This window comes from Pseudomonas sp. 91RF (assembly GCF_003576265.1).
GTDB lineage: Bacteria > Pseudomonadota > Gammaproteobacteria > Pseudomonadales > Pseudomonadaceae > Aquipseudomonas > Aquipseudomonas kribbensis.
Genome location: NZ_QWFC01000047.1, coordinates 1 through 56,192, shown reverse-complemented (window position 1 = coordinate 56,192; position 56,192 = coordinate 1). Strand labels below are relative to the sequence as shown.

54 protein-coding genes (1 of these 54 running past the window's edge) are annotated in these 56,192 nt (G+C 61.8%); 25 read left to right on the top strand and 29 right to left on the bottom strand.

Annotated features, from left to right (window positions below; translation table 11 throughout):
• From DXT77_RS23585 to cbiE, 4 genes are all read right to left on the bottom strand, one after another.
• On the bottom strand, nt 1-209 hold the 5' portion of the coding sequence (locus DXT77_RS23585) for a hypothetical protein (protein WP_039772019.1). It extends 103 nt beyond the left edge of the window; the window shows 209 of its 312 coding nt (coding positions 1-209); the start codon lies at nt 207-209; the stop codon falls past the left edge of the window.
• Between the two features lie 128 nt (nt 210-337).
• On the bottom strand, nt 338-1,066 hold the full coding sequence (locus tag DXT77_RS23580) for a cobalt-precorrin-6A reductase (protein ID WP_119429398.1): 729 nt from the start codon (nt 1,064-1,066) through the stop codon (nt 338-340).
• Complete coding sequence (locus DXT77_RS23575; RefSeq protein WP_119429397.1) at nt 1,063-2,160, bottom strand: cobalt-precorrin-5B (C(1))-methyltransferase; 1,098 nt, start codon at nt 2,158-2,160, stop codon at nt 1,063-1,065. Before DXT77_RS23575 ends, DXT77_RS23580 begins: the two co-directional genes overlap by 4 nt.
• Nucleotides 2,153-3,364 carry a precorrin-6y C5,15-methyltransferase (decarboxylating) subunit CbiE gene (cbiE, locus tag DXT77_RS23570; RefSeq protein WP_119429396.1) on the bottom strand — a complete coding sequence of 404 codons (1,212 nt, stop codon included), beginning with the start codon at nt 3,362-3,364 and terminating at the stop codon, nt 2,153-2,155. The genes DXT77_RS23575 and cbiE overlap by 8 nt, the downstream gene beginning before the upstream one ends.
• A gap of 226 nt (nt 3,365-3,590) precedes the next feature.
• On the opposite strand from cbiE, the gene DXT77_RS23565 reads away from it, so the two are divergent.
• From DXT77_RS23565 to cobJ, 5 genes are all read left to right on the top strand, one after another.
• Nucleotides 3,591-4,238 carry a hypothetical protein gene (locus tag DXT77_RS23565; protein ID WP_256663023.1) on the top strand — a complete coding sequence of 216 codons (648 nt, stop codon included), beginning with the start codon at nt 3,591-3,593 and terminating at the stop codon, nt 4,236-4,238.
• Nucleotides 4,239-4,376: 138 nt separating this feature from the next.
• A complete protein-coding gene (gene cobG / locus DXT77_RS23560) occupies nt 4,377-5,690 on the top strand; it encodes a precorrin-3B synthase (protein WP_119429394.1) in 1,314 nt (437 codons plus the stop codon).
• Nucleotides 5,683-6,309 (top strand): precorrin-8X methylmutase, encoded by a 627-nt coding sequence (locus DXT77_RS23555; protein ID WP_085609238.1) that lies wholly within the window; start codon nt 5,683-5,685, stop codon nt 6,307-6,309. Before cobG ends, DXT77_RS23555 begins: the two co-directional genes overlap by 8 nt.
• Nucleotides 6,306-7,040 carry a precorrin-2 C(20)-methyltransferase gene (locus DXT77_RS23550; RefSeq protein ID WP_372238685.1) on the top strand — a complete coding sequence of 245 codons (735 nt, stop codon included), beginning with the start codon at nt 6,306-6,308 and terminating at the stop codon, nt 7,038-7,040. The genes DXT77_RS23555 and DXT77_RS23550 overlap by 4 nt, the downstream gene beginning before the upstream one ends.
• The gene (cobJ, locus tag DXT77_RS23545; RefSeq protein WP_119429393.1) at nt 7,040-8,743 is read left to right on the top strand and encodes a precorrin-3B C(17)-methyltransferase; all 1,704 of its coding nucleotides are present in this window, start codon (nt 7,040-7,042) and stop codon (nt 8,741-8,743) included. The genes DXT77_RS23550 and cobJ overlap by 1 nt, the downstream gene beginning before the upstream one ends.
• A gap of 52 nt (nt 8,744-8,795) precedes the next feature.
• Here cobJ and DXT77_RS23540 read toward each other — a convergent pair whose 3' ends face one another.
• Nucleotides 8,796-9,389: a MarC family protein gene (locus DXT77_RS23540; protein ID WP_119429392.1), complete on the bottom strand. Its 594-nt coding sequence runs from the start codon at nt 9,387-9,389 to the stop codon at nt 8,796-8,798.
• 245 nt (nt 9,390-9,634) lie between these two features.
• On the opposite strand from DXT77_RS23540, the gene DXT77_RS23535 reads away from it, so the two are divergent.
• Both DXT77_RS23535 and DXT77_RS23530 read left to right on the top strand, forming a co-directional pair.
• The gene (locus DXT77_RS23535; RefSeq protein ID WP_119429391.1) at nt 9,635-10,426 is read left to right on the top strand and encodes a hypothetical protein; all 792 of its coding nucleotides are present in this window, start codon (nt 9,635-9,637) and stop codon (nt 10,424-10,426) included.
• 53 nt (nt 10,427-10,479) lie between these two features.
• On the top strand, nt 10,480-11,193 hold the full coding sequence (locus DXT77_RS23530; RefSeq protein WP_147407023.1) for a hypothetical protein: 714 nt from the start codon (nt 10,480-10,482) through the stop codon (nt 11,191-11,193).
• A 73-nt stretch (nt 11,194-11,266) separates the two neighbouring features.
• Here DXT77_RS23530 and DXT77_RS23525 read toward each other — a convergent pair whose 3' ends face one another.
• The 12 genes from DXT77_RS23525 to gcbA all read right to left on the bottom strand — a co-directional run bounded on the left by DXT77_RS23525 (nt 11,267) and on the right by gcbA (nt 27,311).
• Nucleotides 11,267-14,041 carry a hybrid sensor histidine kinase/response regulator gene (locus tag DXT77_RS23525; RefSeq protein WP_119429389.1) on the bottom strand — a complete coding sequence of 925 codons (2,775 nt, stop codon included), beginning with the start codon at nt 14,039-14,041 and terminating at the stop codon, nt 11,267-11,269.
• 102 nt (nt 14,042-14,143) lie between these two features.
• Entirely contained in the window at nt 14,144-15,436 is a 1,293-nt protein-coding gene (gene purD / locus DXT77_RS23520) for a phosphoribosylamine--glycine ligase (RefSeq protein WP_119429388.1), read from the bottom strand.
• 147 nt (nt 15,437-15,583) lie between these two features.
• Nucleotides 15,584-17,191: a bifunctional phosphoribosylaminoimidazolecarboxamide formyltransferase/IMP cyclohydrolase gene (purH, locus tag DXT77_RS23515; protein WP_119429387.1), complete on the bottom strand. Its 1,608-nt coding sequence runs from the start codon at nt 17,189-17,191 to the stop codon at nt 15,584-15,586.
• 82 nt (nt 17,192-17,273) lie between these two features.
• Complete coding sequence (fis, locus tag DXT77_RS23510; RefSeq protein WP_003186237.1) at nt 17,274-17,594, bottom strand: DNA-binding transcriptional regulator Fis; 321 nt, start codon at nt 17,592-17,594, stop codon at nt 17,274-17,276.
• Nucleotides 17,591-18,601: a tRNA dihydrouridine synthase DusB gene (gene dusB, locus DXT77_RS23505; RefSeq protein WP_085711228.1), complete on the bottom strand. Its 1,011-nt coding sequence runs from the start codon at nt 18,599-18,601 to the stop codon at nt 17,591-17,593. The genes fis and dusB overlap by 4 nt, the downstream gene beginning before the upstream one ends.
• A 185-nt stretch (nt 18,602-18,786) precedes the next feature.
• Nucleotides 18,787-20,058 carry a DUF3426 domain-containing protein gene (locus tag DXT77_RS23500; RefSeq protein ID WP_119429386.1) on the bottom strand — a complete coding sequence of 424 codons (1,272 nt, stop codon included), beginning with the start codon at nt 20,056-20,058 and terminating at the stop codon, nt 18,787-18,789.
• Nucleotides 20,059-20,088: 30 nt separating this feature from the next.
• Nucleotides 20,089-20,967, bottom strand: a complete 879-nt coding sequence (gene prmA, locus DXT77_RS23495) for a 50S ribosomal protein L11 methyltransferase (protein WP_119429385.1) — start codon at nt 20,965-20,967, stop codon at nt 20,089-20,091.
• Between the two features lie 165 nt (nt 20,968-21,132).
• Complete coding sequence (accC, locus tag DXT77_RS23490; RefSeq protein WP_119429384.1) at nt 21,133-22,491, bottom strand: acetyl-CoA carboxylase biotin carboxylase subunit; 1,359 nt, start codon at nt 22,489-22,491, stop codon at nt 21,133-21,135.
• 17 nt (nt 22,492-22,508) lie between these two features.
• Nucleotides 22,509-22,988: an acetyl-CoA carboxylase biotin carboxyl carrier protein gene (gene accB / locus DXT77_RS23485; RefSeq protein ID WP_119429383.1), complete on the bottom strand. Its 480-nt coding sequence runs from the start codon at nt 22,986-22,988 to the stop codon at nt 22,509-22,511.
• A gap of 24 nt (nt 22,989-23,012) precedes the next feature.
• Nucleotides 23,013-23,468, bottom strand: coding sequence for a type II 3-dehydroquinate dehydratase (aroQ, locus tag DXT77_RS23480; RefSeq protein ID WP_065260261.1), 456 nt, complete (start codon nt 23,466-23,468; stop codon nt 23,013-23,015).
• A 174-nt stretch (nt 23,469-23,642) separates the two neighbouring features.
• Nucleotides 23,643-24,686, bottom strand: coding sequence for a methyl-accepting chemotaxis protein (locus DXT77_RS30445; RefSeq protein ID WP_372238688.1), 1,044 nt, complete (start codon nt 24,684-24,686; stop codon nt 23,643-23,645).
• 954 nt (nt 24,687-25,640) lie between these two features.
• Entirely contained in the window at nt 25,641-27,311 is a 1,671-nt protein-coding gene (gene gcbA / locus DXT77_RS23470; protein WP_085711233.1) for a diguanylate cyclase GcbA, read from the bottom strand.
• 324 nt (nt 27,312-27,635) lie between these two features.
• On the opposite strand from gcbA, the gene DXT77_RS23465 reads away from it, so the two are divergent.
• From DXT77_RS23465 to DXT77_RS23415, 11 genes are all read left to right on the top strand, one after another.
• Nucleotides 27,636-28,784, top strand: a complete 1,149-nt coding sequence (locus DXT77_RS23465; protein ID WP_119429381.1) for a DUF2515 family protein — start codon at nt 27,636-27,638, stop codon at nt 28,782-28,784.
• On the top strand, nt 28,784-29,503 hold the full coding sequence (locus tag DXT77_RS23460) for a hypothetical protein (protein WP_119429380.1): 720 nt from the start codon (nt 28,784-28,786) through the stop codon (nt 29,501-29,503). Before DXT77_RS23465 ends, DXT77_RS23460 begins: the two co-directional genes overlap by 1 nt.
• The gene (locus tag DXT77_RS23455; RefSeq protein WP_119429379.1) at nt 29,482-29,988 is read left to right on the top strand and encodes an Hcp family type VI secretion system effector; all 507 of its coding nucleotides are present in this window, start codon (nt 29,482-29,484) and stop codon (nt 29,986-29,988) included. The genes DXT77_RS23460 and DXT77_RS23455 overlap by 22 nt, the downstream gene beginning before the upstream one ends.
• Complete coding sequence (locus DXT77_RS23450; protein ID WP_119429378.1) at nt 29,985-30,461, top strand: hypothetical protein; 477 nt, start codon at nt 29,985-29,987, stop codon at nt 30,459-30,461. Before DXT77_RS23455 ends, DXT77_RS23450 begins: the two co-directional genes overlap by 4 nt.
• Before the next feature lie 136 nt (nt 30,462-30,597).
• The gene (locus DXT77_RS23445; protein WP_085711234.1) at nt 30,598-31,665 is read left to right on the top strand and encodes a DUF2333 family protein; all 1,068 of its coding nucleotides are present in this window, start codon (nt 30,598-30,600) and stop codon (nt 31,663-31,665) included.
• 3 nt (nt 31,666-31,668) lie between these two features.
• On the top strand, nt 31,669-32,226 hold the full coding sequence (locus DXT77_RS23440) for an NUDIX hydrolase (RefSeq protein ID WP_119429377.1): 558 nt from the start codon (nt 31,669-31,671) through the stop codon (nt 32,224-32,226).
• 187 nt (nt 32,227-32,413) lie between these two features.
• The gene (locus DXT77_RS23435; protein WP_065260252.1) at nt 32,414-32,785 is read left to right on the top strand and encodes a translation initiation factor Sui1; all 372 of its coding nucleotides are present in this window, start codon (nt 32,414-32,416) and stop codon (nt 32,783-32,785) included.
• Nucleotides 32,786-33,004: 219 nt separating this feature from the next.
• Nucleotides 33,005-34,918 carry an arginine decarboxylase gene (gene speA / locus DXT77_RS23430; RefSeq protein ID WP_114881280.1) on the top strand — a complete coding sequence of 638 codons (1,914 nt, stop codon included), beginning with the start codon at nt 33,005-33,007 and terminating at the stop codon, nt 34,916-34,918.
• Between the two features lie 232 nt (nt 34,919-35,150).
• Nucleotides 35,151-36,494, top strand: coding sequence for a type VI secretion system Vgr family protein (locus tag DXT77_RS23425; RefSeq protein WP_119429376.1), 1,344 nt, complete (start codon nt 35,151-35,153; stop codon nt 36,492-36,494).
• Entirely contained in the window at nt 36,491-37,285 is a 795-nt protein-coding gene (locus tag DXT77_RS23420; RefSeq protein ID WP_119429375.1) for a DUF4123 domain-containing protein, read from the top strand. The genes DXT77_RS23425 and DXT77_RS23420 overlap by 4 nt, the downstream gene beginning before the upstream one ends.
• A gap of 17 nt (nt 37,286-37,302) precedes the next feature.
• The gene (locus DXT77_RS23415) at nt 37,303-38,178 is read left to right on the top strand and encodes an alpha/beta hydrolase (RefSeq protein WP_119429374.1); all 876 of its coding nucleotides are present in this window, start codon (nt 37,303-37,305) and stop codon (nt 38,176-38,178) included.
• Here DXT77_RS23415 and DXT77_RS23410 read toward each other — a convergent pair.
• Both DXT77_RS23410 and DXT77_RS23405 read right to left on the bottom strand, forming a co-directional pair.
• A complete protein-coding gene (locus tag DXT77_RS23410; protein ID WP_119429373.1) occupies nt 38,172-39,521 on the bottom strand; it encodes an MATE family efflux transporter in 1,350 nt (449 codons plus the stop codon). The two genes, DXT77_RS23415 and DXT77_RS23410, sit on opposite strands and share 7 nt — an antisense overlap.
• Before the next feature lie 37 nt (nt 39,522-39,558).
• Nucleotides 39,559-39,852 (bottom strand): hypothetical protein, encoded by a 294-nt coding sequence (locus DXT77_RS23405; RefSeq protein ID WP_085711241.1) that lies wholly within the window; start codon nt 39,850-39,852, stop codon nt 39,559-39,561.
• 145 nt (nt 39,853-39,997) lie between these two features.
• On the opposite strand from DXT77_RS23405, the gene DXT77_RS23400 reads away from it, so the two are divergent.
• From DXT77_RS23400 to DXT77_RS23380, 5 genes are all read left to right on the top strand, one after another.
• Nucleotides 39,998-40,300 carry a MazG-like family protein gene (locus DXT77_RS23400; protein WP_017336358.1) on the top strand — a complete coding sequence of 101 codons (303 nt, stop codon included), beginning with the start codon at nt 39,998-40,000 and terminating at the stop codon, nt 40,298-40,300.
• Nucleotides 40,300-41,049 (top strand): methyltransferase, encoded by a 750-nt coding sequence (locus DXT77_RS23395; RefSeq protein ID WP_119429372.1) that lies wholly within the window; start codon nt 40,300-40,302, stop codon nt 41,047-41,049. Before DXT77_RS23400 ends, DXT77_RS23395 begins: the two co-directional genes overlap by 1 nt.
• Nucleotides 41,050-41,061: 12 nt before the next feature.
• The gene (locus DXT77_RS23390) at nt 41,062-41,673 is read left to right on the top strand and encodes a DUF4136 domain-containing protein (protein WP_119429371.1); all 612 of its coding nucleotides are present in this window, start codon (nt 41,062-41,064) and stop codon (nt 41,671-41,673) included.
• A gap of 54 nt (nt 41,674-41,727) precedes the next feature.
• Entirely contained in the window at nt 41,728-42,285 is a 558-nt protein-coding gene (locus DXT77_RS23385) for a DUF4136 domain-containing protein (RefSeq protein WP_119429370.1), read from the top strand.
• Nucleotides 42,286-42,435: 150 nt separating this feature from the next.
• A complete protein-coding gene (locus DXT77_RS23380; RefSeq protein WP_119429369.1) occupies nt 42,436-44,433 on the top strand; it encodes a pilus assembly protein TadG-related protein in 1,998 nt (665 codons plus the stop codon).
• Here DXT77_RS23380 and DXT77_RS23375 read toward each other — a convergent pair.
• On the bottom strand, nt 44,430-47,180 hold the full coding sequence (locus DXT77_RS23375; RefSeq protein WP_119429368.1) for an ATP-binding protein: 2,751 nt from the start codon (nt 47,178-47,180) through the stop codon (nt 44,430-44,432). The genes DXT77_RS23380 and DXT77_RS23375 overlap by 4 nt on opposite strands.
• A complete protein-coding gene (locus DXT77_RS23370) occupies nt 47,177-47,623 on the bottom strand; it encodes a TadE/TadG family type IV pilus assembly protein (protein WP_119429367.1) in 447 nt (148 codons plus the stop codon). Before DXT77_RS23370 ends, DXT77_RS23375 begins: the two co-directional genes overlap by 4 nt.
• A gap of 75 nt (nt 47,624-47,698) precedes the next feature.
• On the opposite strand from DXT77_RS23370, the gene DXT77_RS23365 reads away from it, so the two are divergent.
• Nucleotides 47,699-48,169 carry a prepilin peptidase gene (locus tag DXT77_RS23365; protein ID WP_119429366.1) on the top strand — a complete coding sequence of 157 codons (471 nt, stop codon included), beginning with the start codon at nt 47,699-47,701 and terminating at the stop codon, nt 48,167-48,169.
• A 125-nt stretch (nt 48,170-48,294) separates the two neighbouring features.
• A complete protein-coding gene (locus DXT77_RS23360; RefSeq protein WP_119429558.1) occupies nt 48,295-49,071 on the top strand; it encodes a response regulator transcription factor in 777 nt (258 codons plus the stop codon).
• A 49-nt stretch (nt 49,072-49,120) separates the two neighbouring features.
• Here the strand turns inward: DXT77_RS23360 and DXT77_RS23355 are convergent, their stop codons facing one another.
• The 8 genes from DXT77_RS23355 to cpaB form a co-directional block, all read right to left on the bottom strand.
• A complete protein-coding gene (locus tag DXT77_RS23355) occupies nt 49,121-49,393 on the bottom strand; it encodes a DUF3613 domain-containing protein (protein ID WP_119429365.1) in 273 nt (90 codons plus the stop codon).
• 16 nt (nt 49,394-49,409) lie between these two features.
• Nucleotides 49,410-50,132, bottom strand: coding sequence for a tetratricopeptide repeat protein (locus tag DXT77_RS23350; RefSeq protein WP_119429364.1), 723 nt, complete (start codon nt 50,130-50,132; stop codon nt 49,410-49,412).
• A gap of 15 nt (nt 50,133-50,147) precedes the next feature.
• On the bottom strand, nt 50,148-51,032 hold the full coding sequence (locus DXT77_RS23345) for a type II secretion system F family protein (RefSeq protein WP_119429363.1): 885 nt from the start codon (nt 51,030-51,032) through the stop codon (nt 50,148-50,150).
• 1 nt (nt 51,033) lies between these two features.
• Entirely contained in the window at nt 51,034-51,918 is an 885-nt protein-coding gene (locus DXT77_RS23340; RefSeq protein ID WP_114881294.1) for a type II secretion system F family protein, read from the bottom strand.
• Between the two features lie 18 nt (nt 51,919-51,936).
• A complete protein-coding gene (locus DXT77_RS23335; RefSeq protein WP_119429362.1) occupies nt 51,937-53,205 on the bottom strand; it encodes a CpaF family protein in 1,269 nt (422 codons plus the stop codon).
• Nucleotides 53,202-54,392: a pilus assembly protein gene (locus DXT77_RS23330; RefSeq protein WP_119429361.1), complete on the bottom strand. Its 1,191-nt coding sequence runs from the start codon at nt 54,390-54,392 to the stop codon at nt 53,202-53,204. Before DXT77_RS23330 ends, DXT77_RS23335 begins: the two co-directional genes overlap by 4 nt.
• Entirely contained in the window at nt 54,389-55,612 is a 1,224-nt protein-coding gene (locus DXT77_RS23325; RefSeq protein WP_119429360.1) for a type II and III secretion system protein family protein, read from the bottom strand. The genes DXT77_RS23330 and DXT77_RS23325 overlap by 4 nt, the downstream gene beginning before the upstream one ends.
• Nucleotides 55,613-55,632: 20 nt before the next feature.
• A partial coding sequence (gene cpaB, locus DXT77_RS23320) for a Flp pilus assembly protein CpaB (RefSeq protein ID WP_119429359.1) occupies nt 55,633-56,192 on the bottom strand: 560 nt, incomplete at its 5' end.

Genomic DNA, 56,192 nt, shown 5'->3' with positions numbered 1-56,192 from the left:
AGTGTAGCGGCTTCGATTCGCAATGCCTGTGCGAAATCCGGATCAGATTGAATTCTCAATCGGATGGTCTGCTTATAGTCTCGGAGCGCCACGCGGTTGAATCGTCCATCGCCTGAGTCCAGTTCCGAACATGCCTTGACGTAGTGCACCAGTTCAGCAGGCGTGTGGAGAAAGTCCTTGATGTCGAAGCGGGTGAATTTTCCGGTCATTGGAACGTGCTCACAAATTCGATGAAACGCTAAACGTAAGCCTGGGCCGCTCGTGCAGATAGTCAGCGATTCTTTAAGTTCTTGTGGGCAGTGTCCTAGCACTCAGTAGGACTTGAGCTTTTTGTTTTTCACGGTCGGACTCCGGCCACGAGGGCAGCGATGGCTTCAGCAACCGTCGAAAACTCCCGATCAACCTCCGCCAACACCGGTCGCCTCAAAACAATCACCGGCACCCCAAGTTCCCGCGCCACTTCCAGCTTCGGCTCGGTCGCGGTGTTGCCGCTGTTCTTGCTGATCAGCACGTCGATCTGCCTCCGTTCGAACAGTGTCCGCTCATCCTCCAGCAGAAACGGCCCTCGGGCGCCGATGACTTCGCAGCGTTCGTTGCCGGGGTAGAGGTCGAGGGCGCGCAGGGTCCAGAACTGGTGCGCGGGGATTTCGTCGAGATGTTGCAGCGGTTCGCGGCCAAGGGTGAACAGTGGGCGGTGAAAGGGTTCGAGGGCGGTGATCAGTTCCGTCCAGTCGGCGACTTCGCGCCAGTCATCACCAGGCTGTGGTTGCCATGCCGGGCGGCGCAGGGCCCAGCAGGGGATGCCGGTGAGTTGCGCGGCTGTGGCGGCGTTGTGGCTGATTTGTGCGGCATACGGATGGGTCGCGTCGAGCAGCAGATCGATGCCTTCATCGCGAATGAACTGCGCCAGCCCCTCGGCACCGCCATAACCGCCGACGCGCACCTGACACGTTAGATCGGTCGGCACCCGGCCGACGCCGGCCAGGCTGTAAATGTGTTCCGGCCCCAACGTGCGCGCGATGGCCAACGCTTCAGTCACGCCGCCCAGCAACAGAATCCGTTTCATGCAAAAGCCCCCGCATGGCCGACGATGCCACCCTGACGATCAATCGCAAACACCTCGACCTGCACCTGCGCCGGCACCACGCTGCGGGCGAATTCCAGGGCATGACGGCAAACTTCATTACCCAGGGCAACACCCGCCGCACTGGCCATCGCCAGTGCCTGCTGACTGGTGTTCGCCCCACGAATGGCTTGCTGCAAGGCGTCGTCGGCGCCGATCGCCGCCGCCCATTCGGCCAGTTGCGGCAGGTCGATGCTCGAATGGCGCGAGTGCAAATCCATATGCCCGGCCGCCAGTTTGCTGATCTTGCCGAAGCCGCCGCAAAGGCTGAGCTTTTCCACAGGCACTTTGCGCAGGTGTTTGAGCACGGCGCCGACAAAGTCGCCCATTTCGATCAGGGCGATTTCCGGCAGGTTGTAGACCCGGCGCATGGTGTCCTCGCTGGCGTTGCCGGTGCAGGCGGCGATGTGCAGGTAGCCGTTGGTTTTCGCCACGTCGATGCCTTGATGGATCGAGGCGATGTACGCCGCGCAGGAAAACGGCCGGACGATGCCGCTGGTGCCGAGGATCGACAGGCCACCGAGAATGCCCAGGCGCGGGTTCATGGTTTTCAGTGCCAGGGCTTCGCCGCCCTCGACGTTGACCGTTACTTCGAAGCCGCCGCGATAGCCGGTTTCTTCGGCGAGCAGGGTCAGGTGATCGCTGATCATCTTGCGTGGTACCGGGTTGATCGCGGGTTCGCCGACGGCCAGCACCAGCCCCGGGCGGGTGACGGTGCCGACGCCTTTGCCGGCAATGAAACGGATTCCCGGCTCGTCGATCAGCTGCACGCTGGAGTAGAGCAGGGCGCCGTGCGTCACGTCCGGATCATCGCCCGCATCTTTGATCGTCCCGGCTTCAGCGCCGTCATCAGTCAGTCGACAGAACTCCAGGCGCATCTGCACCTGTTTGCCCTTGGGCAACACGATCTGTACGGCGTCCGCTACCACTGCGCCGAGCAGCAGACGAGCAGCGGCGAGGCTGGTGGCCGTAGCGCAACTACCGGTGGTCAGGCCGCTGCGCAGGGGCGCAGGTTGTTCGGCGGTTTCGTCACGCATCGAGGGGTTTGACCAGATCGAGCAGGGTGATCGGCAGCGCCTGGCGCCAGGTGTCGAACTCGCCCAGCGGCTGCGCCTGAGCAATGTGGATGCGGGTCAGTTCGCCGCCGTGGCGTTCGCGCCAGCTCATCAAGGTCATTTCGCTTTGCAGGGTCACGGCGTTGGCGACCAGTCGGCCACCGGGTTTGAGTTGTTCCCAGCAGGTTTCCAGCACGCCTTCGCGGGTCACGCCGCCGCCGATGAAAATCGCGTCCGGACGTTCCAGCCCGGCGAGGGCCTGCGGGGCACTGCCGCGAATCAGTTGCAGGCCTGGAACACCCAGCGCATCGCGGTTGTGTTCGATCAATTGCTGCCGGCCGTCGTCGGCCTCGATGGCGAGGGCACGGCAACTCGGGTGAGCGCGCATCCATTCGATGCCGATCGAGCCGCTGCCGGCACCGACGTCCCACAGCAATTCGCCCGGTGTCGGGGCGAGGCGGGCGAGGGTGATGGCGCGCACGTCGCGTTTGGTCAGTTGCCCGTCGTGCCGGAAGGCCGAGTCCGGCAGGCCGGCGAGTCGGGAAAGGCGTGGTGTATCTGGATCGCCCAGACATTCGATGGCGATCACGTTGAGGTCGGCAATGAGCGGATCGTTCCAGTCGTTGGCGGTGCCATTGATCCGGCGCTCGGCGCTGCCGCCCAGGTGTTCCAGAACACTCAGGCGACTGGCGCCGAACCCGCGCTCACGCAGCAATGCCGTAACTGCCGCCGGGCTTTGACCGTCATTGCTCAGCAGCAACAGGCGCACGCCGCTAAACAGTTGCGCGTTGAGGGCCGCAAGCGGGCGAGCCACCAGCGAAAGCACGCTGACATCCTGCAGCGGCCAGCCCAGTCGGGCTGCTGCCAGCGAGCACGAAGACGGCGCTGGCAGAACCAGCATCTCGGCGTCCGGAACCTGACGCGCCAGGCTCGCGCCGACGCCATAGAACATCGGATCACCGCTGGCCAGCACGCACACGGCTTCACCGCGACGCTCAAGAACCGGGGCCAGCGAAAACGGGCTCGGCCACAACTGGCGCTCGCCACGGATGCACACTGGCAACAGATCCAGCTGGCGTTGGCCACCGACAATCCGCGAGGCGTCCATCAGGGCGCGCCGGGCATTCTTGCCCAGGCCCTTGAAGCCGTCTTCACCGATTCCTACAACTGTCAGCCAGGGTGTCATGCCGTTCCTTATCCGAATGTTCACGCTCTACACGGACGGCATGATACCGCGGCTTCAATAAGCTGACGCGGTTCGATTGTCGCAAGCCTCTTTCGGGATTTGGAAATTTAATGTTGTTGAATCGGTGTTTTATTAAAAATAAGTTTTGTTAGTGTGGTTGTAAATTGTTGTATTGCTAAATCAATCGATGGAGTAAGCGCGAATTGCGCATAAGGGAATGGAAGGTATGAAAGTATTAACAGATTCAAAACATCAGGCCACACTGTTCGGTAATATTCTGCTGACGGGAATAGAAGGGCTGCGTGCCGAGGATTACCAATTTGCATTGAGTTGTAACCTGTTGGCGCTGGAGCAGGCAGACAAAATTTATAACAGCGATACCAAGCCGGGACGCTGGATTGACTATTACGCCGATGTTTTGTGGTCGCACGGCTGGAATCGTGATCAGCCTGGTGTTGAATACGTCAAGTCGAACTTTTCGGGAAGTGTTCAACAGGCCTGGTCGAACCTGGCAAACGGTATTCTCCCCGCAGAGCAAGTTGCAGGTGTCGAAGCCGGGCTCGTCAGTCTGGAAAAACAAGTCGACCTGTTGCAAAAAATCAAAGGTGTCAGTGACAAGGTCTTCGATCTCAAAATAGTGCCCGTCAGCTACAACGTTAACGGCGAAATGGAAATGGTCATTACCCATGTCCGATTCATCAAGTCGAGTCTTAATTCCCAGTATCTGTTCTGGAACATTTCACAATCCATGACCCAGCTGGACATCCGGGCGCGACGAGTCGTCATCAGCCCGCGAGTCATTGAAGCGCGCCGGCCCAGTGTTGAAGCCGCACTCAGAAAGCAATCCACAAAAATCGAGCAATATCCGATCTGAACGGTTCTGGCCCGCTGCGGCCCGAACTTCAGTAATCCAATTGCTGATTCCGACCGGGAGGCTTTTCATGATCTCGGGCAAAGCAGGCATAATGGCGACCTTTCGCCCGCCCCGTGCGTCCAGCCAACCGGTCACACCTTGAACGAACAGCCGAATTCATCCGTCTTGCGCCCCTCGGCTTGTCCGGGGTTGTTGCGTATTGTCCAGGCACTGGATGGCGGGATCTGTCGGATCAAGCTTGATGGCGGGACGATTACCGCTGATCAGGCCGACGCAGTGGCGGATGCGGCCGATCGATATGCCGGGGGCGTGATCGAGGCGACTAACCGCGCCAATCTGCAGATTCGTGGAATCGGTGAGCATTCCGCAGCGCTGATTGAAAGCCTGCTGGCCGCCGGTCTGGGGCCGCGCAGCACTGCCGGCGACGATGTGCGCAACCTGATGCTCAGCCCGGCTGCCGGTATCGATCAGCAGATGCGTTTCGATGCCCGCCCATTGGCCGGTCAGATCCTCGAAACCCTGCAAAGCCATCCGCGCTTCCACGAGCTGAGCGCCAAATTCGCCGTGCAACTGGATGGCGGCGAGGCGCTGGCGATGCTCGAACATCCCCACGATCTGTGGCTGTCGGCATTCGATGATTGCGGCGACACGCTGCTGGCGTTCGGCCTGGCGGGTTGTCCGACGGACCGACCGCTGGCTGCCGTGGCGCTTGCGGACGGACATGCGCTGGTGGTGGCGGTGCTGGAACTGTTCCTCGAACTGGCCCGGCCGGAGCAGACGCGAATGCGCCATCTGCTGGATGAATGCCCGGCGCCGGTGTTCCTGGAAAAACTCGGTCAGCGGATCAATCTGAAAGCCGCCGCTGACTGGCAGCGCGAAGCCGGACCAGAAGGTTTGCATCTCGGCATCCATTCCCAGCAATCGCCCGGTCAGGTGTATGTCGGTGCCGCACCGGCGCTCGGTCGTCTCGATCCCGACATGCTGCGTGGCGCTGCGCAACTGACCAGAACCTTTGGCGACGGCAGCCTGCGATTCACCCCATGGCAGAGCCTGTTGCTGCCCAATGTACGGGAAGCGGATGCGGTTCGATTGCTCGATGCTCTGGGCAAGCTGAACCTGCTGACCCAGACCGAAGATCCGCTGTCACACCTGATCGCCTGCACCGGCTCCAATGGCTGCGGTAAAGGCCTGGCCGATACCAAATACGATGCCCGCCTTCTGGCTACGCTGTTGCCACACGCCGTGGATGTGCACCTGTCCGGCTGCTCGCGTTCCTGCGCCGCCGCACACCGGGCTGCAGTGACTTTGCTGGCGGTCGCTCCCGGTCACTACGATCTCTATTTCCGCGATGCAGCACAGCCCGGTTTCGGCGCGCTGCACGCTCACAACCTTACTATCGAAGCGGCCGCGACCCTGCTCGCCGCCCGCTCACGGAGCCCCCTTGATGCTTGATTACATCCGCGACGGTCAGGAGATCTATCGCAACTCCTTCGCGATCATTCGCAGCGAGGCCAACCTGGCTCGCATCCCGGCCGACCTGGAAAAACTCGCCGTGCGGGTGATCCACGCCTGCGGCATGGTCGAGGCCATCGACGGGCTGCAATTCTCCGAGGGCGCCGGCAAGGCCGGGCGCGATGCGCTGGCCGCCGGCGCGCCGATTCTGTGCGATGCGCGGATGGTTTCCGAGGGCGTGACCCGTGCGCGCCTGCCGGCCAACAACGAAGTGATCTGCACCCTGCGCGATGACAGCGTGCCGGAGCTGGCGCGCGAGCTGGGCAACACTCGCTCGGCAGCGGCACTGGAACTGTGGCGTCCGCATCTGGAAGGCAGCGTGGTGGTGATCGGCAACGCGCCGACTGCGCTGTTCTATCTGCTGGAAATGCTCGACGCCGGCGCCCCGAAACCGGCGCTGATCCTCGGCTTCCCGGTGGGCTTCGTCGGCGCTGCCGAATCCAAGGCCGAGCTGGCCGCCAACAGCCGTGGCGTGCCGTTCGTGATCATGCAGGGCCGCCTCGGCGGCAGTGCCATGGCCGCCGCTGCGGTCAATGCCCTCGCCACGGAGATCGAATGATGCAGGCCAAAGGACGTTTGATCGGCCTGGGCGTCGGCCCCGGTGATCCGGAACTGATTACCGTCAAGGCCCTGCGCCTGCTGCGCGAATCCCCGGTGGTGGCCTACTTCGTGGCCAAGGGCAAGAAGGGCAACGCGTTCGGCATCATCGAAGCACACCTGCAGGACGCACAGAATCTGCTGCCACTGGTGTACCCGGTGACCACCGAAGTGCTGCCGGCGCCGCTGTCCTACGAGCAGGTGATCAGCGATTTCTACGATGACGCGGCAGAGGAAGTGGCCGCGCATCTGGATGCCGGTCGCGACGTGGCGGTGATCTGCGAAGGTGATCCGTTCTTCTACGGCTCCTACATGTACCTGCACGATCGCCTCGCCAGCCGTTACGAAGCCGAAGTGGTGCCGGGCGTCTGCTCGATGCTCGGCGGCGCGTCGGTACTGGGCGCGCCGCTGGTGTATCGAAATCAGAGCCTGTCGGTGCTGTCCGGCGTGCTGCCTCATGACGAGCTCAAGCGCCGTCTGGCCGATGCCGACGCGGCGGTGATCATGAAGCTGGGGCGCAACTTCCCGAAAGTGCGCGACGTGTTGGCAGAGCTGGGCCTGGCCGAGCGTGCGCTGTACGTCGAGCGCGCGACCATGGCCAACCAGAAGATCGTGCCGCTGGATGAGGTCGAGCCGATGTCGTCGCCGTACTTCTCGCTGATCATTGTTCCCGGCGAACGGTGGCAAGGCTGATGACCCATTCCACACCGGCCATCGTCATTCTCGGCCAGGGCGCGCTGGCCACGGCCCGTCGCCTTCAGCAGGTCTATCCGGCCGCGCAGATTCACGGACTAGAAGGGCGCGTCGAAGGCGCTGATCTGACGTACAGCGAGTTCGGCGCGACCCTGCGCGATCTGTATCAACAGGACACGCCGATCATTGCCCTATGCGCAGCCGGCATTGTCATTCGCACCCTGGCGCCGCTGCTGCTGGAAAAAGGCGTTGAGCCGCCGGTACTCGCCGTGGCTGAAGACGGAAGCGCCGTGGTGCCGCTGCTCGGTGGCCTCGGCGGGGTGAATGTCATGGCCCGCGAGATCGCGTCTGCGCTTGAAGTCGCAGCGGCGATCACCACCAGCGGCGAGTTGCGTTTCGGCACTTGCCTGCTCAACCCGCCCGGCGGTTATGCCCTCGGCGATCTGGAGCAGGGCAAGCGCTTTGTCTCCGATCTGCTCGCGGGCCACAGCGTGCGCATCGACGGCGCTGCGCCGTGGCTTGAGCAGGCGCAATTGCCGGAAGATCCAAAGGCGCAGCGCTCGATTCATGTGGGCAGCGATGCCCGCGCGGCGAGCAACAGTGAGTTGCTGATTTATCCACGCAGTGTGGCGGTGTCGGTCGGTGTCGATGTAGCCGACCTGCCGGGCACCATTCGCGATGCGTTGCAGCAGGCCGGTGTGGCGATTCAATCGCTTGCCTGCCTGGTGGCGGCTGATGTTCAGATGGCCAGCCCGGCATTGCGTGAAGCAGCGCTTGAACTGGCTGTGCCGTTACGCTTTGCTGCGCCGGCGAGTGACATCGTTGAACTGGCCCGCGATGCAGTCCCCGGCGCTCGAATCATCACAACATCACACGACCTTGCCATCGCCGTAGCCGAACAGCCGTTGGATGTTTCGCAGGTCGGTCGTCCGCGCGGCCGCCTGGCCGTCATCGGTCTTGGCCCGGGCGCGGCCGAGTTGATGGTGCCAGCGGTGAAAGCCGAGCTGGCCCGTGCCACCGACGTGCTGGGTTACGAAACCTACGTGCGCATGGCCGGCCCGTTCCGCGACGATCAGGTGCAGCATTGCACCGACAACCGCGAAGAAATGCAGCGTGCCCGTCACGCTTTCAGGCTGGCCGCTCAGGGCCGTTCGGTGATTGTGGTTTCGTCGGGCGATCCGGGTGTATTCGCCATGGCGGCGGCAGTGCTCGAAGCGTTGCACGAGTCGACGGATCCGGCGTGGCACAGCGTCGATCTGGAAATCCTGCCGGGTGTTTCCGCCTCGCTCGCCACCGCCGCTCAGGCCGGTGCACCGCTGGGCCACGACTTCTGCGTGATGTCGCTGTCGGACAACCTCAAACCGTGGTCGATCATCGAGAAGCGTCTGGATCTCGCTGCCGAAGCGGATCTGGCGCTGGCGTTCTACAACCCGATCTCCCGTGCTCGTCCGTGGCAACTGGGGCGAGCGCTGGAAATCGTTGCGCAGCACCGTGCGCCGCAAACGCCGGTGGTGCTCGGCCGAGATATCGGTCGCCCCGGGCAGGCGCTGCGGGTGACGACACTCGGCGCATTGACGCCGGAACAGGTGGACATGCGCACCATGGTGCTGGTGGGATCCTCCACAACCTGCACTTTTCCACGGGCGACCGGTGGTGACTGGGTGTACACACCACGCTGGTATGGCGAGAAACCCAATACCTGAGACATAAAAAAGCGGCTCTTCGGAGCCGCTTTTTCATTTCATGGGGGGCGAGTCAGCCAAGATACCCCTTCACCCCGGTAAAGATGATCTGCGCAGCCAGTGCACAGACAAACAATCCCATGAGTCGGCTGACGATCTGCAACCCCTGATCGCCAAGAATCCGCTCGATCCGATTCGACAGATACAACACCACGCCGACGGTAAAACTGGCCAGGGCGATGCTCATGATCGCGATCAGCTTGTCATCCCAGTGCGGCTGGCTGACGCCCATCACCAGCAGCGCACCGATGGTGCCGGGGCCGACAGTCAGCGGGATGGTCAACGGGACGATGGTCACATCCTGCTGCACGTTGTCGGCTTGAACCGCCGACTTGCCCTGGGCCATGCCCAGCGCCGAAATGAACAGTACGCTGCCGGCCCCGATGCGGAAGGCATCCACGGTGATGCCGAACACGTCGAAGATCACCCGCCCGAACAGATACAGCAATACGCTCGATACCAGGGTGGCGATCGCCACTTTCCAGGCCAGGCGCCGTTGTTCCTTGCGCGAATAACCCCGGGTCAGGCTGATGAAGCAGGACAATACGAAGAACGGGCTGTAGAGCACCAGCATCTTTAGGTAAACACTGAACAACACGTGGAGCATCTTTATATCCCGCTACAGGAGAGTCGCGTCTGAGTCTATCAGTTGAAGAACTCTCTGTGCACAGTGTCTGAAAAATGTTTTGGTTGAAGTTTTCTTATTGAAAGAATGCGGTTGGGTGGCGGGAGGTTGTCGTTGGTTTGATATGGTGTTACATGTTCTTGTTTGTAGTTGTTTGCTGGCTTGGTTATTGTTGTTTTGCGAACTCATGAGGGGTTTGTTATTAATCAAGTTATGGATTTATTATAATGAATAGCCAAGTTATTGTTGATCGTTACATTGCTACCTGTGTTGAAAATATCAATGAGTATGAACTGGATGATTTGACTTACATTCGATCTCGCAGTTTCGCTATGTCTGGAATGGCCGTCGAAGAACCGTCCAAGGCGGCGATTGTAGGTGAGGGGGTTCTGGCATTTACCGGTGAGCTCACTGGCAATAACAAGTCGGATGCGCAAAACGCCTTTCTCTTCGCGACGTTAGTGGCTAACAAAAAGTTTCCCGAAGAAGATCAGGGGAAGGAGTGGTACCAACTGTTTCGTCAGGTGATGACCGACTCCGGCTGGACACCTGTTTCCAAGTACTACAACAACTTGCACGTCGCAGGTAACACAGTCCGTATGGACAAGCTGGTGCTGGAAATTCTCGGCTCGGTTATCGCCGGCATTGCATTGCCGGGAACTTCCAGTGCATTGATGCTCAAGGTCGCAGGCGATGCGGTTGCGGCGCTTCAGAAGCGTGATACAGCATTGACACTCTATGAGCGAAATCTGCTGGACAACGGTGTTGGCGGCATGGCGGCCGCTGCATGCACTGAAGTTGCCGGTGAAGCGATCATGGCGGTGGGGGCGGTGCGCTTCAAGCGCAAGAATACTTCGACCAAGGTTCTGTTTGTCGATGTTGATATTCGTAATGTGAACTTGTATCGCGGCGAGACTGTATTTGCCAGGAACTCCTTGGTCGCTGACGCCACGCGTGAGTCGATTAAAAACAAACTCGGCTCTCGCGCTGTTGAAAAAATCGATGAGTACGAAATCTGATTGATTCAGGAGGGGCGCTGGATAGTGCCCCTCTTTTTATAATGGAGATGGCTGTGAAGGATAACTTTTTTTTATTGGCAGTTGGCTCGGCTCTATTGATTGTTTCAAGGCAGCACAAAGTGCAGGCCTATGACGATTTGGTATCTTCGATATTGCTTGCGCAACTGGTGGCGAGCAAAAAAGTCGAGAAGAATCCCGGGCAGGGCTGGTATGACGCGTATGTCAGTGTTCTGGACGATTTTTGGCTCAGGAGTTCGCGGGCGCGCCGAGTCGTGCAGGTGAATGCCGGCATCACCCAAACGCCACTTCAATGGCTTGCAAGTCTGGAAGCCGTTGTGAAGTTGGAAAAGGGGCAAATGTTCGCTGAGGCATTGGCGCACGCAGCAGGTGTCACGCGCACCGAGCCGGCCATGGCGGTCATGCACAAACACATGGAAGAACCCTCGGAAACTGAGCCCCCCCTGACGCCTCGGTTACTCAAAGATGTACACATGCTGGTAATTCTGGCGCCCACTCCAACGACTTTCGACAGTGTCTATCTTGAGTTCAAAACTAACCAGGAAACCAGCTTCACGCCATGGGCGCGTTTTCAGACCGAAGAAGTCCAGGGGCCTGTTTGCATCCGTACTGCACAGGCGAGTCTGTCAGAAACGCTCTACCAGCCAGTGCGAGATGCAATTGCTGCGAAAGTCAGGGATAAGGTCAACGGCAACGTCGTGCAACTGGATACGGAAATTGATCCTGCTTCAACGGCAGCCTTGGGTTAACGCCACATTCAGTAGTCAGGTTACCTGGCTTATCTTGAGCAGAGGTTTACCGCGAATTTAGTCGCGCCTCTGCTCAAGATGTCGAAGCTATACGGTTTTGCTGATCACGCTGGGCCACCCAGTGCTCGATCAACTCACGCAGTTGCGACAGTTCCACTGGTTTGGCCATGTGCCCGTCCATGCCGGCCTGACGCGCGCGTTCCTTGTGTTCGGCGAGGATGTGCGCAGTCAGCGCCACGATCGGCGTGCGGATGCGCTGGTTGCCGACTTCCCAGGCCCGCAGTTGCTGGGTGGCGGAGAACCCGTCGAGGATCGGCATCTCGCAATCCATCAGCACCAGGTCGTAGCGCTGGGCTTTCATCGCCTGCAAGGCTTCTTCGCCATTACTGGCGGTGTCCGGTTGCAGGTTGAGTTTGCCGAGCATGCCGCGGATCACTTTGGTGGAAATCGTGTTGTCTTCGGCGACCAGAATGCGGAAATCGCTCGGGACCTTGACGGCCGTGGCCGGGCCGCTCGGTTGTGGCTGGAATACCGCCTGACCGCGGTTGCGCTGGTTCAGCTCGTCGGCCAGCGTGGTCTTGAGGGTGTAGCCGGCCACCGGTTTGGCCAAAATGCGTTTGATCCCCGAATTGCGCGCGATGATCTTGCTCGGCGCATTGCTGATGCCGGTGAGCATGATCAGCAGGATATCGTGGTTCAGGCTCGGGTCTTCCTTGATCTTGGCCGCCAGTTGCATGCCGGTCATGCCAGGCATGTTCTGGTCCAGCAGGACCACGTCGAAATAGTCGCGCAGGTGTGCCTTGGTGCGCAGCAGGGCCAGCGCTTCCTTGCCTGACGGTACTGCACTGACGTTCAGGCCCCAGGCGCTGCACTGTTGCACCAGCACCTTGCGGCAAGTGTCGTTGTCGTCGACCACCAGCACCCGCGCGCCCTGCAGCGGACTGTCGAGATCGGAGGTCGGGTGCTCCAGGCGGTCGGGATCCAGCGGCAGGGTCAGCCACAGCGTGCTGCCCTGTGTGGCACCGCTCTTGATGCCGAACTCGCCCTGCATCAGACGAATCAGTTGCCGTGCGATTACCAGCCCGAGATTGCCGCCCAACCGGTTGGCCGACAGGAAGTGCTTGCTGTGCAGTTCGGCATGCATCAGCGCATCGCGTTCTTCCTGGTCCATCGGCTGGCCGCTGTCCTGCACGGCAATGCGCAGCCGCGGTTTACTGCTGCGCTCATCGAGGGCGACCACCACCAGCACTTCGCCTTCTTCGGTTTTCTTCAGGGCGTTTTCCAGCAGGCTCAGCAGCGTCTGGCGCAGACGCGTCGGGTCACCGCTGATGACCCGTGGCACTTGCGGCTGGATGAAACTGATGAGCTCGACGTTCTGCTGCTCGGCCTTGGCGCGGTAGATGCTCAGGCAGTCGTCGATCAACGCATTGAGGTCGAACTGCACGTCGTCCAGTTCGATCTGCCCGGATTCGAGGCGGGAGATGTCGAGGATCTCGTTGATCAGGGTCAGCAGCTCGTTGCCGGCACTGTGGATGGTCTGCACGTAATCGCGCTGTTTCACCGACAGTGGCGTGCCGAGCAGCAGTTCGGTCATGCCCAGCACACCGTTCATCGGGGTGCGGATCTCGTGGCTGATCTTGGCCAGGAACTCGGCCTTGGCATTGATCTCGGCGTTGCTCGCGGCGAGGTCGCGGCTGATGCTGAAGCGGCTTTCGGTGATGCTGCGCTGGCGCTCGCCGAGGGCAATGCTCATCAGCAGGCCACTGATGCAGATGAAACCCATCAGGGTCATGATCAGGCCTTGTGGCGCCACCAGGGTCAGTCCCAGCAAGGCCGGGAGGATGATCAGCGTGCCGATGTTGAACACCACCATGGCGGCAACGAACAAGCGGGCAGGGCGGTAACCTTTCTGCCAGTGATAGAACGCCACCAGCAACATGCTCAGCCCGGCCAGCGCCACCAGCGCGTAGGTGATGATGTTCAGCGGCAGGGTGTTGACGAACAACAACAGCAGGCTGCAGATCACGATGAACAGAATGTCGCCCAGCAGCAGTTTGTTCAGCGGGTGCGGGCCGAGCGGGGCGAAGAAGCGGTAGGCGAACATCAGGCCGGCCGGGGCGGTCAGCAGCAGGGCCAGGTAGGCGCCGGGAGTCTGGATCGCATGCCAGTTTGGCAGCCAGGGGCCGGCGAGGTTGAGCAACAGCAACAGGCTCAGGCTCAGCAGGCCTTCACACACCGCCAGCCACAGGCTGCTGCGCGAACGGGTGTAGGCGTAGCGGATCAGGTTGTGCAGGATCAACATGGCGAGGCAGCCGAACAGCAAACCGTAGATCAGCGTCTGGTTATGGTTGGCCGCGCCCATCACCGCCGATTGCAGGGTGATGTACGGGCGTAACTGGTGGTCGGAGACCAGTCGCAGATAGACGTCGAGGGACTTGTCACTTTGCGGCAACGGCAACAGGAAGTCGCTGCTGGGCAGCGGCCGTTCGACCTGAGCCTGCGTGGTGCCGGTTTCCCGCTGTTCGATCAGCCGGTCGCCGTCGAGCACGTACAGATTGAGGTGCGACAGGTCGGGGGCGAAGATGCGCAGCACTTGTTCGTGCTTGCCGGGGGCCAGTCTGAAGCGCAGCCACAACGCGCCGTCGGGTTCGGCCGCGGTGAGGCGGTCAAGCTCGATGGGGCTGAATTGATTGGTGTAGCGGGCGGAGCGGATGTCGCTCAGCTGGAGGTTGCCCTGATCGTCGAGCAATACCGACCAGCCACTGCCTTGCGCGGCCTGGGCCGGGAGCATGCAGAGCAAGGTCAACAGTGTGACGGTGAAACCTATGGCAATCCTGAGCCAGCGCACGGCGAAATCCCTTCGAAGGTTGATGCCAGAATATAACGATGCGCAGCGTCGGAACAGTCCGGCAAGGACCAAGGGCCCTTGCCGGAAACACAGCGTAGCTTATTACTGAGATTCGCCGCGTTCACGGGCAATGGCACGGTAGCCGATGTCGGTGCGGTAGAAGCAGCCTTCCCAGTCGATGGCCTTGGCCAGTTTGTAGGCCTGCTCCTGGGCGGCGCCAACACTGGCGCCCATGGCGGTGGCACAGAGCACCCGACCACCGGCCGTCACGACGTTGCCGTCCTTGAGCGCGGTGCCGGCGTGGAAGACCTTGCCTTCCAGTGCGGCGGCTGCGTCCAGACCATTGATCGGCGCGCCCTTGGCGTAGTCGCCCGGGTAACCGCCGGCCGCCAGCACGATGCCGACGCTCGGACGTGGATCCCACTGCGCTTCGACTTTATCCAGGGCCTGGGCCAGTGCCGCTTCAACCAGCAGTACGAGGCTCGACTGCAGGCGCAGCATTACCGGTTGGGTTTCCGGATCGCCGAAACGGCAGTTGAACTCGATGACCTTCGGATTGCCGGCCTTGTCGATCATCAGACCGGCGTACAGGAAACCGGTGTAGACGTTGCCTTCCTCGGCCATGCCGCGCACGGTCGGCCAGATCACCTGGTCCATCACGCGCTGGTGCACGTCGGCGGTGACCACCGGGGCAGGGGAGTAGGCACCCATGCCGCCGGTGTTCGGGCCGCTGTCGCCGTCGCCGACGCGTTTGTGGTCCTGGCTGGTGGCCATCGGCAGGACGTTCTTGCCGTCGACCATGACGATAAAGCTGGCTTCTTCGCCGTCGAGGAACTCTTCGATCACGACGCGGGAACCGGCGTCGCCGAAGGCGTTGCCGGCGAGCATGTCGCGCACGGCGTCTTCGGCTTCGGCCAGGGTCATGGCGACGATCACGCCTTTGCCGGCGGCCAGGCCGTCGGCCTTGATCACGATCGGCGCGCCTTTTTCACGCAGATAAGCCAGGGCCGGCTCGATCTCGGTGAAGTTCTGGTAGTCGGCAGTCGGGATCTTGTGACGTGCCAGGAAGTCCTTGGTGAAGGCTTTAGAGCCTTCCAGCTGCGCAGCACCGGCGGTCGGACCGAAGCAGTCCAGGCCACGGGAGCGGAACAGGTCGACGACGCCGGCAACCAGCGGTACTTCCGGGCCGACGATGGTCAGGGAGACGTTCTTCTCGGCGAAGTCGGCCAGTTGCTCGAGGGCCAGCACGTCGATGGCGACGTTTTCGCACTTGGCTTCAATCGCGGTACCGGCGTTGCCCGGGGCGACGAAAACTTTCTGCACGCGCGGATCCTGAGCCACTTTCCAGGCCAGGGCGTGTTCGCGGCCACCGCTGCCAATGATCAAAACATTCATTTCAAAAACCTCAAAATTCTGTCAGGCGCTGCTGGAGCGCTTTATGTGGGAGCGAGCCTGCTCGCGAAAACGGTGTGTCAGTCAACGTCAACGTCGCTGGCACATTGCATTCGCGAGCAGGCTCGCTCCCACATTTGAATCTGTGTATCAGTGACGGAAGTGGCGCATGCCGGTGAATACCATCGCGATGCCGGCTTCATCGGCAGCAGCAATCACTTCAGCATCACGCATCGAGCCACCCGGCTGGATCACCGCCGTGATACCGACCTTGGCCGCATTGTCCAGACCGTCGCGGAACGGGAAGAACGCGTCCGAAGCCATCACCGAACCAGCCACTTGCAGACCGGCGTGCTCAGCCTTGATCGCGGCGATACGCGCCGAGTTCACGCGGCTCATCTGGCCGGCGCCGACACCGATGGTCTGACGGTTCTTGGCGTAGACGATGGCGTTGGATTTGACGAACTTGGCCACTTTCCAGGCGAAGATCAGGTCGTTGATTTCCTGTTCGGTCGGGGCGCGCTTGGTCACCACTTTCAGGTCGTCGGCGCCGATCATGCCGATGTCGCGGCTCTGGACCAACAGACCGCCGTTGACGCGCTTGTAGTCCCAGGCCGGAACGCGATCCGCCGACCACTCGCCGCAGGCCAGCAGGCGCACATTGGCCTTGGCAGCGACGATTTCGCGGGCTTCTGCGCTGACGCTTGGCGCGATGATCACTTCAACGAACTGACGCTCGACGATCGCCTTGGCGGTTTCGGCATCCAGCTCACGGTTGAAGGCGATGATGCCGCCGAATGCCGATTCGGTGTCGGTGGCGTAGGCCAGTTCGTAGGCCTGACGGATGCCGCCTTCGGCGTCCGGGCTTACGGCCACGCCGCACGGGTTGGCGTGCTTGACGATCACGCAGGCCGGTTTGACGAAGCTCTTCACGCATTCCAGCGCGGCGTCGGTGTCGGCCACGTTGTTGTACGACAGCTCTTTGCCTTGCAGCTGGGTGGCGGTGGCGATACCGACTTCGGCGGGCTTGGCTTCCACGTAGAACGCCGCGCTCTGGTGCGGGTTCTCGCCGTAGCGCATTTCCTGGGCCTTGATGAACTGGCTGTTGAAGGTGCGCGGGAATTCGCTGCGGCCTTCAGTGCTCAGGGTTTCGGCGGCCTGGTTCACGGTGCCCATGTAGTTGGCGATCATGCCGTCGTAGGCAGCGGTGTGTTCGAACGCCTTGAGCATCAGGTCGAAACGCTGAGCGTAGGTCAGGCCGCCGGCCTTGAGGTTTTCCAGGACGTTGGCGTAATCGCTGGCATTCACCACGATGGCTACATCTTTGTGGTTTTTCGCCGCCGAACGGACCATGGTCGGGCCGCCGATGTCGATGTTCTCGATGGCGGTCGGCAGGTCGCAGCCTGGCTTGCTGATGGTGGCTTCGAACGGGTACAGGTTGACGGCTACCAGATCGATCGGCTTGATGCCGTGCTCGTTCATGATCGCGTCATCGATACCGCGACGACCGAGGATCCCGCCGTGGATTTTCGGGTGCAGGGTTTTCACCCGACCGTCCATCATTTCTGCGAAACCGGTGTAATCCGCGACTTCCACTGCGGCCACGCCGTTGTCCTGCAGCAGTTTGAAGGTCCCGCCGGTGGAAAGGATTTCCACGCCCAGGGCTTCCAGCTCCCTGGCGAATTCGAGGATCCCGGTCTTGTCGGAAACACTGATCAAGGCGCGGCGGATCGGCAGGCGGGTAGTCTGGTCGGTCATCTCAATTTCCATCAAAAGCAAGGGAAGTCAGCAAAAAAGGCGACCGGTTTTACGCGGGCGCCTTTCTGGTTGGATTGAATGCTTACAGCAGATCGTACTGCTTGAGTTTCTTGCGCAGCGTGCCGCGGTTGAGTCCGAGCAGCTCGCTGGCCTTGGTCTGGTTGCCCTTGACGTAGTTCATCACGCTTTCGAGCAGGGGAGCCTCGACTTCGGAGAGCACCAGGTTGTACACGTCCGTGACGGCTGCGCCCTCAAGGTGGGCGAAATAATTGTGCAGCGCCTTCTCGACACTCCCGCGAAGGGTCTGGCCTTCTTCGCTCGGGGTATTGAGGTGCTGTTTCAAATTCACGTTGTCGCTCACGGGTGTTGTTCCACTCACTAAAGTCTCGGTCATCATCGTCATGCGGCCACCCCTTCTCCGTCCCCTGTCAGGCTCTTGTAACGTTCGGCGAAGAACTCCCGAACGTTGGCGCATTGTGTTTCCGTACCATCCAAACGATTGAAACGGGCGCGAAACTCCTTGGCGCCCGGCAAGGTTGCGAGATACCAGCCCACATGCTTTCGGGCAATGCGTACGCCCATCACGTCCCCATAAAAGGCGTGGAGGGCAGCCAGATGCTCAAGCAGAATGCGTTCCACCTCGGACAGCTCTGGCGCCGGCAGTTTTTCACCGGTGCGCAGGAAGTGTTCGATCTCACGAAAAATCCACGGCCGCCCCTGGGCAGCCCGGCCGATCAACAGGCCATCGGCACCGGTCGCGTCGAGCACGTAGCGGGCCTTTTCCGGCGATACGATGTCGCCGTTGGCAAAGACCGGAATCGACACCGCCTGCTTGATCGCGGCAATGGTGTCGTACTCGGCCTCGCCGGTGTACAGGTCGGCGCGGGTGCGGCCATGCACCGCCAGCGCCGTGATCCCGGCCTGCTCGGCGATCTTCGCCACAGTCAGGCCGTTCTTGTTGTCGCGATCCCATCCGGTGCGGATCTTCAGGGTTACCGGCACATCAACCGCAGCCACTACGGCGTGCAGGATCTCGGTAACCAGTGCTTCATCCTTCAACAACGCGGAGCCGGCGGCCTTGTTGCAGACCTTCTTCGCCGGGCAACCCATGTTGATGTCGATAATCTGTGCGCCCAGTTCGACGTTGGCCCGGGCCGCATCCGCCAGCATCTGCGCATCGCCACCGGCAATCTGCACCGAGCGTGGCTCGGGATCGCCTTCGTGGATCATGCGCATGCGCGACTTGCGGGTGTTCCACAGGCTCATGTCGCTGGTGACCATTTCCGAGACTACAAGCCCTGCGCCCAATCGCTTGCACAACTGACGAAAGGGCTGGTCGGTGACACCCGCCATGGGGGCGAGGATCAAGCCGTTCTGCAATGTATATGGGCCGATGCGTACCGCCGACATAGGACTTCCCTGAAGTGGGGCCGGATCATGAGAGTTCGAAAAAGGGTTGGCATGATACCCGCTCTCGATGACTGGATAAAGGCTGAATTGAACAAAATCTGAACAGTCATTTCGTTATTGCCTGCGGTTTGGTCGCGCAGGGCAAAGTCAGAAAACTGCCGTCAATCCCGGAGCGGTGAAGTATTTCACTCGGGGGAGTGGAAACTCAGACTGTAGTTCACCGCTTTCGGGCCTGGATCGAGGATGTCGAGGGCGATGTGGATGGGCGTCTGCGGCGGCATTTCCGCCATACCCTCAAGATCGCCGTTGAGGTATTCACCGGGTTTGAATCGGCGACTGGCGATCAGGTGACCGTTGAGGTCGGCAAAGCGCAGCTCCAGCAGCGGAAACGGTTGCGAGAACGGGGCGCGGTTATAAATGATCGCGTCCACCACCAGCGCACCGCTGAATTCCGGGTGGCTGCGCACCACCAGGTTGCTGCTCTTGATCTTGGCGATATCGACTTTGGACGGCACGTTGCAGCCGACTTGCGGGCACAGTTGCTGGAACCACGGGCGGTACTGGTCCTGGCGGGCCAGTTCGTCGAAGTGATAGGCGATGTACTGGCCGGCGAGGCCGGCGGCAGCCAGTAATACCAGCACCAGCCACAGCAGCCGTCGGCCCCAGGGCGAGCGGCGTTTTTGCCAGTCCAGTTGCAATGGATCGTCGGTCAGATCCTGCAGAACCTCGACGCGCACGCCGGGTTCGTCACGTTCGCGCTTTTTGCGTGGCGGTTCGATTGCAGGCAGATCGTCGTCGATGTCTTCGCTGGCCGACAGACGCTCATGGCGGGCAGAAGGATCGATCGGATCGTGCAGGCGCAGTTGCGGAATGGGAGGCTCGTCATCGAGGTCTACCGGTTCCAGCGACAGCGAAGGCTCGGTGCGTTCCGGTTTTGCCGGTTCGAAGTCGACGACTTCGGCTTCGTGCTCAAGCTCGGCTGTCCGCTCGTCCGCCGGTTCGCTGAACAGGCTGTCCGACCAATGTTCGTCTTCCGGCTCGTGACTGTCGCGACGCGCGCTGAGAGATTCTTCGCGCGGGCGGCCGAATTCGGTAGTCGGCTGGATTTCCCGCTGCTCGAGGCGGGCCAGTTCTTCGTCCAGATCAAGGCTGTCGAGATCGAGCTCGGCCGCGCTCCACTGCTTCTGGCTGATGGCGCGAGGTTCGGGTGGTTCGATTGGCTCGGGTTCCCTGGCGACGACCGGCGCTTCGATAACCGGTGCCGGTTCGACAATGGCCGGTGCTACCGGCGTGACTGCTTCCTTGCCTGCGCGTTGTTCGAGCAACTGCTTGGCTGCGTTGAACACTTGCAGGCAGGAGCCGCAACGAACCACCCCGCGGGCCACGCTCAATTGAGTGTGGCTGACGCGGAAACTGGTTTGGCAATGCGGGCACTGGGTGACGAAGCTGTCGGTCATGCGGCGATCCGGATTGAGCAGGCGGTCATTCTAGCGCCGACGGCCAGTGATGCGCACCCAGCCGTCGCGATTGGCGATCGGGTCAAGATCGAAGTCCTGCGCGTAGGCGGCGGCGACTTCTTCGCCCTGTTCGGCAAGGATCCCGGACAGCGCCAGACGGCCGCCGGACTTGACCAGGCCAGACAGTTGCGGTGCCAGGGAAACCAGCGGGCCGGCCAGGATGTTGGCTACCAGCACGTCGGCTTTGACCTGTGGCAGATCCTCCGGCAGGTACAGCGGGAACAGCTCGTCGGCAATGCCGTTGCGAGCGGCGTTGTCGCGGGACGCTTCCAGCGCCTGCACGTCGATGTCGGTGCCGACCGCTTCTTTCGCGCCGAGCAGCAGGGCGGCGATGGCCAGAATCCCCGAGCCGCAGCCGAAGTCCAGTACGTTGCAGTCTTTCAGATCCTGACCGTCCAGCCATTCCAGGCACAGGGCGGTGGTCGGGTGGGTGCCGGTGCCGAAGGCCAGACCCGGATCCAGCAGCAGGTTGACCGCGTCAGGTTGCGGCGCGGCGTGCCAGCTCGGCACGATCCACAGGCGCTGGCCGAATTGCATCGGCTGGAAACCGTCCATCCAGCTGCGTTCCCAGTCCTGGTCTTCGATCACTTCGCTGTGATGCTCGGGCAGCGGGCTGCCGGTCAGCAGTTCCAGATGGGCCAGTACCGGAGCGGCTTCGGTGCCGCCCTCGAACAGGGCCAGCAGGTGGGTGTGCGCCCACAGCGGGGTGGTATTGAGTTCCGGTTCGAAGATCGGCTGATCTTCGGCGTCCATGAAGGTCACCGAAACGGCGCCCACTTCAAGGAAAGCGTCTTCGTAGGTTTCGGCTTGTTCTGGGCTGATGGCGAGACGGACTTGCAGCCAAGGCATGGCGGGCACCTGTGAAAAAGATTGATTGCAGCCTGGCGGCTGCGAGAAGCGCGCAAGTTTACGCGAGCGCGACGGTTTTGTGGGAGCGGGGAATGTGTGAGCAGATGAAACCTGCAGAAACAACAAGGCCGCCCGAAGGCGGCCTTGTCATGTGCGGGCTTGAGCTTAGTGCTTGTCGCCAGCCAGCTTGTGCTCGAGGTAGTGAATGTTCACGCCCCCTTTGCAGAAGCCTTCGTCGCGGGTCAGATCACGGTGCAGCGGGATGTTGGTCTTGATCCCGTCAACCACGATTTCGTCCAGGGCATTGCGCATGCGGGCCATGGCTTCGTCGCGGGTGGCGCCGTAAGTGATCAGCTTGCCGATCAGCGAGTCGTAGTTCGGCGGAACCGCATAACCGCTGTACAGGTGCGAATCGACGCGAACGCCGTTACCGCCTGGAGCGTGGAAATGCTTGACCGTGCCCGGGCTCGGCATGAAGGTGCGCGGGTCTTCGGCGTTGATCCGGCACTCCAGCGCGTGACCGCGGATGACTACGTCTTCCTGACGGATCGACAGCTTGTTGCCAGCGGCAATGCTGAGCATCTCCTTGACGATGTCGACACCGGTGACCATTTCCGACACCGGATGCTCCACCTGAACGCGGGTGTTCATTTCGATGAAGTAGAAACGACCGTTCTCGTACAGGAACTCGAAGGTGCCGGCGCCACGGTAGCCGATGTCGATGCACGCCTGAACGCAGCGGGCGAAGACTTCCTGGCGGGCTTTCTCGTCGATGCCCGGTGCCGGCGCTTCTTCGAGAACCTTCTGGTGGCGGCGTTGCAGCGAGCAGTCGCGGTCGCCCAGATGGATGGCGTTGCCCTGGCCATCGGACAGAACCTGCACTTCGACGTGACGCGGGTTGGTCAGGAATTTTTCCAGATAGACCATCGGGTTGCCGAAGGCCGCGCCAGCTTCGGAGCGGGTCAGTTTCGCCGAGGCGATCAGGTCTTCTTCCTTGTGCACCACGCGCATGCCGCGACCACCACCGCCGCCGGCGGCCTTGATGATCACCGGATAGCCGACTTCACGACCGATGCGCAGCGCCGTTTCTTCGTCTTCCGGCAGCGGGCCGTCGGAGCCAGGCACGGTTGGAACGCCTGCTTCGATCATCGCGTGCTTGGCCGATACCTTGTCGCCCATCAGGCGAATGGTTTCGGCTTTCGGGCCGATGAACGCGAAGCCGGAGTTCTCGACCTGCTCGGCAAAGTCGGCGTTTTCCGCGAGGAAACCGTAGCCTGGGTGAATGGCGGTAGCGCCAGTCACTTCAGCGGCCGCAATGATTGCCGGGATGTGCAGGTAGGATTGCGCAGCGGAAGCCGGGCCGATGCAGACGGATTCGTCTGCCAGACCCAGGTGCATCAGCTCTTTGTCGGCCTTGGAGTAAACGGCGACGGTCTTGATGCCCATCTCTTTGCAGGCACGCAGAATCCGCAGGGCGATCTCACCGCGGTTAGCGATCAGAACTTTTTCCAACTTCGCAGTCATCAAAGGCTCTCCGCAGTTCAAACGATGGTGAACAGCGGTTGGTCGTACTCAACCGGCTGGCCGTCTTCGACGAGGATGGACTCGATCACACCGCTGGTTTCAGCTTCGATGTGGTTCATCATCTTCATGGCTTCGACGATGCACAGGGTGTCGCCTTTCTTCACGGTCTGGCCGACTTCAACGAAGGCTGGCGAGGTTGGCGAAGATTTGCGGTAGAAGGTGCCGACCATCGGCGAACGGGCAACGGTGCCGTTCAGCGCTGGAGCAGCAGCGGCAGCTGGTGCAGCGGCTGCAGCGGCTGCAGCGGCAACCGGAGCGGCAGCGGCGGCAGGTGCAGCGGCCGGAGCCTGCATTGGAGCCGGTGCGTAATACTGCTGGGCCGGAGTCTTGCTGTTACGGCTGATGCGTACGGACTCTTCGCCTTCCTTGATCTCGAGCTCGTCGATGCCGGACTCTTCCAGCAATTCGATCAGTTTCTTAACTTTACGGATATCCATGAATCATCAACTCCCAAGGGTCGGTCAGGGGCGTATAGCTTGTTGTTCAAGCTGCTCTAGTGCAGCCTCCAGGGCCAGTCGGTAACCGCTGGCGCCAAGGCCGCAGATCACTCCCACCGCTACGTCGGAGAAGTAAGAGTGATGGCGGAAAGGTTCGCGTTTGTGCACGTTGGACAAATGCACTTCGATGAATGGGATGCTCACTCCCAGCAGCGCGTCACGTAATGCGACACTTGTGTGCGTAAAAGCTGCCGGATTGATAAGAATGAAGTCCACGCCTTCGCTGCGCGCGGCATGGATGCGGTCGATCAATTCGTACTCGGCATTGCTTTGCAGGTGCAGCAGATGATGGCCGGCTTCGCGGGCGCGGCGTTCCAGATCCTGATTGATCTGCGCCAGGGTGGTCGACCCGTAGGTCCCGGGTTCCCGGGTGCCGAGCAGGTTCAGGTTGGGGCCGTGCAGCACCAGTAGCGTTGCCATCTGCGTGTTCCTTGTTATGGGTGAGCCTCGTCAGAACCCGGCGACTATGCCGCAAAGACTTTGTGACTGTCCAGTTCTCTGCAATAGCCAGCACGATCTCCGATGTTTGCGCGAAATATGTGACTGAGTGATCAGATCCGGTCATTCACACCGCCAAACCCGGCACAATCGCGATCAGACGCGAAATGCCTGCACCGCTGTATGCAGTTGCCCGCCCAATACCAGCAGATTCTCCCCCTGTTCGCGTCCTTCACCGATGCGCAGCAGATTTTCCCCACCCAATTGGTGAATCCGTTCGCTGTGATCGCGGATTTCGCTGACCGCGCCGCTTTGCTGCGCGGTGACATCGGCAATGCGCACTGCCGTGTCGGAAATGGTCTGGATTGCGCCGACGATCTTGTCCAGCGCACCGTCCGCCGATTGCGCCTGATTGGCCGTGGCTTCGGCGTGTTCGACCTGGGCGCGCATGCCTTCGACCGATTGTCGGGCGGCGGTTTGCAGGCCGGCGATCAAGGTCTGGATTTCTGCTGTCGCGCCGGCGGTGCGTTGCGCCAGTGAGCGGACTTCTTCGGCCACCACGGCAAAACCACGACCCATTTCCCCGGCGCGGGCGGCCTCGATCGCCGCGTTGAGCGCCAGCAGGTTGGTCTGATCGGCAATCGAACGGATCACCGTCAACACGCCGCCGATGGTCGCTGACTCTTCCGCCAGATGCTCGATCATCTGCGCGTTGCCTTGCACTTCTTCTACCAGTGCATGCAGGCCGGTGAGGCTCAGGCCGATGACTTTTTGCCCCTGTTCGACAGCCTGTCCCGCATGATGGCTGGCGTCCGCAGCCTGACGTGCATCGCCGGCCACTTGCTGGATGGTTGCTTCCAGTTCGCTGAGTGAGTCGCGGATCAGCGCTGTATCACCGGCCTGATGTTCGGCGCCGCTGTGCAAGTCGTTGCTCAGTTCCGCCAGAGTGCGGCTGCTGCCCGCCACTTGTTCGGCGTTGCCGCGAATCGTCCCGACCAGATCCACCAGATAGGCACGCAGGCGATTGAGCGAGGCTTCGATGTCGTGCAATTCGCGGTTGGTCTTGCCCAGATGGATATCGCGGCTGAAGTCGCCTTCAGCCCAGGTCGACAGCGCCGGGGCGAGGTTGGTCAGGGTGCGGGCCAGGCGTCGCTGAAGGGTGTCTATCAGCAGGGCGATCAACAGGATCAGGCCGATCATCACGCCTTGCATCAGGCGCACTTCGCTCTGGATCTGGCCGTGCTGGGCGCGTACCACCGGTTCGAGTCCGGCGATGGCTTGTTGCACCGCAGCAATTTTCTGGTGGGTCGCTGTGCTGAGGTCGGTGCGTTTCTGGATCTGGTCGCGGGTGCGTGCCAGCTCTGCCGGGTAACGATTGAGCAAACTGTTGAGGTCGCGTTTGAGGCCTACGCCGGCGTCTTCGGCGACTGCCTTTTCAGTGCTTTCGATACCCATCATCGAGGCGAAATCGTCGCTGCCGGATTCGCTGCTGGTGACCACGCCGAGCAGGGGCAGGGCATCGATTGCCTGGGCCTGGGTGCGGATGTTGGTGACCTCGCGTTCGACATCGGCAGCCAGTTCACTGCGCCCGCTGCTGACCAGTTTGTCCCGGGCCAGCGACAGCTTGCCCAAGTGCTGAGAGGCGGCGAGCAACGGTGTCAGGTACGCCACGTTGCCGCCGGCATAAGTGCTGAGCTGATCGAGGCTGGCACTCAGTTCGCGCTCCGCCTGCAGCAGCAACGCCTGAGGATCACCGGCCAGTTTGCCGGCAGCGAGCAGGTCGGTCTTGCTGAATTCTTCGAGGCCCGACAGGCTCGGGCGCAGCGTTTCGGCCAGCGCCGGTGGCAGCTCGCCGAGTTCTTTCTGCAGGCTGTCGATGGCCTGGCTGGCACTGCTCAGACGCAAGGCATCGCCGCTGCCGAGGTAGTCCTCGACGTTGCGCGCGACTTCGTTCTGAAATTGCTGGGACAGCCCGAGGTATCGCTCCATCAACAGATACGGGCGTTCGAGGGCTTTCTGCGACCACCACAGCGTGGCGCCGAGGGCCACGCAGACGGCGACCAGCAACAGCGTGTTGAGATTGGTGAGCAACTTCAGGCGCATGACGGCTACCAACGGCAGTAATGGTAAGCGCCTGAATTTATTGCGGTTCTGTTACAGGGTTATGACCGAATCGGTGGATTCCGGTGAAAAAGTGGCACTTTGCTTTGAGTCCCGCGCAGTCTGCACCCGATTGCGGCCTTCACCCTTGGCGCGGTACAGCGCCTCGTCGGCCTGGCTGGCCATCATCAGGCTGTCGGAGTCGTCGTGCATCTCCACCACCCCGGCGCTGAACGTGCACCACAGATCCTGCGGCTGGGCCGGGTAATGGATTTCGGCGAAGCGCTGGCGGATTTCGTCGAGCACTTTGTGTGCAGCTTCTATATCGGTGTCGGGCATGACGATGGCGAATTCTTCGCCGCCGTAACGGCCGATGAAATCGGTCTTGCGCAGACGTTGCTTGAGGAACAGCGCCAGGCTCTTGATCACCCGGTCGCCCATGGGATGGCCATGGCTGTCGTTGACCCGTTTGAAGTGGTCGATGTCGAGCATCGCAAAACTCAGCGGCTTGTTTTCGCGACGGGCGCGGAACGAGCAGTCTTCGAGCAGTTGCAGGATGTGTGTGTGGTTGTAGAGGCCGGTGAGGCTGTCGCGCACCATCCGCGCCTTGAGGTTGCGTGCCCGCGCCGCGCGGTTGCGTACCGTGGTGATCAGGTGGCGCGGCTTGATCGGTTTGGTCAGGAAGTCGTCACCGCCCTCGCTCATGGCGTCGAGCTGCTTGTCCAGATCGTCTTCGGCCGACAGGTAAATGATCGGCACGCTGACATAACGGTCGTTGTGACGGATGACCTTGGCCAGTTCGGTGCCGGTGCAGGCCGGCATGTACATGTCGAGAATGATCAGGTCCGGCTGGAAGTCCGCCAGCTCGGCCATCGCCTGAATCGGCTCGATCAGCGTGCGGGTGACGATCCCTGCGCTGTTGAGCAGGCGCTCGGTGTGCATCGCCTGGGCGCGGGAGTCGTCGATGATCAGCACTTTATAAGGCTCGTACTGGGCGACGCAGGTCAGCACTTCGATCTTTTCCAGCAGGCTCGAGGCTTCGAGGGTGCCGGTGAGGAATTCCTGACCACCGGCGCGCACGGCGGCGAGGCGGGTCGGGGTGTCGGTTTCGTGCAGGCTGAAGAACAGCAGCGGCAATGGCTCTTCCAGACCTTGCTGGGCTTCGGCCGCGAGTTTCAGGCCAACGCCGGCGCCGCTGAAGTCCACGTCCATGACAATGGCGGCCGGCAGACGCTCGACCATCGAGGAGCGAAACGCCGACACGCTGTCCAGCGCCTGGGCGCTGAGACCGAAGAATTCCAGTTGTTTGGCCAGCCGTTCGGCGCGGTCGTGATCCTGAAGCATCACGTAGATCGGCTTGCGCAGGGGCGGCAGAAAGGTCTGGTCGAGCTGATCGCCATGGCGCAGGCCAGTGCGCGACAAGCGCTGCATCAAACGATTGAGGTCGGTGATCAGGCCGCTGCTCAGGCGCCCGCGATTGGCATCCACCGCTTCCAGCGACTGGCTGATGTGGTGAGCCAGTTGGGTGTGCTCGGGCTGTTCGAAGCGCTCGGCGAAACGCAGCAGGCGCAGGTTGGCCTCGCTCAGCTCGGCGAGGTCGGCAGTGGACCACTCACTGCGTTGCAGGCGCTGCCATATCTCAAGAATCTGACGTGCCTGATGAATTACCCGCTGGGCAAAGTGGTGCTTGAGGCGCTCACGGCTGGGGTCTTCTGGCTCGGTCATATCCTGACTACTAGTTAGGGTGCATGCTGAGATCGACTGGTGGCTCTATGCTAGCACCTCTTTTCCCTTACATGAGTGTCGTACGTCAATAATCTGCGGTACGTCACTATTCAGTTTCTGACCGTCTGGTTTCATTTCGGACTCTGTCGTCGCTCAACTACCCGTGAACAGGGTTCTTCAGGACGTTTCCCAGGGCTTTTGAGGAGGCTTCCTTGTGCCTGGCGGTCTTCGTCTGTCAGGGCATTCTGATTTTTCTCCAGGCCGGTTTCGACAGAGTTTCGGACTGGTAGGGTCAGGGAAACCCCTACAAAAAATTCCCCGAAGATGAGCCAGTGTTTCAACGAGCACGCCAGCGATAACCAACGTCTGAATCACAGCACCCGGCCGGTTGCAGATTGTAAATGCAACGAAGAAACGTTGTATGGCGAGAAGAGGCGGGTGACTGAGGTACCCGTGCTGACGTGCCGGTGCATCTGGCGTCGCTTTCAGCAGGAAGCCGAAGCCGTTGTCGCCCCCGATGGCGTGCTGATTGCCGATCCGGTGCAACGCAACCGGGCGATCAACTCCGCCTATGCCCGGCTGTGGCTGCATGACGCGCGATTCCAGTGGGCAGGTCTTGCAGCGTTTGCATCGAAGCAGGTGGGCTGCGGGTTGCTGCATGCGGCCGACAGCATCGAACTGATTCGTCAGGAACACGAGGCACGGCAGCGAATGCGGGACGGGCGCCGCGAGGCCGGACTGCTGACCCCGGCGAGAATGCCCGGGCAGACCGAGGCCTTGAGTGACTACGAAGAGGCAAGGAACCGCAATCCCGTGCCTGCGCTGGATCTGCGCTTACCGGGTGAAGAACTGTCGTTGGTGCAGCAACAGTACCGCCACGTGTACGACATGATGGCGATGGGCAATACCACGTTGTTTCTGGATGTCTATCCGCTGCATCGGTTTTATGCGGTGCGTGGGTTGGCGGAGTTGAAGAAGTGTTTGGAAACACGGGCAGGCATTCATGGGCATGCAAAGTTTCCAGTGATTTGGCCGGTGGGCCAGGAAACACTTCCTTTTGGGCAAGCATTTGAGCAAATCCTGAACGCCTTCGAAGCGATAGATGCGGGGAAAATTGCCTCAAGCGTGCAGCATCTGGCCTGGCACGAACAGCAAAACATTCTTCAGCCGAGCATCTACGAAAACCGTCAATTGGTAATGCTGCTGCGTAGCAACCATTTTTCCTACGTGACTGGATTCCCTTCCGGTGTGGCTCAGGCCATTGAGCTGACCCTCACCAGTCAGTGTCAGCGGGTCGATGACGGTCGCACCATCGATTTTGGCCGCGACCCGATGGCGGACCTGTCCGACATCGATCAGCGAATGGAGTTTGTCCTGCGGGCGGCAGACCGTTTTCACCAAATGCTCAATGACAACAACAGGGACGCACTGGCGCAATCCATCCGAGAAATCGCTGCCAGGGAGGACGCTTGATGCGCTTGCGATCCTGTCTGTCCAGATGGCGCAGTTGGGCATGGCTGATGCTTTGTGGTGTTCTGGCCGTGGCTGCCGCACGCCAGTTGACGCAGCCATTGTGGGGCGACTCCGTGATCGCCATGTCCATAGGTGGAACCTATGAATACATGCGTGACCATTCGACCGCACCCCTCGCTATATGGGGCCATGTTGGCAGGCCCGTTTGGGGTGGCGCTTCCAGGACAGATGCGCGCCTGCGATTTGTCGATCCGCAGTACGGGTTCGAAACGCCGCCAGCGCGGTTCTTTACGTTCACGTTCAAAGGCAACTTGGTCGGTAATATTCGTATGTCTCCTCAGATCGAACCCTTGTTGATCGATGATGCCTTGAAGGTCGTTCTCGAACTGCAAGCCCAATGGTGCGCGAAAGGGTGGAGGCCGCTGGGGACCCCGTTGCATCCCACCATCGCGGACACCCCGGAGTGGCGAGCCTATCTAAGACCGGGGATACGGACTGGAACCACTTACTGGAAGGCCGGCGACCAGTACGAAGTGATGTTGTTCATTGGACGATTCGCCGATTCCAGACACCCCGACCAGGAGCGCTATCTCATCACCCTGGAACTCACCAAACCTTGGCGATTCGAGGGTATGGAAGACGTCGATGAAGTACCTCATCCCTTTCCCCCGCCTCAACCGCAAAAAGGAGCGATCCCATGCCAACCCCTGCCTTCATGACCATCCACGGCAGCCGCCAGGGCCTGATCAGCGCCGGCGCCTTCACCGAAGCATCGGTGGGCAACAGCTATCAGACCGGGCGCGAGGACAAGATCATGCTTCAGTCCCTGAGTCATGGCATTGTCGTGCCCAGAGGCGCCGGTGCCGGGCGACGGCTGCACAAGCCTCTGGTCATCACCAAAACCCTCGACAAGGCTTCGCCGTTGATCCAGATCGCAATGTGTTCCGGTGAGCTGCTGAGCAAGTGTCGTGTGGAGTTGTATCGCACATCGGCCCACGGCACTCAGGAGCACTTCTATACGATAGAACTGGAGGACGCGCTGATCGTCAGCGCCGAAGTATTGATGCCGGATTGTCAGGACCCGGGCGTTTCCCACCTGACGCAACGGGAAAAGGTCCAGTTCAGCTACCGACGCATCTACTGGCGGCACGAGATCAGCCGGACGATGGGCTCCGATGAATGGCAGAGCGAGGGCCAGGCATGAGGCTGATTCATCGATCACACGTTACCCCGCTCGAACGCCGACAGGTTTATCCGGTCGATCAGGCACTGGAGCGGGTATGCAAGGCGTTGCTCGACCGGCAACCGCTTGAAGGTCTGGATCAGTTGCGGGCCGGCCTTGTGGTCGATCTGGACAGCGAGGTGCTGGAGCAGATCGAACAAGGCGAATGGCTGTTGCTCACGGGTGACACGGAGGACGGCGACTGGCCGGTCGCCGACGTTGCCTTCGATCAGGCGGTGCTCGACCTGATGAACAATCCTCCGCCCCAGCCAGTCCGGATTCCGCGAATCTATCGTCTGGTCGAGAGCATGACCGGCGAGCCCCTGGCACAGCAGCCGTACATTGCAACGGTTGACGGGGTTCCCATCCAGCGCCGAACCGATGCCGTAGGCATTGCCCATCTTTTTATGGCGGACGATGCCCGGCAGATTGCAATGAGGATCTTCAACATCTGAAGCGTGCGTCTATCCTTTCGCTCACCGGCAGTGCCCGGTTGTTTCAATTCGATGCCCAATCGTGGGTGCCGGGTCGAGGCACGTTGTTGTATGGTTGCTGTCGAACCGTTGAACCCAAGTTTGAAAGGATATCGCCATGCTGGACTGGAAGAATCGCGCGGGCAGTGCGCCCGAACGTGCCGCCGAGCCGAAATCCGCCGCCCGCAGCTATGTGGGCGGCCTGTTGTTCAGCCGTGCATTGGCCACGCTGGTCGGTATTTACCTGTTGGTGACCATCGCCCTGGGCTGGTACTGGAGCGAAGAGCCGGCCCTGTTCCCCGTGGCGCAAAACGCCCAGCTGGCTGCCGAGAAGGAAGGCAAGCAGATGGTGGTCGGCTACACCACCGTCGAAACCCTCAAGACCGTCGCCGGCACCTTGCTTAACAAACCGGGCGGCTACATTTCCAACGACCGCTTCCCGCCGGGCCTGTGGATGGACAACATGCCGAGCTGGGAATACGGCGTGCTGGTCCAGGTGCGCGACCTGACCCGTGCCCTGCGCAAGGACTTCGCCCGTTCGCAGTCGCAATCGGCTGAAGACGCCGATCTGGCCAAGGCCGAGCCGCGCTTCAACTTCGACAACAAGAGCTGGATCCTGCCGTCCAGCGAATCGGAATACCAGGAAGGCATCAACTCCCTGAGCCGTTATCAGGCACGCCTGTCTGACCCGACGCAAAAGAATGCGCTGTTCTACGCCCGCGCCGACAACCTGAACAACTGGCTGGGTGACGTCGGTACGCGTCTCGGTTCGCTGTCGCAACGGCTGTCGGCCAGTGTCGGTCGCGTCAAACTGAATACAGCGCTGAAAACCGAAGTCCCGGCGGTGGGTGAAGTGCCGCAGGTCGACGAAGAAGTCGTCGAGACTCCGTGGATGCAGATCGACAACGTGTTCTATGAAGCCCGTGGCCAGGCCTGGGCGCTGTCGCACCTGTTGCGTGCCATCGAAGTCGACTTCGCCGACGTGCTGGCGAAGAAGAACGCCACGGTCAGCGTGCGTCAGATCATCCGTGAGCTGGAGGCTTCCCAGGAAACCGTCTGGAGCCCGATGATTCTCAATGGCAGCGGTTTCGGCATTCTGGCCAACCACTCGCTGGTGATGGCCAACTATATTTCCCGGGCCAACGCCGCCGTGATCGATCTTCGTCAACTGCTCAATCAAGGCTGAGTCATGAGCGACAACGCCAGAGAGGCGGCCCACCGCGCCGCCTCGGACGCCGAACAGATCGCCTGGGTCGACGAGCAGGACAACCTGCTCGGATCCCTTGTCCGTTCCGATCTGCGCGAGCGCGGGCTGATCGGGCGCGGCACCTACATCATGCTGTTCAACTCTGCCGGTGAACTCTGTGTCCATCGGCGGACCCTGAGCAAAGCCATTTATCCCGGCTACTGGGATGTGGCGGCGGGCGGCATGGTGCAGGCGAACGAGACCTACGCCGAGTCGGCGGCCCGTGAGCTGGAAGAAGAGTTGGGGGTGAGCGGCGTCGAACTGACGGCCCATGACCATTTCTACTTCGAGGACCCCGGCAATCGTCTGTGGTGTTCGGCGTTTTCGGCGGTGTGGGACGGGCCGCTGATCCTGCAGCCGGAAGAGGTGCTCGAAGCACGCTTCATTCCGGTCGAGCAGGTGATGCTGGAAATCGAGCAAAAGCCTTATTGCCCGGACTCTCTGGCCGCGCTGAAACGCTATCTGAAAGCTCAACAAAGCGACGTCGCAAAGAACTCATAAATTGGCGCCGATTGGCACTTAGCAATCGGCGTTTTTGCCGTTACACTGCGCGACCTTTTCAAGCTGTGCCGGCCTGCTTTACAAGAGCAGCCGATGCAGTAGCGCTGCCCCTGCCTGAGTGGGGCTTCGCGGTCGATAGCCTTGCCCAAGGCTGCGATCAGTCTTTGTCCTCCCGAGAGGATTGCCGGTGGCCAAAAAAGCCGCATCCTTCGCCGCCCTGGGCGGCCTGGTATTTTCCACCGACGCAGGTCGTCATTGCCCGGAATGCAGTAAACCGGTGGACGCCTGTATCTGCAGACAAACCGTGATCCCGGCCGGCGACGGCATTGCCCGCGTGCGCCGCGAGAGCAAGGGCCGTGGCGGCAAGACGGTGACCACCATCACCGGCGTGCCCCTGGCCGAAGACGCACTCAAAGAGCTGGCGACAACGCTGAAGAAGCGTTGCGGCACCGGCGGTGCGTTGAAAGACGGGGTCATCGAGATCCAGGGCGACCATGTCGAGCTACTCTTGGCCGAGTTGGTCAAGCACGGTTTCAAGGCGAAGAAGTCCGGCGGCTAGCAGCCTCTGTGAAAACCACCAGCGGCTTGATCCGGCTCTGATTGTCATCAGTCCCGGCGTCGTCTCCATGGTTTTCACAGAGCCTGTTCATGACCGGTTTCTAAACTCAACGCTGTCAGCGCGGTCTACCGCCCCGCTGACGAACCGTCATTTTCATTCTTTAGACTGCGCCGGCCTGCAATCAGGCGACGCACTATGACTTCTTTATAGGGGACTTCGATGTCCGTACGACGCACACGCAAAGACGATGGCAGCCAATGGACAGTTGCGGACAGCCGCAGTGTTTACGGGATTCGCCATTGGGGGGCCGGGTATTTCGCGATCAATGACGCCGGTCGCGTCGAAGTTCGTCCGAACGGCCCGAGCAGCTCGCCTATCGACCTGTTCGAACAAGTCGACCAGTTGCGCAAGAGCGGCCTGTCGTTGCCGCTGCTGGTGCGTTTCCCCGACATCCTGCAAGACCGCGTGCGTCAGCTGACCGGTGCTTTCGACTCGAACATCGAGCGTCTGGAATACCAGAGCAAGTACACCGCGCTGTACCCGATCAAGGTCAACCAGCAGGAAGCGGTAATCGAAAACATTATCGCCACCCAGAACGTCTCCATCGGTCTGGAAGCCGGCTCCAAGCCTGAGCTGCTGGCGGTGCTGGCGCTGGCGCCGAAGGGCGGCACCATCGTCTGCAACGGTTACAAGGACCGCGAGTTCATCCGTCTGGCGCTGATGGGCCAGAAGCTTGGTCACAACGTGTTCATCGTGATCGAGAAAGAATCCGAAGTCGGTCTGGTGATCGAAGAAGCCGCCTCGCTGCGGGTCAAGCCACAGGTCGGCCTGCGCGTGCGCCTGTCGTCGCTGGCCTCCTCGAAGTGGGCGGACACCGGTGGCGAGAAATCCAAGTTCGGTCTGTCGGCAGCGCAACTGCTGTCGGTGGTCGAGCGCTTCCGCGCAGCGGGTCTGGATCAGGGCATCCGTCTGCTGCACTTCCACATGGGTTCGCAGATTGCCAACCTGGCCGACTACCAGCACGGCTTCAAGGAAGCGATCCGTTATTACGGCGAGCTGCGCAACCTCGGTCTGCCGGTCGATCACATCGACGTCGGTGGCGGTCTGGGTGTGGACTACGACGGTACCCACTCGCGCAACGCCAGCTCGATCAACTACGACATGGATGACTACGCCGGTGTCGTGGTCGGCATGCTCAAGGAATTCTGCGATGCGCAGAGCCTGCCGCATCCGCACATTTTCTCCGAGAGCGGCCGTTCGCTGACCGCGCACCACGCGATGCTGGTGGTGCAGGTGACCGACGTCGAGAAACACAACGACGACGTGCCACAGATCGAGAACAAGGAAGCGTTGCCGGAAACCGTGCAGTGGCTGGTTGACCTGCTCGGCCCGACCGACATCGAAATGGTCACCGAAACCTACTGGCGCGCCACTCACTACATGAGCGACGTGGCGGCCCAGTACGCTGACGGCAAGTTGACCCTGGCCGAGAAAGCCCTGGCCGAGCAGTGCTACTTCGCCGTGTGCCGTCGCCTGCACAACTCGCTGAAGGCCCGTCAGCGTTCGCACCGGCAGGTGCTGGACGAACTCAACGACAAGCTGGCCGACAAGTACATCTGCAACTTCTCGGTATTCCAGAGCCTGCCGGACACCTGGGCGATCGATCAGGTCCTGCCGATCATCCCGCTGCACCGTCTCGACGAAGAGCCGCTGCGTCGCGCGGTACTGCAGGATCTGACCTGCGACTCCGACGGCAAGATCAACCAGTACGTCGACGAGCAGAGCATCGAGACCAGCCTGCCGGTGCACGGGCTGAACGAAGGTGAAGACTACCTGCTGGGCGTGTTCCTGGTCGGCGCCTATCAGGAAATCCTCGGCGACATGCACAACCTGTTCGGTGACACCGACTCGGTGAACATCTACCAGAACGCCGACGGCAGCGTGTACCACGCCGGGATCGAGACCCACGACACCATCGAAGACATGCTGCGCTATGTGCACCTGTCGCCGGAAGAGCTGATGACCCACTACCGCGACAAGTGCGCCAGTGCCCGCATCAGCGCCAGCGAGCGCACCCAGTTCCTCGATGCATTGCGCCTGGGGCTGACCCGTTCCTCCTACCTGTCTTCCTGACGGCAGGTTCCGAATCCATCAGGTTGTCTGAAATTGTTCCGCATGCAGCGGAAGTTTCAGATGACCTGATGCGACTTCTCTTTTTCTGCCAGCGAAATGGCCTTCATCCTCACTAGAAAAGTGATGTCGTCTGCTTTTCGCGTAGGCCATTTCCTAATTTGTACTTCGGCTCTCTACTCGGCCATGGCTCTCGGCGAGAATCCCCGGCCGCCCCTCCTGTAGAGAATCGCCCATGTTCGATCCAGTCGACGAGTCGTCGTTTCGTCTCGATGTCGCGGGTCTGTCCGCCCCCCTCGAAGTCCTGGCCTTTACCGGTTGCGAGGCGATCAGCGAGCCTTTTGCGTTCGAAATCGATCTGTTGATCGACGATCCTCATCTCGACCTTGCCGGTCTTTTGTATCGCTCGGCGCGCCTGTGCTTCGGGCCTCATGGCAATGGGGTGCACGGACAATTGCAGAGTCTCGTCCAGCACGAGCATGGCCATGGCGCCCGGTTGTGCCGGGCCCGGCTGGGCCCGAAGCTGAGTTGTCTGGGTCTGCGCCATAGCCAGCGTATTTTCAGCGGCCGGTCGGTGCCGCAGATTCTCGATCAGGTGCTCAGAGAGCACGGCATCAGCGGTCACCAGCGCCGGTTCGAATTACAGGCCGATCATCCGTCCCGCACGTTTTTCACTCAATACGGCGAATCGGATCTGCAACTGGTGCAGCGCTTGTGCGCACAGTCGCGGATCCACTATCACTTCGAGCATGGGCGCGAGAGCCATTGTCTGGTGTTTGGCGACAACCCGGCGCGGTTGCCGCAAGCGGGGGAGGTGCCATTCGATGCTCACGCGTCGGCACCGGCGGTGCGCCGCTGGCTGATTCGAGAGCAAGCCGGTGGGGCCTCTGAAGCTGCCGTGCGTTCCCGAACGGCGCAGGGGCATTCGGACGTACCAACCTTGCGTAGCGGTCGGTGGCTGAATCTGTCCCCACGGCCGTTTGCGGAGTGCGACACGCACTGGCTGCTGACGCGAATCGAGCACCGGGCCGATCAGATGCTTGAACCGCCCTACAGCTGTCGGCTCCGCGCCGTCGACGGCCTGCAGGCATGCGGGCCGGTCGTCGAGCGCCCGGTGTTGAGCATGGGCAGTCTGCAGCGGGCCTGGGTGGTGGCCGTCGATGAACCTCAGCCTGATCGCTCGCGCCCGGTCGCGGTGCAGTTCGACTGGCTCTATCAGGGCGAAGGCGCGACGCCCAGCCACTGTTGGCTGCCTTTGGCACCTGCGTTGGCGGACGCGGCATTGACGTCATTGCATGAAGGCGTCGAGGTGGTCGTGAGCTTTATCGAAGGCGATCCCGAGCAGCCGGTGATCAGTGGTGTTCTACAGCCGACGGCAACCGCCGAGAGCGATGAGGATGATGAACCGCCGCCGCTGCCCGACACCCTGGCCAGTGAAGGACTGGCACCATGGCTGAGTGCGCGCGAGCCTTTGTTGCTGTTGTGCCTGATGCCGGGTGGCGGTAGCTACCGGCACTGTCGGGAGTCGGTCTGCAGCTGCCGGCTGGTCGCCGGACTCAGCCCTGGCGATGGACGATGAGCGCCAAGACACCGGGGCAGCGTGCGCAATGGCTGTTGCTGGATGTCATGCATGCACCGCAGGCGGTGAGCGTGTTGCGCCAGGGGTTCGCTGGCTTGCCGAGTTTGCGGCTGTTTGACGGTACGGAGTTTCAGCCCGTATGCGAGCAAGGGCCGTTGTTGATCGATTTGCGCGATTGCCCGGTGCTGTCGGCGTTGTGTCACACCGATCCGCACACCTGGTGCGGGCTGTTGCTGGGCAGCGATGCCACGATCGAATCGCTGCGTGCACATTTGCAGCGGATGCTGACGGTTTCTGTGGGCTTGAACCATCGTGCACTGCTCAATTACTACGACCGGCAGACCGCCAGCTACTTTTTCGACGCCTGCGATGCGCGTCAATTGAGCTGCTGGCTCGGGCCGGTCAGCTGGCTGCGCTGGTTCGGCGGTACCTGGGCCGATCGGGCGAGCGGCAGTCTGGGCTGGCAGCAGCTGCGCAACCCGGGCCTGGACGTAGAGCCACTGGAGATTGAACAGGGGCTGACCCGTCTTCAGCGCGAGCGCCTGCATCGCTGCCTGCTGGAACAGCACATCTGGCGCTGGAGCCAATCGACGGGAACCGATTACCGCACGCTGTCCTCCCACGTTGAACAAGGCCTGACATTGGGATTCAGCGAACGGACGGTGCTGGACGACTGGTTATGGCTACGCTTGCTGCATCCGCGCGCAGAACTGCTGCAACCGCCACAAGGGTTGACCCAGCAAGAGCGGCTCGAACATCTGCGTCGCCGCTGGCAGAACAACTCACCCTGAGACGAGGTTTCGCGCGCATGGCCCACTCTTTACGGCATTGGTTTAGCGCGGTCCTTGCCGGTTTCTTGCTGTTGATACTCAGTGGTTGCTCGCCGCTGAAAATGCTCAACGGCCTGACACCGGACGGTAGCTACGTCAAAACCGCGAGCATTGCCTATGGAGACGATCCGCGTCAGAAGCTCGATGTCTACGTGCCGCGCCATCTGCTCGAAGACGCCCCGGTGGTGGTGTTTTTCTATGGCGGCAGCTGGAACAGTGGCGACCGTGGTGATTACCGGTTTGTCGGCGAGGCGCTGGCCTCCCGGGGCATCGTGACGGTGGTGGCGGACTATCGGTTGTACCCGCAGGTGCGTTACCCGTTGTTTCTCGAGGACGGAGCCCGTGCCGTTGCGTGGACCAAGGCCCACATCCATGAGTTTTCCGGCAATCCCCGGCGGCTGTACCTGATGGGACACAGCTCCGGGGCCTACAACGCATCGATGCTGGCGCTGGATTCGCGCCTGCTGGGCGCGGTCGGAATGTCCCCCGCCGACCTGAGTGGCTGGATCGGCCTGGCCGGGCCTTACGATTTCTTGCCGATCAAGAACCCTGAGGTGCGCCCGGTGTTTTTCTGGCCGGACTCTCCGCCGCAATCGCAGCCGATCCGGCATGTCAGCCACGGCGCGCCACCGGCGCTGTTGATTGCCGCGAGCCGCGACAGTCTGGTCGATTCGACCCGAAATACCGGCGGGCTCGCGCGAACACTGCGCGAGGCCGGCGTGCCGGTGCAGGATTTGTACTATGCCCGGCCCAGCCACGCGACGCTGGTGGCAACTCTGTCGCGACCAATGCGTTGGCTGGCGCCGGTACTGGATCAGGTTGTCGGTTTTATCCGGCACACGCCGTCTCAGTGAGTGGCGCCGGCAAACCAGCCGTCGTTGCGCCGCAATCGCCACGCCAATGTGCCGAGGGTCAGGCTGCGCAGCACCATGAACAGCAGGAAAGATATCCACAGGCCGTGATTGCCCAGCCCGCTCAGCACCCAGGCGAAGGGCAGCAGCAGAGCGACCGTCAACAGCATGCCATTGCGCATTTCCCGGGCACGGGTGGCGCCGATGAACAGGCCGTCCAGCAAGTAGCTCCACACCGCAATCAACGGCAGCACGGCGAGATAGGGCAGATAGATGAACGCGGTTTCGCGCACGCTCTGGATGTCGGTCTGCATTTCGATGAACAAGTGCCCGGCGAACAGAAACAACGCAGCAAAACCCAGGCTCGCCAGCAACGACCAGCCGCCGGCCACCACCAGCGAGCGACGCAGCGCAAGGCGATCGCGGGCGCCAATGGCATGCCCGCACAAGGCCTCGACTGCGTGGGCCAGGCCGTCCAGCGCATGGGCGGTCAGCAGCAGGCCGTTGAGCAGCAGCGCATTGGCCGCGACCGTAGCGTCACCCAGCCGTGCGCCTTGTACGGTGATCAGGAAAAACACCGATTGCAACGCCAGGCTGCGGATGAAAATGTCGCGGTTGACCCCCAGCAGCGGCCGCCAGCTCTGCCACACCTTCAATGCCGCCCAGACGATATGCCCGGGGTAAGCGCGCAAGGCCTTGCGGGTGAGTGCCAGGCCGAGCAGGGCGCCACACCATTCGGCGACCACCGAGGCCCGGGCCGAACCGACCACACCCCAGTCCAGACCAATCACGAACCACAGGTTCAGCACGATGTTGATCAGGTTGGTGGTCAGCAGAATCGCCAGCGGCGCCCGGGCGTTCTGGGTGCCGAGGAACCAGCCGACCAGCGCATAACTGGCCAGCGCCGCCGGCAGCCCGAACAGGCGGGTGTGGAAGAAGTCGCGGGTCAGTTGATTGAGCTCCGGCGATGGCTGCATGAAGTGCAGGGCGACCCCGCTCAGCGGCACCCCCACCGCTCCCAGCAGCAACGCCAGCCCCATCGCCAGCAACAAACCTTGCAGCAGGATCTGCCGCAGCGCCGCACCATCGCTGCGCCCGGCCGCCTGCGCGGCAAACCCGGTGGTGCCCATGCGCAGGAAGCCCATGGCCCAGGCCAGAACGGTGTACAGGCTCGCGCCCACCGCTACCGCGCCCAACTGATGGGCGTGAGGCAGGTGGCCGATGACAGTGCTGTCGACCAGCGCCACCAGCGGCACGGAAATGTTGGAAAGGATCATGGGGGCGGCGAGGGCCCAGACCCGGCGATGGGTCGGGCGGTCGCGCCAGTCGGCGATCAGGTTGGACATGCGGGCTCCTTGGGGAGCGGCATTGTAGCGGGAGGTGTCAGTGAATGATCCAGCTCAGCAGCCACAACCCCAGCAGCAGCCAGATGATCCCGGCAATGATCGATGCATTCATGAACGCGCGGATCGCCGACCACAACAGCATCAACCCGACAATCAGCGCGATGATGCTGATGATCGAAGTGTCCATGCCCAGGGCCTTCGCCAGCCCGTCGACGAAGTTGCCGCCGGCATGGCTCAGCACGTTGAACAGGCCGCTCAGGCCGTCGACGATGAAGCGGATGATCGAGCCGAGCGCCTGGCCCAGCCATTCGAAAAAGCTTTCTACCTGCATGTTTGCATCCTGATGAAAGAGCTGAGCCTTGGGCCGCGCCGGGGGCGGCCGAGTTCCCTGCAAGCATAGAGGGTTTGCCGGGTGGTGGCTGCCCCTTGCCTTCGCGCGGCATCCCCCCGAAGCTATACGCCTTCAGGAGAACCCGATGAACCTTGTTGAACTGACCGAACGCCTGCACGCCATTCGCGACCGCAATGACTGGCGGCAATTTCACAGCCCGAAAAACCTGGCGATGGCCGCCAGTGTGGAAATGTCCGAGCTGGTGGAAATCTTCCAGTGGCTGAGCGAAGACCAGTCGCGGCAACTGCCCGCCGACAAACTGGCCCACGCCGGGCAGGAAGTCGGTGACATCGTCCTTTATCTGTTGCTGCTGTGCAGCGAACTGGGGCTGGACATGAATGAAGTGGTGCGCAGCAAGCTCGCCGACAGCGAACGGCGGTTCAGCTGATGAGCGACCGTCATTTCGATCAGTTGGCGACCCGTTTCGCCGAAAAAATCTACGGCGGCGCCAAAGGCGCGATCCGCCTCGCGGTGTTGCAGGCCGATCTTGCCGAAACCTTGCCGGATCGTCCGTTGCGGGTGCTGGACATCGGTGGCGGCCTGGGCCACATGTCGTTGTGGCTGGCCGAGCGCGGGCACGAGGTGACCTTTACCGAGCCGGCCGAGCCGATGCTCGAAGGCGCGCGTCAGCGTTTCGCCGAGTCCGGGCAGACCGCGACGTTCATACAGGCACCGTGGCAGGAACTGCTCGGGCAACTCACCGAACCCTATGACGTGGTGATCTGCCACGCGGTGCTCGAATGGCTCGCCGAACCCCACGCGATCCTGCCGGTGCTGCATCAACTGACCAAGCCCGGTGGCTGGCTGTCGCTGGCGTTCTATAACCGTGATGCGCTGGTCTATCGCAACCTGCTCAAAGGCCATTTCAAGAAAATGCGCAGGAACGACATGGCCGGCGAAAAACAGAGCCTGACCCCGCAGCAGCCGCTGGACCCACGGGAACTGGCCACGCAACTCGAAGGGTTGTGGCAGGTCGAAACCCAGAGCGGGATACGGGTTTTCCACGATTACATGCCGGTGGAATTCCAGGCCCGTGCCGAGTTGATTGATTTGCTCGAGATGGAGCTCGCCCACCGTCGTCACCCAAGCTTCGCCGGGCTTGGGCGCTACTTGCACTGGATCTGCCGGCCGATCTGATCGGAGCATGAAATGAAAGGTCATTCCGGGTTATTGCTGATCTGTCTGGGGTTGGCCGCGTGCCAGGGCAGCAACCCTTATGTGGCGCAGTCGCGGCCCTTGCCGCCGGCGCCACCGCAAGCCGCGACCACCTTCGACCGCAGCGCTTATCCCGCGCCACCACGGGATTACGGGCGCTACCGCAGTTGGACGTGGCTCAACGGGCGTCTGCCACCCGGCAGCGCCTGGGCGGACTCGGCGCAAGTGGCCGAGGCGGTCAGCAGTGCGCTGGATCAACGCGGCCTGCGCCCGTTGCACGACAATCGCCCGGCCGACCTTTTTGTCAGCGCCAACCTGAGCCTGGAAACCCGCTTGCGTCAGGTCCAGGACGATTACGGTTACTACGGCGGATATGGCGGCTATGACCGTTACGGCCGCGGTTACGGCATGTACAACACGGTGCCGATTGTCCGTACTTATCAGGAGCAGGTCGTGGTGGTGCGGGTCGATCTGTTCGACGCCGGCACCGGCCAGCCGGTCTGGAGTGCCAGCGCCGAAACCGGCACCCAGGGCAACCAGAGTGACCGGGCCGATGCGATCCGCGAGGCTGTCGAAAAGGCCATGTCGGCGTATCCTCCCAGTTAGCTTCCCGTGAACCGGAAGCTCCCTCAGGTTCATGTTTTCCACCGGAGAAAAACCATGTTCCGCCGTTTTGCTTTACTGGCCGTGGCCGCGCTGCTCAGTGCCTGCGCCGCCAACCAGGTCAATCATGACTTCGACGCCAGCCGCGACTTTGCCGCCTACCGCAGCTGGAGCTGGAAAGAACCCGCCCTGCAATACCGCCCCGACGATCCACGGATCAAGAGCGACCTGACCGAACAACGGATTCGCCAGTCGGTCGCCGATCAACTGGACCAGCGCGGCCTGCGTCCTGCCGCTGCGGGCACCAAGGGTGACTTGAATGTGCAAACCTACCTGATCGTCGAGGATCGCCAGCAGCAGGTCACCACCAACTATGGCGGTGGTTGGGGTGGCCCATGGAACGGTTACTGGGGCGCACCGATGTACAACGAAACCCGCAATATCACCTACAAGGTCGCGACGATCCAGATCGACTTGCTCGACGGCAAGGACGGCAAACTGGTATGGCGCGGCAGCGATGAACAGATGCTCAGCCGCACGCCGAACCCGGCGGATCGCAGCAGCGCCATCCATGAAACGGTGACGCGGATTCTGTCGAACTACCCTCCGCGCTAGGTGAGCGCCATGAACGGGAGCCCAAGGGCTCCCGTTTTTCTTTTCCGCACGCACGGCTGGCGCGTTGCCAGCAGTGTCGTTGCGCCGGGTCTACACTGACATCCACCAATGGAGCTTGCGCCCGGCCGTGCGCCGGCAAAGGAGTGCGCCATGTCGCGTCTTTCGCAGTGTCGCGGCCCCGCCCGACAGCGCGGGGCCATCGGCTTGATGGCGGCCGCGACCCTCAGCCTCGCGCTGATCCTGATGTTGCTGGTGGTGGACACCGGCCGTCTGTACATGGAACAGCGCAAATTGCAGCGGCTGGTGGATAACGCGGCGCTGGAAGCGGTCAGCCGTGGTGGCAATTGCCTGCCGGGCCTCACAGCGGCGAGTTACGCGGGGCAAAGTGCGACACGCAACGGTTTTGTCACGGACGCGAACAACGTGCTGGTGGTCGACTGCGGCACCTTGGTGACGGCTTCCAGCGGTTTGCGCACGTTCAGCGTGGATGCCACCCAGGCGGTGGCGGTCAAGGTCGCGGCCAACCACACCGTGACCACCAGTTTCGCTGGCGGCGTGCAGTCACTCTTCAGCGGCACTCCCCTCAGCCTTAACACCGTGCTCTATGCCTCGGCGGTGGCCGCACAACCCCAGCCCACTGTGGCCCAGCTGAATATCCGCAGCAACCTGGCCAACATCAGCACGGCCCAGTCGAGCATCCTCAACCCACTGGTCTCCGGCCTGTTGGGCGGCAGTGTGAATCTGACGGCGGTGGGCTGGAACGGCCTGCTCAACACCGACATCAACCTGCTCAGTTATCTGAATCAACTGGCGATCAACCTCAACGTCGCCGCCGGCAATTACACCCAGTTGCTCAATACTCAGACCACCGTGACGCAATTGATCCAGGCCGCGATTACGGTGGTCCAGCTCAATGGTGCAACCGCCGACGTGATTACCGCGCTCGGGCAATTGCAAGTGGCGGCGATCAATGCCGCGCCACTCAAGCTGGGCGATATCCTGCAGCTGCAGACCGGCACCACGGCGGCCGGACTCGACGCCAATCTGCAACTGCTGCAACTGATCCAGGGCGTGATCCAGCTGGCCAACAGCAACAGCGCGGTGGCCGCCACCCTGCCGATCAGCGTGCTGGGTCTGGCGAATGTCACGGTGCGGGTCAAGGTCATCGAGCCGCCGCAGTTTTCCGCCATCGGCGATCCGGCGCTGGCCAAGGCCAACCCGCTGGGGCCGAACCGGATTTATGTGCGTACCGCGCAGATCCGCACGATGCTCTCGGTGAATCTGCCGGTGTTGTCCGGGGTGACCGGGCTGACCAACGCCGTGCTGGGACTGGTCGGAACCCTGACTCCGACGCTCAATGCGTTGCTCAGCCTGAACCTGGTCGCGACCCTGAATTCGGTGGGTTGTCTGCTCGGCGCCGGTTGCCAGCAATTGGACCCATTGCTGCTGCCTTCGCCTGAAATCGACATCAGCCTCGATGCTGGCGGGGCCACCAGTTACGTCACCGATTACAGTTGCCCCACCGGCAACACCGGGACCAAGAGCCTGACGGCCCATACCATTACCTCCGTTGCCGATCTCAAGGTGGGCAAGATTGACCCGACCAACGCGTTTTCTTCCTCTGCCGAGCCGACAGTCACCCCGTTGCCGCTGGTGGATCTGGGCACCGTGACCTGCCACAAGATTCTGGGGATCGGCAGTTGTGACGAAAGCACCCATGTGCAATACGGCGCCGGCGGCATCGCGATCATGGTCAACACCAGCGTGGCGCAGAACACTCAGGATCTGGTGTTTTCCAGCGGCACGCCGTTCCCCACGCCACCCAACCTGAAACTGCCGCCGAGCGTGATTTCCGCTGCGCCCACCAGCAATATCGTCAACAGCCTGGCGAGCACGCTGGCGGGGATCAACCTGATCGTCTACAAACCCCAGGGCAGCAACCCGCTGGGGGCTATCGTTACCGGTGTCGCCAGCCTGATCAGCGATGTGACGACGATCCTGCAACCGTTGATCACCAATCTGGTCAGCCCATTGCTCGACCCGTTGCTGAACAACCTGCTCAAGAGCCTGGGCATCAATCTGATGGACGTGGACGTCGGCGCCAACATGACCTGCGGCCAGACGGGCAAGGCTTACCTCGTCATCTAGTCATCGGGTGCAATCGGCAGCTCGATGCAGAACCGCGCACCTTCTGCCGAGTTGCGCACGCTCAGATGGCCGCCCATGTTTTCGATGATCCCGTAACTCACCGACAACCCCAGACCGGTGCCGACACCCACCGGTTTGGTGGTGAAGAACGGTTCGAAGATCCGCTCCAGCAGACGCGGATCGATACCGCCACCGTTGTCCTCGACCCACAGCCGCACCTTTTCTTCATCCCGTTCGGCGTAAATCGAAATCCACGGTTTGAAGCCTGACTCGGACTCGCGCTTGCCCAGCAACGCATCCCGGGCATTGACCATCAGGTTGATCAACACCTGCTCCAACTGATCGACGTAACCGCGCACCTGAACCTCGAACGGGGTTTCACTGATGCGCAAATCCACGCCTTTGCCGCGCATGCCTTCGGCCAGCAGCGACAGCGTGCCTTCGATGGCGCTGGCGGGGTTGAACAGCTGTTGTTCGATTTCCGAGCGACGGCCGAACACCCGCATGTGGTCCACCACTTTTGCGGCACGCTGGACCTGGGCGTCGATGCGGTTGAGCTTGTCGGTCAGGTAGTCGATCTGCACATCGCCGTTGCTCAGGCGCTTCTGCACGTTGACGATGGCCATGCGCATGACGTTCAGCGGCTGATTGATTTCGTGGGCGAGACCTGTGGCCATTTCGCCGAGGGTGGCCATTTTCGCGCTCTGGGTGAGTTGCTGCTGGGAGCGGCGCACTTCGGTGTTGTCGCGGCCGACGGCCTGCACTTCGATCAGTTTCCCGTGCTCATCGAACACGCCGCGATCCGACCACACCCACCACGCATGTTCGCGCCCCGGCAATTGCAGATTGATTTCGGCGGTGCTGACGGGGGACTCCGGGGTCAACAACGTCAGTCGCTCGACGAAGTCTGCGCGTTGTACGTCCGACATCCAGCTGCCCAAATTGACTCCGGGTAATTCTTCGGGCGCGCATTCCAGATACTTCGCCAGCGGCTGGTTGCCGAAGGTCAGTATCAGGTCCGGGCGATAACGACAAATCATCGCCGGCGAGTCCTCCACCAGAATCCGGTAGCGCTCTTCACTCTGCCTGACCTGTTCGGTGGCCAGCGTGGCCTCGGTGACGTCCAGCCAGAGTCCAACGGCCTCCACCGGCAACCCGAGGTCGTTGCGCAGCAGGCGGGCTTCGTCGAGCAGCCAGTGATAATCACCGCGACTGTCGCGCAGGCGATAGCGGGCGCGTACCGAACCTTCGCGCAACAGCTGCCGGGTGCGTTCGAAATACAGCGCCCGGTCATCCGGGTGGATCCGCTCCACCAGCGCACCGGCATCGCAGTCTTCCAGACTCCAACCCAGCAAGGGTTGCAGACTGGCGCTGAAAAACGCTGGCAGCAATGCGCCTTCGACGTAGTGCTGGACGTAGATGACCGCCGGTGAACTGGCGATCAGGTTGTCCAGTCGCGCATGGGCCGCAGCGGCCAGTTGCTGCTGGTTCTTGATGTCGCTGATGTCCAGCATGAAGCCCGCCAGCCGGCGGTGATCGCCGGTGCCGCTGACCTGCCCCTGAAGGCGATACCACGCCGGCGCCTGACTGGCGTCGTTAGGATGCAGGCGTACGCAAAGGTCGAGGATTTCCCCATGCATCTGCAGGGCCTGCAGGCGGCTGCGCACTTCTTCGCGGTCGGCGGGGTGGATCAGGTTCAGCCAGTGTTCCAGGGTCAGCGTCGAGCTGTCCTGTTGCAGGATGGCGGCCAGCGTCGGGGCCAGTTGGATGTGTTCGCCAGCGCTGCCGATTTCCCACCAACCGGTGCCCAGCAATGTCTGCAACGACTCGAGGCGCTCCAGTTGCAGTTGATGCTGCTGCTCACGCAAACGCCCGAGCAACGGCCCCGCCAGAGCGCCGGCCAGCATCAGCCAGTCACGGTCGGTCAGATACGGCGCGGTCTTGTCGACTGCGTAAAAGCCGCAGAGCAACCACGCCATGACGCCTCGATCATCGCTGTAGGGCACGGCGAAACCCTCGGCATTGCCGAACAGCCCCTGCACCCGTGAATGTTCATATTGGCCGTAATGCGCGCCGAGGCGTTGCGGGCCGGTGCCGTTGAGACTGTCCAGCGGCGTACCGAGGCGCTGGCCGTCGTGCCACAACGCGGGTGCGTCGTGGGCGTGGAACTGGCAGTGAACCTGCCACACCTGTTCCTGCTCATTGAGCAAGGCGAGCGCCACACAGGGGATCTGCCAGCGCTGAGCGATGATCTGCAGCTGTTCGCTGACGACCACTGGCAGTCGTCCCAGGCTGCAACTGCGCAACTGCTTGCTGATCTGCCCGGCAATCCCGTGGCACGCCTCGCGTTGATGGGCTTGCCGGCGTTCGGACAAGAGGTCGGCAATGTCGATCAGTTGCAGCAGCCAGCCGTTGCCCAGAGGCTGGGCCCAGCCGCGCAGGTGCAGGGTCTGTTCGCCCAGACCGGGGAAATCCAGGTCCAGCAGCAGCCCTTGCCATTCCTGAGGCCGGCCTTCGATCGCCAGGGTGCTGTGGGGTAGCAGTAAATCGTGCAGCGGCAACGGTTTGTCATGGGGCATCTGCTGTGCCAGCAACAGGCGCAAGGGGCCGGCCATCTGCAACACGGCGCCTTCGCCATCGAGGTACAGGTGCAGGCCCGTCGCGGGTGAGCCGAGCACGTCCGGCAGGTCGCCGGCCAGCGGCGCGCGCTTGAGCAGGCGGCCGAAGAGATTGTCCCCGGACGTCAAAATTTCAGGCTCGAGCTGGCGGTCAGGTTGGTGGGCAGGCTGGGGACGGCGCCGACGCCCGGCAACACCAGAAACGGAATGACCTGATTGAGTTTGCTGACGGGGTAATTGACGCTGACCGTGAGCGTACCTTGCGTCGTGTCATAGATCGCTGAAGTGTCCACGCCGACCACCACGTTCAGGGCGCTGGGCAGGCCTGAAAACTGCTGGGTCAGGGCGGCGTTGGCGGTGTTGACGACAACTGTCGAGTAGTTGGGCGTCGTGGGATCGACCGCCACGCTGCGCCGTACCGCTTCGGCCGTGGCCTGATTGAACGTCTGCATCAGCACGAACGGCAGGGCATAGCTGACCAGGCCGTAAAACACCGCGAAAAAGATCACGAACACCAGGGCGAATTCGATCGCCACCGCGCCTTTTTGCGCCTTCCGAGAGCCGGTTTTCATCCGTGCGTCTACCCTGACAGTCACTGCGTAGTATCAGCATAGAATCATTCAGCCAAAACGGACGGTTTTTACCGGATGCAAAGCCTTGTTCTTCTGATCTGGTTGACCTTGTGTGCGGCCCAGGATGCCCGGCAACGAAGGATCGCCAACGCCATGACGTTGGGTGTTGGCGCTCTGGCACTGGTTTATCTGCTGTATTTCGGAACGACCTGGACCGGTGCCGCAGCGAAGCAGGGCGGCTGGGCCTGTCTGGTGGCACTGGCGTTCACCCTGCCGGGGTATTTCATGGGGCGCATGGGGGCCGGCGATGTGAAATTAATGACAGCCCTCGGTCTTGCGACGGACGGTGTGTCGTTGCTCGGGATTTTTATCGGCGCCGGCGTCGCAAGCGTCGTCTGGATCCTGCTGGCGCCAAGAGTCTGGCTGCATATGAGTCAAGGGCTTAGGCATCGTCTTCGATATATGGCGCCATCCATGTCAAAAAAGCTGCCATTTGCGCCGTTCGTGCTGATCGGTTTCCTGCTTGTACTACCTTGGATCCATTAGTCGCCAAACGCCACTAGTCTTATGTACATAGTCGGAAAGTGCGTCTACTTTCAAAGGTACTGGTTATACGGCCAACGGCTGACAGTACAGGAATGGTCAGTTTTGGCCCGGGCATGGAGTGGCACGTGAACAAGCTTACATCTGCGGTAAAAGTCCTCGTTGTCGATGATCAGCCATTGATCGTCGAGGAGCTCTGTGAGTTTCTCGAGAGCAACGGCTATCGCTGTGTCCCCTGCGGGTCCGGCAAAGAGGCCGTCGAGCGTTTTGCCGAGGATCCGGCGATCGGTCTGGTGCTGTGCGATCTGCACATGCCGGACCTCGACGGCATCCAGCTGGTGCAGGAACTGCAGCGACAGGCCGGCAAGGCGCGGGTGTTCGAGGCGATCATGCTCACCGGCCGCGCCGACAAACAGGATGTGATCAAGGCGTTGCGCGCCGGGATTGCCGACTACTACCAGAAACCCGTCAACCTGGACGAACTGCTCGAAGGTCTGCAGCGCCAGGAGGCGGTGCTGCAGGAGCGGCAGAAAACCCTGCAATTGGGGCACCTGAATCAGAAACTGCAGGACCTGTCGTCGTCCATCGATGATCTGTATCAGGATCTGGACAAGGTGCGCCGCGGGCCGGCTCCCGTCAGTGAGCAGGCACCGGGTGACACCGACGCGCTGGAGATCCCGGCCATCTTCAATCAGTTGTCACCGCGGCAACTGGACGTGGCGCGTCTGGTGGGCAAGGGGCAGACCAATTACCAGATCGCCTGCGAGCTGGGCATCACCGAAAACACCGTCAAGCTTTACGTCTCGCAAGTGCTGCGCCTGACCCACATGCACAACCGCACCCAACTGGCGCTGGCCTTGTCGCCGAGTGCGGCGGCTTTGCGTCAGCGAGTCACGGAGCACTAGCCGGGCTTCGCGGCCGTCAGAGATAAACGACTGACGGCCACCTCGCACCTCAGTTCTTCGTGTCGATCTTGCCGCCGGCATCCTGGTCATAGAAATCAGGGATGTCATATTTGTACTTCTTCAGCCAGCGCTGCATGGCCAGTTCACGTTCGGTGGCCGTGGCCGCCTGCGGATCGGGGGACGCGGCCTTGTTGCGGCTTTGCAGCAGCAGCCAGCCTTCGGTTTCCTGTTGTTGCGCCGAGGCCGGGCCGGCGTCGATGGCCAGCGCAGCGAGCGGCAGGCTCAGCAGGCTCAGGCAGCAAAGTGTCTTGCAGATGTTCATGTGGCCTCCTTGAAGATCACTTGATCGGCGCCGCCAGCGGGTCGGCGGCCACCGCAACCTGATTGCCGGTTGCAGGTTTGGCCTTGATCGGGGACTTGAGTTTTTCCGCCCGCTCCTGAGCGTCGGTGAACTGTTCCGGGGTCAGGTGCGCGCGACTGACGATTTCGGCGGCCTGCTGCCAGTTGTTCTGGTAGATCAGCAAAGTGATCAGGTTCAGCGTCGCCAGTTGATTGTTCTGCTTGAGCTCGATGGCTGTGAGGAACTCGAAGCGCGCGTCTTCGAGCCGCAGCTGATTGAGGTACACCACGCCTAGATCGTTGTGGATGTTTTCATTGGTCGGCGCCAGTCGAACGGCCCGTTGCAAGTGCGCCTGCGCCTGGCCGTTATCGCCGCGTGCGGCATACAACTGACCCAGACCGTGTTCGGCGTCAGCACTCAGGCAAGTGCCGAGCAGGCCGCGATAAAGCGGTTCGGCTTCGCTGCGCCCCAGCAGACGATAGACCTTGGCCTTGCGCAGACGCACCTCCACGAGGTTGTCGGGCAGGCCCTGCAGGTTGGCCAGGCTGGCGTGCAGCTTGCCGTCATTGGCCAGATCGTCCACCAGATTCAGCGACAGTTCCTGCTCGGCGCTCAGCTTGCTGCAATTGGTCGGCGCCAGCATGGCGGTCCACGGCGCCTGACCATCGGTTGCGCAACCGCCCAGCAGCAACAGGCTTGCCACCACCATCAGTGCTTTCATCAAACGCTCTCCATGTCAGGACGCAAACGCCCGGGTGATTGCGGTAAATCCGGGGCCCGCCAGTACGATCAGCAAGGCCGGAAACAGGAACAGCATCATGACCACCGACATCTTCGCCGACATCTTCGAGATGTATTCCTGCAAGCGCGTCAGGCGTCGGTCATCCAGCAGCTGTTTGAGCGCCAGCAGCGATTTCATCGCGCCGCCGCCCTGTTGAATCAGCTGTTGCAGGATCACGCAGGTGTCGGTGAACTCATCCACCGCCAGCATCACCGCCGACTTGTTCAGCTCCTGGCCCAGCTCCAGCCCCGAGTCGACGCGGGCCAGGATCAGGCGCAATTCGCTGGTCAGTTCCGGCAGCAGCTTCTGCCCCTCGATGCTCAACACGCGCAGTGCCTGTTCGACCGCCATGCCGGACTCGAACAGGATGCGCAGCAGAGGAATGAACGTCGAAACCTCCACCGAAATGATTTTTTGCCGCCGGGCGGCGGCATAGGCCAGCAGGCGCTTGGGCAACAGGTAGCCCAGACCGGTGGCGAACATCGGCACCAGCCAGCCCTTGGGCGCCTGGGGAAAGAACACTTCCTGCAGAAACAAACCGATGCCCAGTGCCAGTATCGGCGTGCCGATCTGGCACGCGGCAAACAGCGAACGCTCACTGGCCCGGCGCCAGCCGAGACGGTTGAGCAGGGTCTGGGTTTCGCTGTCCATGCTCACCGAACGCTGACCGAACCGACTGTTGCCCAGCGCTCGCAAAAAGCTGCGCAAACGGCTCTCGCGCACCAGATGGCCCTGCAGGCGCTGGTTGACCTGACGTACCCGGCGACGTTCGGTCAGCAAATGGTTGCCGACCAGCAACAGCGCCCCGAGCAGCAGCATGAGACTGGCCAGGATCACCATCTCAGACACTCCTCAACATGCGCCACAGCGCCAGGCTGCCGATGACCTGCAACACCACCGCGATGATCAGCATGGTCTGGCCGCCGGGGTCTTTCCACATGCCGAGCATGTAACCGGGATTTGTCAGCATGAAGTAGCTGACGATGATCACCGGCAACGAGCCGAGCACCCATGCGGTCAGGCGGGTTTCGCCGGTGAGGGCACGCAATTGCCGGGCACCCTGATCGCGTTCGCGGATCAGTTTGATCAGGTTTTCCAGCAACTCGCTGGCATTGCCGCCGTAGCGGTGATTGACCTTCAGGCCCAGGGCGAACATGCGCAGTTCGTCCTGTTCGTAGAGCTCGGCAAAGTCGCTCACCGCGTCCGGCAGGTTCACGCCCAACTGCACGTTGCGCTGGACCCGGCCCATCGCGGTCTTCAGCGGATCCTCGCTGGAGTCGATGCCGCCCAGCACCGCGTCGTTCAGGGTGCGTCCGGATTTGAGGCTGCGCACGGTGTGGTCCAGCAGTTGCGGCAGTTGCTCGATCATGCGGTTGAGCCGGCGGCGGTACAGCCACGCGATGTACAGGCGCAACACCAGGGGCGGCGCCAGCATCATGATCAACAGACCGATCCACTCGGCGGTCAGGTAACCCAGCATCATCGCGATGGCCCATAACGCCAGCCACAACCCCAGACGCTCGCCAGGGCGACCCAGGCCGGCCCGCAGGAACATGCGTTCGAGCCCCGTCCACGTAGTTTTGCCGGGCGCTGTCTGCGGTTGCCCGGCAGCCAGTCGGGTGAGCACCCGTTCGTTGGCGGTCTTGCGCACGCCATGCAGAAACAGGCGAATCGACAGCCCCAGCAGCATCAGGCAAATGACGATGAGAATCACCGGCCCCATCATGACGAAAGCTCCATGCGCTCAGCCCAGGCTCGACTCGTGCCGCAACTTGTCGCCGGCCGGGTTGACCGCTTCACGCAGGAAGCCGAACCCGGTGCGTCGATCGAGGCGGAACAACGTGTTGGTGACGTAGATGTCTTCACGCACGCCGACCACTTCCACCACCTCGCTCACGCAGCGGCGGCCGTCGGGCATGCGGGTCAACTGGATGATCATGTCGAGCGCGGCGCAGATCATTTGCCGCAACGTGCGCTCGGCCACCGTGCGACCGGTCAGGCCGACCAGGGTTTCCAGACGCAGCAACGCATCCTGGGCATTGTTGGCGTGGACCGTGCTCATCGAACCGTCGTGGCCGGTGTTCATCGCCGTGAGCACGTCGAGCACTTCGACGCCACGGATCTCGCCGAGGATGATCCGGTCCGGGCGCATCCGCAGGGCGTTGCGGATCAGGTCGCTGGCCTTGACCTCGCCATGACCTTCGGCGTTCGGCGGCCGGGTTTCCAGGCGCACCACGTGCGGGTGGCCAAGTTGCAGTTCGGCGACGTCCTCGATGGTCACCAGCCGTTCATGGGGGTTGATCAACTGACTGAGAATGTTCAACAACGTGGTCTTGCCGGTACCGGTGCCGCCGCTGATCAGGATGTTGCAGCGCTTGCCCACCGCTTCCTGCAGGCAATCGAAGATCGCCAGGTCGATGGTCTGCATGGCGATCAGGTCGCTGCTCTTGAGCATGTCCTTGCGGAATTTCCGGATTGACAGACACGGCCCGTCGAGGGCGATCGGCGGGATGATCGCGTTGACCCGGCTGCCGTCGGGCAGGCGCGCATCGACCATCGGCGACGACTCGTCGAGCCGTCGCCCGAGCGGCGCGAGAATGCGCTGCATGACCCGTTCGACGTGATGCGCATCGATGAAGCGCAGGTCGCTCTGGTGCAGCACGCCATCGCGCTCGATGAACACCCGGTGCGGGCCGTTGACCAGGATCTCGGTCACGGCGCTGTCGCGCAGCAACACTTCCAGTGGGCCGAAACCGGTCAGTTCATCGACGATTTCTTCCGCCAGACGCTCCATCTCGTAACGGGAAATCGCCAGGTGCAGACGGGCGATGTACTCGGCGACCTTGTCGGTGACGAACTGCGCCAGCAACTGCCGCGAACCTTCGAGCAGGTTTTTCCCGGACTCCTCGATGGCATCGATGATGTAGCGATGCAGGACCAGTTTCAGGCCTTCGTGGTCGGTGTTGCCCGACTGACCGCGAGCCGGGGCACCGAAGAGTTTTTCCGGACTCATGAGCTGCCTCGCAACCGGTCGAACCAGGTGACCTTGGGTTTGACCAGGCCTTCGGAACGTCTGGCCAGTCGTTCGCCAAGCGCCCGCAGGCTCTGGGTGAGCTTTTCCCGGGGAGCCAGTTCAAACAGGCTGACGCCCTGATTCTTGGCATTCAGACGCAGCTCCGGACTCAGGGCCAGCACGGCGATCACTTCCAGATTGAACGTCTTGCCGAGGGTATCCGCATCCGGCGCGACGTTGCTCAGATAGCGGTCGACCAACAGCCGTCCGTGATCGAGCTTCATGCCTTTTTCCCGCCACAGGTTGAACACCGCAAGGTTGCGTCGGCAGTTGAGGACGTTCTGGTCGGTGTACCAGATCAGCTTGTCGCAATGGCTGACGAAGGTGCGCAAGGCTTCGCTGTCAGGCTGGCCGGTGAGGTTCACGACAATGTGCTGGAAGTGCTGGCGCAAGGCACTGAGCAACATGTACAGCTCGGCGGCGCTGGTGCTCTCCAGCGGCTCGTCATTGTCGGCGTACGCGAGAATCCGCAGCCCGGCTTCGGCGCTGGTGAAGGCGCTGTCGATCAGCGTCGCATCGAGCCTGCGCAAATGGCGCAAGGCATCGCCGAAGTGGAACGAGCTCTCCAGCCCCAGCAGCGCCAGGCTGTCACCACGGGGCAGGCCGAGATCCAGCAGCAGCGTCTGTTGCCCGCTCTTTTGCACCACCAGCGCCATATGGTTGGACAACAGCGCGCCGTCGGAACTGCTCTGCACGCCGTATAGCACCGTCAGGCCACCCAGTTGCGTGTTGTGGGTCACCGGTGGCATGCGTTTGCTCAAGCGGCGTACCAGCCCGGCCACTTCGCTGGAGCGTGAACCGTAGGCGACAAAATCCCGTGCCCCGGCGCGCATGGCGTTGAGCACCAACTGATTGTCCATGCCGTCGCCGAGGGCGACGATCGCCAGCATCGGCTTGGCTTCCAGCGCACCTTCGATCAGCGCGCTCTGGGCCACCACGTGTTCACGGTCGAGGCCGACGAACACCAGGCTGGCGAAGGTGACATCCACCAGCGCGAGCAATTCATCGAGGCTGCCCGTACCGGCGCTGACCACTTGCCCCAGCGGCGCGAGCGCACTTTGCAGCCACTCCAGATCAGTGGTGTTGCGGGTGATGGCGAGAAAGGTCTGGCTCAGGTTCTGGCTCATTGGGACAACCCGCTGCGTTTGTCGAAGTTGCCGTTTTCCATGAAGAACATGCGGTAGAAGTTCGGGTCGTAGTTGCGCAGTTTTTCTCCCGGCAGCGACGGCAGTTGCGCTTCCGCCGACAGTGGACGTACCAGATGGGGGGTGACGATCATCAGCAGCTCGCGCTCTTCGCGTTTGATCTGCGAACTCTTGAAAAACGCTCCGAGCACCGGGATATCGCCCAGCCCCGGAAACTTGTCGACCTGGGAGCTGTTGGTAGTGCTGATCAGGCCGCTGATGACAAAGCTCTCGCCATCGGCGAGGGAAATGCTGGTGTCGGTGCGGCGGATGGTCAGGGCCGGCACCGTGGTGCCGGCGATCTGCACCGCATTGCTGAAGTCCAGTTCGCTGACTTCCGGTGCGACTTTCAGGGCGATGCGGTCGTGGCTGATGATCGTGGGCGTCAGGGTCAGACGGATGCCGAACTCCTTGTATTCGATGGACACGCTGTCGCTGCCGGCGCTGGGTACCGGAATCGGAATCTGCCCACCGGCGAGGAAGCTCGCGCTCTGCCCGTTCAACGCCACCAGGCTTGGCCGCGCCAGGGTGTAGGCGAAGCCGCTGCCTTCAAGCGCGTTGATGATCGCCATGGTATTGCCGCCGATCCACGAGAAGTTGAACAGCGAGTTGTCCACCGGCAGTCGCGGTTGCGGCACGCCATCGATGGGCGGCAGTGTTCCGGGGGAGCCGAACAGGAAGTTGCCGCGGGTGCCGATCAGCTTGGCCGAGGCCTGTTTGAGCTTGGTACGGCTGACTTCGACGAATCGAATATCGGTCTGGACCTGCGAAGGCAGCTGCGCGTCATCTGAAGGCAACGGACCGGCGCCGGTGAGGGCGTTCGTGGCGGCACCCTGGACAAATACCATGCTCTGGCGCGGTTCGCTGGAGCAGCCGGTCCAGACCATCAGGCTGGTGGCACCGGGGGCCACGCCCGTGAGCAGGAACGACGAGTTGCCGGTGGCGTGCACGTCGGCGATTTTCGGATCGCCAATGGCCAGGCGGGTGATTGCCACCGGCGATTGCAGATCCCTTTGCCAGCCTTCATTGACTTCGATTACCGGCGGCAAGCGGCTCAGGGCCGAACAGTTGCCGTTGGCTGCCTGGGCGGCGTTGATCGACAGTCCCGTCAACAGCAAGGCCCGGAGCAGGGGATTGAAGGTCGGCCAGAAACGACTCTGCATGCACTTGGATCCTTGCTCTGTCATGGATTCTGTTGGGTGATCTGATTGCCGCGAATCACTTCCACCGCCGGCCGCGCTGCGCCGCTGTGCTCGCCGCTGGACGGGATTTTCGGCGCGGCGCCCAGCGCAAGCTGGGTGAACTGAAAGAGTTGGCTGTTGGCGGCCACCAGTTTGTCCGGTGCCTGGTTTTCGCCGGCCCAGTATTTGGCCAGGCGCTGTTCCTCACTGCTGCGCACGGCCAGGCGCAAGGTCCCGACCTGGGTGGCGAGCATCATCCGGCTCAGCAGTTGTTCGGGCACCGCCAGCACCACGGTGCGCGCAGTGAGCCGGCGCTGATCCTGTTTGAGCTTGTCGTCGGTGCTCAGCGCAGGCGTGGCCGGCTGACCGTCGTTGGTCAGGCCGTATTGTTCGCCGACGCCGAGTACGCGCATCGCCGGCACCACAATCTGCGCCGACTGCTGCGGGTTGCTGGCGTCCTGGCGCAGGTACAGCAACACATCGACGTAATCGCCGGGAATCAGTTGCCCGGCGGCACCGATCACTTCATCGACCGACACCGCCCTGTCTCTTATACACATCT

Bases quoted from the DNA above. Each gene is read 5' to 3' on its own strand.
- gcbA (WP_085711233.1), bottom strand. From the start codon at position 27,311: ATGACCGAGCCAGAAGACCCCAGCCGTGAGCGCCTCAAGCACCACTTT.
- DXT77_RS23540 (WP_119429392.1), bottom strand. From the start codon at position 9,389: ATGCTCCACGTGTTGTTCAGTGTTTACCTAAAGATGCTGGTGCTCTAC.
- accB (WP_119429383.1), bottom strand. From the start codon at position 22,988: ATGGATATCCGTAAAGTTAAGAAACTGATCGAATTGCTGGAAGAGTCC.
- DXT77_RS23465 (WP_119429381.1), top strand. From the start codon at position 27,636: ATGAGCCAGTGTTTCAACGAGCACGCCAGCGATAACCAACGTCTGAAT.
- DXT77_RS23420 (WP_119429375.1), top strand. From the start codon at position 36,491: ATGAGCGCCAAGACACCGGGGCAGCGTGCGCAATGGCTGTTGCTGGAT.
- DXT77_RS23565 (WP_256663023.1), top strand. From the start codon at position 3,591: ATGAAAGTATTAACAGATTCAAAACATCAGGCCACACTGTTCGGTAAT.
- DXT77_RS23355 (WP_119429365.1), bottom strand. From the start codon at position 49,393: ATGAACATCTGCAAGACACTTTGCTGCCTGAGCCTGCTGAGCCTGCCG.
- DXT77_RS23425 (WP_119429376.1), top strand. From the start codon at position 35,151: ATGTTCGATCCAGTCGACGAGTCGTCGTTTCGTCTCGATGTCGCGGGT.
- fis (WP_003186237.1), bottom strand. From the start codon at position 17,594: ATGACGATGATGACCGAGACTTTAGTGAGTGGAACAACACCCGTGAGC.
- DXT77_RS23575 (WP_119429397.1), bottom strand. From the start codon at position 2,160: ATGCGTGACGAAACCGCCGAACAACCTGCGCCCCTGCGCAGCGGCCTG.
- DXT77_RS23390 (WP_119429371.1), top strand. From the start codon at position 41,062: ATGAAAGGTCATTCCGGGTTATTGCTGATCTGTCTGGGGTTGGCCGCG.
- DXT77_RS23335 (WP_119429362.1), bottom strand. From the start codon at position 53,205: ATGAGTCCGGAAAAACTCTTCGGTGCCCCGGCTCGCGGTCAGTCGGGC.
- DXT77_RS23385 (WP_119429370.1), top strand. From the start codon at position 41,728: ATGTTCCGCCGTTTTGCTTTACTGGCCGTGGCCGCGCTGCTCAGTGCC.
- purH (WP_119429387.1), bottom strand. From the start codon at position 17,191: ATGACCGACCAGACTACCCGCCTGCCGATCCGCCGCGCCTTGATCAGT.
- DXT77_RS23445 (WP_085711234.1), top strand. From the start codon at position 30,598: ATGCTGGACTGGAAGAATCGCGCGGGCAGTGCGCCCGAACGTGCCGCC.
- DXT77_RS23550 (WP_372238685.1), top strand. From the start codon at position 6,306: ATGATGCAGGCCAAAGGACGTTTGATCGGCCTGGGCGTCGGCCCCGGT.
- DXT77_RS23460 (WP_119429380.1), top strand. From the start codon at position 28,784: ATGCGCTTGCGATCCTGTCTGTCCAGATGGCGCAGTTGGGCATGGCTG.
- DXT77_RS23500 (WP_119429386.1), bottom strand. From the start codon at position 20,058: ATGACCGACAGCTTCGTCACCCAGTGCCCGCATTGCCAAACCAGTTTC.
- DXT77_RS23330 (WP_119429361.1), bottom strand. From the start codon at position 54,392: ATGAGCCAGAACCTGAGCCAGACCTTTCTCGCCATCACCCGCAACACC.
- DXT77_RS23400 (WP_017336358.1), top strand. From the start codon at position 39,998: ATGAACCTTGTTGAACTGACCGAACGCCTGCACGCCATTCGCGACCGC.
- DXT77_RS23535 (WP_119429391.1), top strand. From the start codon at position 9,635: ATGAATAGCCAAGTTATTGTTGATCGTTACATTGCTACCTGTGTTGAA.
- DXT77_RS23555 (WP_085609238.1), top strand. From the start codon at position 5,683: ATGCTTGATTACATCCGCGACGGTCAGGAGATCTATCGCAACTCCTTC.
- DXT77_RS23455 (WP_119429379.1), top strand. From the start codon at position 29,482: ATGCCAACCCCTGCCTTCATGACCATCCACGGCAGCCGCCAGGGCCTG.
- DXT77_RS23415 (WP_119429374.1), top strand. From the start codon at position 37,303: ATGGCCCACTCTTTACGGCATTGGTTTAGCGCGGTCCTTGCCGGTTTC.
- DXT77_RS23345 (WP_119429363.1), bottom strand. From the start codon at position 51,032: ATGGTGATCCTGGCCAGTCTCATGCTGCTGCTCGGGGCGCTGTTGCTG.
- DXT77_RS23380 (WP_119429369.1), top strand. From the start codon at position 42,436: ATGTCGCGTCTTTCGCAGTGTCGCGGCCCCGCCCGACAGCGCGGGGCC.
- speA (WP_114881280.1), top strand. From the start codon at position 33,005: ATGTCCGTACGACGCACACGCAAAGACGATGGCAGCCAATGGACAGTT.
- DXT77_RS23370 (WP_119429367.1), bottom strand. From the start codon at position 47,623: ATGAAAACCGGCTCTCGGAAGGCGCAAAAAGGCGCGGTGGCGATCGAA.
- cbiE (WP_119429396.1), bottom strand. From the start codon at position 3,364: ATGACACCCTGGCTGACAGTTGTAGGAATCGGTGAAGACGGCTTCAAG.
- DXT77_RS23405 (WP_085711241.1), bottom strand. From the start codon at position 39,852: ATGCAGGTAGAAAGCTTTTTCGAATGGCTGGGCCAGGCGCTCGGCTCG.
- DXT77_RS23365 (WP_119429366.1), top strand. From the start codon at position 47,699: ATGCAAAGCCTTGTTCTTCTGATCTGGTTGACCTTGTGTGCGGCCCAG.
- DXT77_RS23450 (WP_119429378.1), top strand. From the start codon at position 29,985: ATGAGGCTGATTCATCGATCACACGTTACCCCGCTCGAACGCCGACAG.
- DXT77_RS23350 (WP_119429364.1), bottom strand. From the start codon at position 50,132: ATGAAAGCACTGATGGTGGTGGCAAGCCTGTTGCTGCTGGGCGGTTGC.
- DXT77_RS30445 (WP_372238688.1), bottom strand. From the start codon at position 24,686: ATGATCGGCCTGATCCTGTTGATCGCCCTGCTGATAGACACCCTTCAG.
- dusB (WP_085711228.1), bottom strand. From the start codon at position 18,601: ATGTCGGCGGTACGCATCGGCCCATATACATTGCAGAACGGCTTGATC.
- DXT77_RS23325 (WP_119429360.1), bottom strand. From the start codon at position 55,612: ATGCAGAGTCGTTTCTGGCCGACCTTCAATCCCCTGCTCCGGGCCTTG.
- DXT77_RS23580 (WP_119429398.1), bottom strand. From the start codon at position 1,066: ATGAAACGGATTCTGTTGCTGGGCGGCGTGACTGAAGCGTTGGCCATC.
- DXT77_RS23410 (WP_119429373.1), bottom strand. From the start codon at position 39,521: ATGTCCAACCTGATCGCCGACTGGCGCGACCGCCCGACCCATCGCCGG.
- aroQ (WP_065260261.1), bottom strand. From the start codon at position 23,468: ATGGCAACGCTACTGGTGCTGCACGGCCCCAACCTGAACCTGCTCGGC.
- DXT77_RS23340 (WP_114881294.1), bottom strand. From the start codon at position 51,918: ATGATGGGGCCGGTGATTCTCATCGTCATTTGCCTGATGCTGCTGGGG.
- purD (WP_119429388.1), bottom strand. From the start codon at position 15,436: ATGAATGTTTTGATCATTGGCAGCGGTGGCCGCGAACACGCCCTGGCC.
- accC (WP_119429384.1), bottom strand. From the start codon at position 22,491: ATGACTGCGAAGTTGGAAAAAGTTCTGATCGCTAACCGCGGTGAGATC.
- DXT77_RS23395 (WP_119429372.1), top strand. From the start codon at position 40,300: ATGAGCGACCGTCATTTCGATCAGTTGGCGACCCGTTTCGCCGAAAAA.
- prmA (WP_119429385.1), bottom strand. From the start codon at position 20,967: ATGCCTTGGCTGCAAGTCCGTCTCGCCATCAGCCCAGAACAAGCCGAA.
- cobJ (WP_119429393.1), top strand. From the start codon at position 7,040: ATGACCCATTCCACACCGGCCATCGTCATTCTCGGCCAGGGCGCGCTG.
- DXT77_RS23440 (WP_119429377.1), top strand. From the start codon at position 31,669: ATGAGCGACAACGCCAGAGAGGCGGCCCACCGCGCCGCCTCGGACGCC.